Raw genomic sequence first — 55,611 nt, 5'->3', positions numbered from 1 at the left:
AGCTGCTAGCGCTTGATGGTAAAGCGCTAGAGGCCAAAAATACTCAAAACCCGGACGAGGGAGCATCGCCTGCGGAAGCTTTGACGGCGCCATCGGGCGTGGCGTTCCTGTTCGGTTCCGAGCGGTTCGGCATGGCCAACGAGGACGTATACCGCTGCCACGTAGCGCTCTCCATTCCCACCAACCCTGGCTTTGGCTCGCTCAACCTGGGCGCCGCCATCCAGGTGATTGCCTACGAGTGGCGCCAGGCGCTGGGCGGCTTTGCGGTGCAGGACGCCACCCCCGCCCGCGAGTTGGCAGATGCGGCGCACGTGGCGGGGATGCTCGCCCACTGGGAGCAGGCACTCACCGCCATCGGCTTTCTGGACCCGGCCGCGCCCAAGAAGCTCATGCCCCGCCTTAACCAGCTTTTCAACCGCGCGCAGCTGGCCCCCGAGGAAATCCACATCCTGCGAGGTGTCGCCAAAGCCATGATCGAGGCCAGCCAGTCAAAACGATAGACTGTCCGACCCATTTACAAATAACCACAACAGATGTTCGCCCGCCTGCGCTCCGATATCCAGTGCATCCTCGACCGCGACCCTGCCGCGCGCAGTACGTGGGAGGTGATCACCTGTTATCCGGGCCTGCACGCGATCTGGCTGCACAGGCCCGCGCATTGGTGCTGGACCCACGGCCTCAAGTGGCTTGGGCGCTTCATCTCCAACTTCTCGCGCTGGCTCACGGGCATTGAGATCCACCCCGGCGCCAAGATTGGCGAGCGCGTGTTCTTCGACCATGCCATGGGCGTGGTGGTGGGCGAGACGGCCGAGATCGGCGACGGCTGCACCATCTACCAGGGCGTGACGCTGGGCGGCACCTCGCTGTACAAGGGCGCCAAGCGCCACCCCACGCTGGGCAAGGATGTGGTGGTGAGCGCGGGCGCCAAGGTGCTGGGCGGTTTTGAAGTGGGCGACGGCGCCAAGATCGGCAGCAACGCCGTGGTCATCAAGCCCGTGCCCGCGGGCGCAACGGCGGTGGGCATCCCGGCGCGGATCATCCCGTCCAAAGAGGGCCAGAGCGCCGATGTGACCGAACCCCAGCAGGCCCGCAAGTTCACGGCCTATGGCATCACGCAGGAGGACGATCCGCTCTCGCAGGCCATGCGCGGGCTGATCGACAACGCCTCATCGCAGGAGCACCAGATCGCGCTCTTGTGGCAGGCGATTGAAAAGCTCTCTGCGGCCAACCAGCAGGCCAAGGACTGCGTACCCTGCGACGCCGCGATCAAGGAGCAGTTCGAAGCCGGCAAGCTCAACGAGCTGGTGGGCAAGTAGGTCTGGGCCGCCTTCTCAGGCCACTATCAAAAAAATAGCTGCCGGCGCTTGATACACAAGCGCCGGCAGCTATTTTTGCTTTGAATGCGCCGAAGTCAGGTCGTGCGCGGCGCACGGATCGCGCTCTTGGGCCGGAAGGCCTTGCACACGTCGTCCCGCGTTTCCAGGTAGGGCCCGCCGATCAGGTCGATGCAGTACGGCACGGCCGCAAAGATGCCGGGCACGATTTGTTTGCCTTCGGCGTCCTTCAAGCCTTCCAGCGTCTCGGCAATCGCCTTGGGCTGGCCGGGCAAGTTGATGATCAGGCTGCCGCCGCGGATCACCGCCACCTGGCGCGAGAGGATGGCGGTGGGCACGAACTTCAGGCTGATCTGGCGCATCTGCTCGCCAAAGCCCGGCATCTCCTTGTGCGCCACGGCCAGCGTGGCCTCGGGCGTCACGTCGCGCAGTGCAGGGCCGGTGCCGCCGGTGGTCAGCACCAGGTGGCAGCCGGCGGTGTCCACCAGCTCGATCAGCGTGGCGCTGATGCCCGCCTGCTCGTCGGGGATCAGGCGTGGCTCGAAGGTGATGGGGTTGTGCAGCGCGCGCACAAGCCAGTCCTGCAGCGCGGGCAGGCCCTTGTCTTCATAGACTCCAGTGCTGGCGCGGTCGCTGATGGAGACGATGCCAATCTTGACGGCGTCGTGGACGGCTTCACTCATCGCCGTTGTCCTCGTCGGTTTCACTGGCATCTGCCGTGCCGGTGCCGCCCAAGTGCTCGCGCACCAGCTGGAACAGCTCGCGGTAGGCACGGCCCTTGCGCGGGGCCAGGCCTTGCGAGACGTGGACATTGGCCTCCTTGCCCGCAGGTTGGGCGTCCTTGCGGGCCTGGCGGATCAGCGCGCGCAGCTGCTGGGTGTCGGTGGTGGGGTGCTCGGCCATCCATGCGGCCAGCGTGTCGTCATCGGCGATCAGCCGGTCGCGCCAGTGCTCGGCCAGGTGCAGTTGCATCTTCTCGGTGGCGGAGCCCTTGTGCTGCTCTTCCAGGGCCTGGCGGGCGGCCTGTACCATGTCGGGCTCCAGCTTGCGCATGAGCTTGCCCACGTACTGCATCTGGCGGCGCTTGCCCTCGAAGTTGGTGATGCGCTTGGCCTCGGCCAGCGCCTCCACCAGCTTGTCGGGCAGACCCACAGCGTCGAAAAGGTCGGCGCGCAGGGTCAGCAACTCCTTGCCCAGGTCCTGCAGTTCATCGCTCTCGCGCTTGAGATCGGTGCGGCTGGCATCTGGCGTGCCTTTGAGTTCGGCCTTGAGCTGGATGTCCAGTTCGCTGCCTTCGGCAACGAACTGGCCTCGCACAAAGTAGCCTTTTTTGGGTTTGCGTGACATGGGTGGTGGGGGCAAAGAGAGAGGTGGCAACGAGTGCGCCACAGCGGCAAGTATCATAGCCGCCGCTATGAACAAACCCTCGAATCGCGCCCCGCGCGCCCCTGGCGCGCTGGCCGCCGCGCCCGCAGCTGCCACCTCCCGCACCCCTGACAGCGGCTTCAGCTACAGCCGCCCGTTTTTTGAAGAGCTGGTGGACCGCGCCCTGGCGCATGCCAAGAAACTGGGCGCCACCGACGCAGGCGCCGAGGCGTCTGAAGGCTGCGGCCTGTCCGTCAGCGTGCGCAAGGGCGAGCTGGAAAACGTGGAGCGCAACCGCGACAAGTCGCTGGGCGTGACGGTTTACATCGGCCACCGTCGGGGCAACGCCAGCACGTCGGACTTTTCTACCAAGGCCATCGAGCAGACCGTGCAAGCGGCCTACGACATCGCCCGGTTCACCGCCGAAGACCCCGTGGCGGGCCTGCCCGATGCTGATGACATCGCGCCCGCTGACATGCACCGCGACCTGCAACTCTTCCACCCCTGGGCCATCACCAGCGAAGAGGCTGCAGAGATGGCCAAGGCCTGCGAAGCCGCCGCGTTCAAGACGCACCGCCGCATCACCAACAGCGAAGGCGCGGGCGTGTCGGCGCAGCAAAGCCATTTCTTCAGCGCCCACACGCGCGGCTTTCGCGGCGGCTATGCCAGCTCGCGCCACAGCTTTTCGGTTGCACCCATCGCCTCGCTGCCGGGCAAGAACGGCGAGATGCAGCGCGACGCCTGGTACAGCTCCATGCGCAACGCCGCCGAGCTGGCCTCGCCCGAGGCTGTGGGCCGCTACGCCGCGCAGCGTGCGCTAAGCCGCCTGGGCAGCCGCAAGATCCCCACCACGCAATGCCCTGTGCTGTTTGAATCGACCCTGGCCGCAGGCCTGCTGGGCGGTTTTGTGCAGGCCGTGAGTGGCGGCGCGTTGTACCGCAAGAGCACTTTCCTGCTCGACTCGCTGGGCAAGATGGTCTTTCCCAAGCACATCGACATCCTGGAGGACCCGTTCATCCTGGGCGGCAAGGGCAGCTCGCCGTTTGACGAAGAAGGTGTGCGCGTGGCGCCGCGCAAGGTGGTGCAGGGTGGGCGGGTGGAAGGCTATTTCCTCAGCAGCTACTCGGCCCGCAAGCTGGGCATGAAGACCACGGGCAACGCCGGTGGCTCGCACAACCTAGTGATGACCTCGCGCCTCACGCAGCCTGGCGACGACCTGGACGCCATGCTGCAAAAGCTGGGCACCGGCCTTTTCGTGGTGGAGCTGATGGGCCAGGGCGTGAACTACGTGACCGGCGACTACTCGCGCGGCGCGAGCGGCTTCTGGGTGGAGAACGGCAAGATCGCCTACCCGGTGCACGAGATCACCATCGCGGGCAACCTCAAAAACATGCTCAAGGGCATCGAGGCGGTGGGCGCGGACGCCTACAACTACGGTGCCAAGACGGTGGGCTCTATCCTGGTCAACCGCATGAAGGTGGCCGGGAGCTGATGTTTGGCCCGTGGCGCAGCCGCCGCGAAGGGCTGCGCTGATGCAAAAAGGCCCTCGCGACCAACGATGGCCTTTTTGTTTTTTGAGCAGCTGTTGCGCTACATGCTGCCTGCCCGCGCACCCGCCAGCAAGGCCTGCACCGCTGTCTGCAGCACGGGTGTTGCCTCGTCGCCGTTAAGCAGGCCCGAACTCACAAACGCCCCATTGATGAGCACAGCCAGCTGGGCTGCCAGGGCCTCGGGCCGGGACACGCCCAGCCGCTCTGCAATGCCGTGCAGCCGGCTGCGCAGCGCCACCATGTGCTGCTGCGCCACGCGGCGGGCAGGGTGGTCCTGCTCGGCAAATTCGGCCGCCACGTTGATTTGCGGGCAGCCCCGGTAGTTGGATCGGCCCAGCCGCTCGCCGATCCACTGCATATGGGCCTGCAGCTCGGCGGCCGGGTCGTCGGCATGTTGCGCTGCCACTGCATCCCACAGGCCCCAAAAGTCCACGTCCTCACGCTTCAGAAACGCCACGATGAGGTCGTCCTTGGTCGGGAAGTAGCGGTACAGGCTGGTCTTGGCCACGGCGGCTTCAGCCACCACCAGGTCCACCCCCACGGCACGCACGCCACGTTGATAGAACAGGCTGGAAGCCGTGTCGAGGATGCGCTCGCGCACTTCCTGGGCCGGCTCTGCGGATGCCGTTGTAGCGCGTGCGGAAGCGCGGGGGGCGCGGGCGCCAGTGGCGGTCTTTTGGTGGGTTCTGGACGAAGAAGAGGCGGACATGCTTGACATGCTACAGACCTGTCTGTAATCTTCAAAGAACAGACAGGTCTGTATCGTGTATTTTTCCCTTCGCAACGCCTCCTTTGCTTTTGAAAAGTTTGCCCATGACTTCTCCTCGCTCCTCCCGCCCAGCGCCTGTAGTTGCCGTGTACGGCGCCAACGGCCATACCGGCCGTTTTGTGGTTCAAGAGGCGTTGCGGCGCGGCCTGCGCGTGTTGGCCGTGGGCCGCAGCGCAGAGCGGCTGGCAGGCTTGTTCACACCCGCCGTGGAGTGCCGCGTCGCAGGCCTGGATGACCCCGCCGCGCTGCAGCGGGCGTTTGCCGGCTCCAGCGTGGTCATCCACTGCGCAGGTCCGTTCATGGACACGGCCGCCCCCGTGGCCCACGCTGCGCTGCGAGCGGGCGCGCACTACATCGACGTGACGGCCGAGCAGCCCAGCGCGCAAGCCACGTTTGCCGACCTGCACGCACCCGCCGTGGCGGCCGGGCGCGCGGTGGTGCCCGCCGCCGGCTTCTATGGCGGCCTGGCCGACCTGCTGGCCAGCGCACTGGCCGCGCCCGGGCCCATCGACGAGATCACCGTGGCCATGGGGCTCGACCGCTGGTGGCCCACCGAAGGCACGCGCGTAACTGGCGAGCGCAACAAGGCCCCGCGCCAGGTGGTGCAGGGGGGCCGCCTGGTGCCCCTCGCGCCCTCGGCCGACGTGCCGGACTGGACCTTTTCACCGCCCCTGGGAACGTACGCCATGGTGGAGCTGCCGTTCAGCGAAACCATCACGCTCGCGCACCACCTGCCCGCGCAGGCCATCCGCTCACTCATCAACCGCTCGGCGCTGGCCGACATCCGCGATGCCAGCACGCCGCCGCCCACGGCGGTGGACGCCAGCGGCCGGTCGGCCCAGCGCTTTGAACTGGCGGTGCGGTTGGTGCAAAACGGCGTGACGCGCACGGCCGGCGCGCGCGGCCAAGACATCTATGCGGTGACCGCGCCCCTGGTGCTGGAAGCCGCCGAGCGGCTGGCGACGCCATCCTTCACACGCAGCGGCGCGCTGGCGCTGGGGCAGGCGGTGGATGCGACCGCCATGCTGCAGGCGCTGCACGGCCATGCGTTGGAGGTGTTTGGCGATCTGTGAGCGTCCTGCGCGCTGGGCAGGCAAGGGCGGTCAGGCGCCGTCCCCATACTCCCTCAGCACCTCCAGCACGCTCGCCACGGCTGGCGTGGGCTCGGGCTGCTGACGGTGGGCCACGGCCATGGGACGCACGAGGGGTGGATCCAGGTGGCGGATCTGCACGTCCGGCGTGTGGCGCTGGTCCTCCACTTCCTCCAGCGGCAGCAGGGCGGCGCACTGGGCGGCCACCGCCAGGCTCTTGAGGGCGCCAGGGTAGCTCAGCGCCAGGAACGGGCGGGGATACAGCCCGGCCTGGCCGAACCAGTGGGCCACCAGCCCGTGCATCTGTGTAGCAGGCGCAAACGACGCCCAGCGGCGCGGGGCCAGCCACGCGGGGCTGATCTTGTCGGGCGCATTCCATGCGGCGGGCAGCAGGGCGACCATGGCGTCGCTGCGCCAGGGCGTCAGGCGCACCTCGGGCGTGGGGGCCTGCGGGCTGGCGACGATGGCCACGTCCAGTGTGCCGGCTGCGAGCCGCCGCATGGCGTCGGCCGAGCCCACCGCCTCCAGCCGGATCTCCACGCCCGGGCTGCGCCGGGCCAGGGCGTCCAGCATGCGCGGCAGTAGGCGGGTGCTGACCCCCGCCGACACCCCCACGCGCACGATGCCCTCGCGCCCAGATGCGCGGCGCTGCACGCGCTCGGCCAGATCCGCAGCGGCCAGCAGCAGTTGCCGGCCTTGTTGCACCAGCACCTCGCCGGCCGGCGTCAGCTCGGCCTGGCGCCGGCCGCGCACCACCAACTCGGCCTCCAGGCGGCTTTCCAGCTCCTTGATGTGCAGGCTGACCGTGGGTGGGGCCAGATGCAGCGCCTGGGCAGCGGCAGCAAACGTGCCCAGGTCGGCAATGGCGACCAGCGTTTGCAATTGGTCCAGGTTCAGGTTACGCATCAGGTTTTCTGAATCAATGATTCATTCAATTCAACTTTACGGATGGTAAGTGAGCGGCGAGCATGCTGTCCATGCAGTCGTTTTCCACCGCCAACCCTGTTCCAACCCCGGACACCGATGCGCATGCGCTCACGCCGCCGCAGCCCTGCCGCGGGTCATCCCAGCAACATCTTTTGTCTCAGCGTTTGCGTGATGCCCTCTGGCGTGCGTGGGGCTGGGGAACGGAGGCGCTGGCGCGGGCCGAGCGGCGCATTACCGAAGGCTTTCGGGTGCCGCCGCATGGAGGTTGACGGGGAGGGCTCTGGGGCTCGGTCGCGGCCCGGGGGGGCAGCCGCTCAGGGCGCGGCGCAGGCGCTGTCCAGCCCCGCCAGGCCGGCCAGCTTCTGCAGGCGCGAGCGGTTGTCCAGGCAGGCCTGGCGCTGCGCCTCGGCCGCCTTTTGCTGGGCCAGGCGTGTGGCTTGTTCACGCTCGGCCTGCAGCTGGGCCACGCGGTCGCGCAGTTGGGGCATGGCGGCCAGCGCGGCTTTTTCGCCTTCCAGGATGGCGTTGGCGCGCTGGGTGAAGTCGGCGGCGCCGATGTCCAGAACCTGCGGGCGGATGATCACGTCGGCCCGCGCCAACTCGGCCTCGCCCAGCTTCTGGCCCATGATGGCGATCGACTGGTTCAGCGCCCCCAGCAGGTTGCCGGGCGTCTGGCCGCGGGCCTTGTTGGAGATGTCCACCGCCACCACCACGTCGGCGCCCAGCTGCCGGGCGGCGTCCACCGGCACGGGGCTCACGATGCCGCCGTCCACAAAGTGGAACTTGCCGATGGTGACGGGCTGGAACACCCCCGGCACGCTGCTGGATGCGCGCACGGCCTGGCCCGTGTTGCCGCGCGCAAACACGGTGCGCTGGCCGTCTTCGAGCCGCGTGGCCACGGCCACGAAGGGCTTGGCCATCTGCTCCAGCGGCTTGCGCCGCACCTGTTCGTTGACGTAGTCCTCCAGCTTCTGGCCCAGCACCAGGCCGCCGGAGGACAGCTGCAGGTCGCGGATGCGCGTCTCGTCCAGCGCCACGGCTTTTTCCTGCAGCTCGAACGCGTTCATGCCGCTGGCGTACAGCGCGCCCACCACGCTGCCGGCGCTGGTGCCGGCCACCACGGCGGGGGTGAAGCCGTTGGCCTCCAGCATCTTGATGACGCCAATGTGCGCAAAACCCTTGGCCGCGCCGCCGCCCAGGGCAATGCCAACCTTGATGGGCGCGGGCGCGGCAGCTGCTGCGCCGGTGGGTGTCGCCAGCGGGGCGGTGGCGGTGCTGGTGGCGGGCGGGGTGCTGCCGCACGCGGCAAGGGTGGCCAGGGCGGCCAGGCCCAGGGGGCGCAACAGGGCGTGCAGGCGCATGCAACAGAACTCGGTGGGGGGAGAAGCCGCGATTTTATCGAGGGGGTGCTGAAGGGTCGGTGCAGGCACAGTGGAGGCGCGGTAAGTGGGCTGGTAGGCTGTTGCAAACCTTCCCTCCGCACCGCCACTTGTCCTCCCCGCCATGCTCATTGTTTTCTCCGGCCTCCCCGGCACCGGCAAGACCACCCTGGCACAGGCCCTGGCCGCCGCGCGCGGTGCGACCTACCTCCGCATTGATGCCATCGAACAGGCCCTGCGCGCAGCCGATGCAGGGCTCCAGGACGTGGGCCCCCGGGGCTACCTGGTGGCCTACGCGCTGGCGGAGTCGAACCTGCGGCTGGGCAGCGCCGTGGTTGCCGACTGCGTGAACCCGCTGGAGGTCACGCGGGCCGCATGGCGCGCCGTGGCCCAGCGCACGGGCGTGCCCATCGTCCAGGTGGAAGTGGTGTGTTCAGACCGCGCCGAACACCAGCGACGAGTGGAGGGCCGTACCGCCGACCTGGCGGGCCATGTGCTGCCCACGTGGGCGTCGGTGGTGTCGCACGATTACGTGCCCTGGCAGGGCGGGCGCGTGGTGGTGGACACCGCCACGCTGACAGTGGCGCAGGCGCTGGAGGTAGTCGGCCAAGCCTGCGCCGCAACGAGGTAGGTCGAGACTTAAGGTCAAATCGGACCCTAGCGCTTATGGGGAAAGCGCCAGCAGCTATCAAATCAGGAGTATTTCAACCACAGGCGCTTCAATCCCCCGCCACCCGCTCCGCAATCGCCTCGCCCACCGCGGTGGTGCTGGCGGTGCCGCCCAGGTCGGGGGTGCGCGGGCCGTTCTTGATGGTTTCTTCGATCGCGTTCACGATCGCATCGTGCGCCGCGCGCCCCGCGCCCACGCCCTGGGTGAGGAAGTCCAGCATCAGTGCGCCCGACCAGATCATCGCAATCGGGTTGGCGATGTTCTGGCCATAGATGTCCGGCGCCGAGCCGTGCACGGGCTCGAACAGGCTGGGGAAGTGGCGCTCGGGGTTGAGGTTGGCCGAGGGCGCCAGGCCGATGGTGCCGGTGGTGGCCGGGCCCAGGTCCGAGAGGATGTCGCCAAACAGGTTGGTGGCCGCCACCACGTCAAAGCGGCCGGGCTGCAGCACGAAGCGGGCGGTGAGGATGTCGATGTGCTGCTTGTCCAGCGTGACTTCGGGGTAGTCCTTGGCAACTTCGTCAGCGCGTTTGTCCCACCAGGGCATGCTGATGGCGATGCCGTTGCTTTTGGTGGCCAGGGTGACGTGCTTGCGCGCGCGGCTTTGGGCCAGGTCGAAGGCGAACTTGAGCAGGCGGTGGGCGCCGTGGCGCGAGTACACGGACTCCTGGATCACGATCTCGCGGTCCGTGCCCTCGTACATGATGCCGCCGAGCGACGTGTACTCGCCCTCGGTGTTCTCGCGCACCACGACGTAGTCGATGTCGCCAGGCTTCCTGCCCGCCAGCGGGCAAGGCACCCCGTCGAACAGGCGCACGGGGCGCAGGTTGATGTACTGGTCGAACTCGCGGCGGAACTTGAGCAGAGACCCCCACAGCGACACATGGTCGGGCACGGTGGCCGGCCAGCCGACGGCGCCGAAGAAGATGGCGTCCATTTCCGACAGCTGGGCCTTCCAGTCGTCGGGCATCATTTTTCCGTGGGCGGCGTAGTAGTCGCAGCTGGCCCATTCGAATTCATGCAGCTGCAGTTCAAAGCCAAAGCGGGCGGCGGCGGCCTGCACCACGCGCAGGCCTTCGGGCATGACTTCCTTGCCTATGCCGTCTCCGGGGAGGACGGCGATGCGGAAGGGGCGTGGGGATGGTGTAGACATGGCGGTGCAGATGATGGGGAGTGGAAGAACCGAGATTTTTGCCGCGCCACGCGCAAATACAATCCGTCCGCTGTGGCTTCACTCTTCACATATCGTGCATAAAAACCCCGCTCCTGAAGACCTGCGCGTATTTACCGTAGTGGTGCGCAAGTCCAGCTTTGGCGGCGCTGCGGCCGAGCTGGGCACCTCGCCCGCGTATGTGAGCAAGCGCATTCGCCTGCTGGAGCAGGATCTGGGCGTGAAGCTGCTGCACCGCACCACCCGCCGCGTGGCCGTCACCGAGGAGGGCGAGCGGGTGTTCCATTGGGCCCAGCGCATCCTGGACGACATGGAGCAGCTGCTGCAGGAAGTGGCCGTCACCCGGCGCGAGCCCCGCGGCCTGCTGCGGGTGAGCAGCAGCTTCGGTTTTGGCCGGCGGGTGGTGGCGCCCGCGCTTTCGCGCCTGGTGGAGCGCCACCCCGGCCTGCAGGTGCGGCTGGAAGTGTTCGACCATCTGGTGGATGTCGCGGGCGAAGGCTTTGACCTGGACGTGCGCGTGGGCGACGAAATTGCGCCGCACCTCATCGCCCGGCGCTTGGCCGACAACCACCGCGTGCTGTGCGCCGCGCCCAGTTACCTGGCCCGCCACGGCACGCCCCGCGCGCCGGCCGATTTGCCCAGCCACGACTGCCTGGTGATCAAGGAGCGCGACCACCCGTTTGGCGTATGGCGCCTGCGCAGCGGCGCGGCGGAAACGGTGGTGAAGGTGCGCGGCCCCCTGTCGGCCAACAACGGCGAAATGGCCGTGCAGTGGGCGGTGGACGGGCGGGGCATCGTGCTGCGCTCGCTCTGGGACGTGGGCGAACACTTGCGCGCCGGGCGGCTGGTGCCCGTGCTGCCCGACTGGCGCCAGGAGGCCAACGTGTGGGCCGTGTTCCCCACGCGCCTGGAACGCTCGGCCAAGGTGCGCGTGTGCGTGGAGTTTTTGCAGGACGTGTTCCGGCAGGACGGGCTGGGGCTGCCATCGACGGGCGGCGCTGGCACCGGCAGCGTGTAGGGCGGAGGCCGCCTGCTATGAGCCCGCCTGGTCCGTGGCCTCTGCGGGCGCGGGGCCCGGCAGCATCGCCGGCAGCCGGGCCGCCAGGGTATCGATCACCACGCGCGTGCGGCGCGGCAGGGCGCGGGCGCGGGGCCACACGGCGTGCAGTGGGTAGCCAAACGGCCGGGTCTCGTCGAACAGCCGCACCAGCGTGCCCGCAGCGACCGAGCCGGCCGCAAGCCACTGCGGAATGCGCGCAATGCCCAGCCCCGCCACGGCGCTGGCGGCGACCACCTCCAGGCTGTCGCACCGAACCCGCGCGGGCACCGAGAACGCGCGCAGTTCGCCGGTGGCACCGTCGTGGTACAGCCAGGTGGGCGCCCGCTGCGCGTCGCGGCCGTAGCTGGCAAATCGGTGGCCGGGTGCCGCTGCCACCAGCGCCTGCCAGTCGGCCGGCCGGCCGTGGCGTGCCAGGTAGGCGGGGGCGGCGTACAGGCCCATCCACTGGTGGCCCAGCAGGCGGGCTGCCAGTGTGCTGCTGTCGTCCAGCGGCCCGCTGCGCAGGGCCAGGTCCACCCGCTCTTCCACCAGGTCCACCCGACGGTCGCTGAACTGCAGGTCCAGCCGCAGGCCCTCGTGCTCGCGCGCCAGCTCCATCAGCAACGGCGCCACGCAGACGCGGCCGAACAGCGCCGGCATGCTCATGCGCAGCGTGCCGGTGGGGGCCTGGCGGCCGGCCTCCACGGCCGCGTCGGCGGCGTCCAGCTCGTCCAGCGCGCGCCGGCAGCGCTCGTAGTACGCCTGGCCGTCGTCCGTCAGGCTCTGGCTGCGGGTGGTGCGATGAAACAGCCGTACCGCCAGCCGCTGCTCCAGCCGCGCAATGCTTTTGCCCACGGCAGACCGCGTGCGGCCCAGGCGTGTGGCCGCCAGCGCAAAACTGCCCGATTCCACCGCCGCGGCAAAAGCCTCAATACCTTGCAATCGTTCGCTCATTGGCGAATTTTGTTCTCCAGTCAGTGGAAAAACAAGAACCACCAGCAGCGTTCAGGCGCCAATAGCATCGCCATCTCTGTCTTTTTCAATATTTGCCCGGAGCTTGCACATGACCTTTTCCGATCTTCCCTCGACCCTGCAGCGCTGGCAATTGCCCAGGTTTGGGCTGGTGCACCTGCAGCAGGTGCAGGCTCCCATGCCCCGGCCTGCACCCCAGCAGATCCTGGTGCGGACAGAGGCCGTGGCGCTGAATTACCGCGACCTGCTGGTGGCGCGCGACGGCATGGGCATGCCGCTGGCTTTTCCGTTCACACCCGCGTCCGACCTGGCGGGCACGGTGGTGGCGGTGGGCGAGGGCGTGACCCGCTGGCAGCCCGGCGACCGCGTGATCAGCACTTTCTGGGCCGGCTGGCTGGACGGCGAGCGCCCCGCCAGCGCTGTTCCGCTGGGTGCGCCCGGCCCCGGCATGCTCGCGTCGCATGTGCTGCTGGACGTGGACTGGGCTGTGGCCGCACCTGCCACGCTGAACGCGGCCGCTGCCAGCACCCTGCCCATCGCGGGGCTCACGGCCTGGTTTGCGTTGGTAGAGACCGGCGGGCTGCGCGCCGGGCAGACCGTGCTCATCCACGGCACGGGCGGGGTGGCGTTGTGGGGCGTGCAACTGGCGCGCCTGCACGGGGCGGTGCCCATCGTTGTGTCGGGCGATGCGGCCAAGCGCGAGCAGGTGCTGGCACTGGGCGCCGCCCACGCCCTGGCCCGTGATGCCGACTGGCCGGCCGAGGTGCGGGCGCTGACGGGTGGGCAGGGCGCCGACCAGATGCTGGAAACCGTGGGTGGTGCCAACCTGGGCCGATCGCTGCAGGCGCTGCGTGCCGGCGGGCGCGTGGCGGTCATCGGCACGCTGGCGGGCGACACGGTAAGCGCCTCGGTGTATGACTTCCTGATGGGGCGAGCCACCGTGCAGGGCATTAGCGTGGGCCACCGCCGCGCGCTGGAAGAGCTGGTGCGCGCCGTCGACGCCAACGGCCTCCAGCCCGTCATCGCCGGCGAATACGCCGCAGGCGACGTGCCCGCCGCCTTTGCGCACCTGGAGCGTGGTGCTTTCGGCAAGGTGGTGGTGCGCTTCTGAGCCGTGTGGTTGCGGGGCTCAACGCCCACTCTCTGAAAAAATAGGCATAAAAATAGCTGCTGGCGCTTATGTATCAAGCGCTAGCAGCTATCAAATACGAAGCAATGCTGCCGTGGGTCTGGTCAGGCAACGTGGGGCGTTACGCCCCTTCAACCATCAGCCCGCCAGCGCCGCCTTCACCGCCGCAGACACCTGACCCATGTCGGCCTTGCCCGCCAGGCGCGTCTTCACCACGCCCATCACCTTGCCCATGTCGCCGGGGCCCGAAGCGCCTACCTCGGCCACGATGGCCTTCACGGCGGCCAGGGTCTCCTCGGCCGACATCCGCTCGGGCAGGTAGGCCTGCAGCACGGCCATCTCGGCCTTTTCCTTGTCGGCCAGATCTTGGCGGCCCGCGCCTTCAAACGCGGTGATCGAGTCCTTGCGCTGCTTGATGAGCTTGTCCACGATGGCCACGATGGCCGCGTCGTCCAGGGTGACGCGCTCGTCCACTTCCTTTTGCTTCATCGCAGCTTGCAGCAGGCGGATGGTGCCCAGGCGCTCGCTGTCCTTGGCGCGCATGGCAGTCTTCATGTCTTCGGTGATCTGGTCCTTGAGGCTCATGAGGCTTCTCCTTGGTCTTTGTGTGGGTCAGGCAGGGACTTAGGCTTTGCAAAAAGCTCCTCTGGCTAGGCGTAGTGCCGCAGACAGTAGTCTCGCTACGGCAAGGCGCTACAACGACGCCAGAGGGGCTTTTTGCAAACCCGAAAAAACAAAAACCCGCGCTTGGCGTCCCTAGCGCGGGTTTGTCGGCACTCCGTATCAGGACGGGGCCAAAGCAGTACTTAGTACAGCTTCTTGGGCAGTTGCATGCTGCGAACGCGCTTGTAGTGACGCTTCACGGCGGCAGCCTTCTTGCGCTTGCGCTCGGCGGTGGGCTTTTCGTAGAACTCGCGGGCGCGCAGGTCGGTCAGCAGACCGAGCTTTTCGATAGTGCGCTTGAAGCGGCGCAGGGCAACGTCAAAGGGTTCGTTTTCTTTTACGCGGATCGTAGTCATTAGCTAATGGTTTCCAAAATGTGCCCACAGAGGGTCTCCGGGAAGATCGGGCCTGGAGACCGTATGCGGCGAGTTCCCCGTCTCGGTCCGTGGACCTTAACTAGTATTGGCCGACGGGGGATTGCCAGCAAAGCCGAGCATTATAGCCGTGGTTTGCCCAAAAGGCGCAACTGGCCGTGCAAGTGCATCTGCTTTCACAGCGCGGGCACAGCTGCAAGGGGGGCCCTGACATGCCAGCACGGCGACTTGTGGACGGTGGCGTGGAAATTGCTTCATGTTGTAACACTCATTCCACCGCGGTGGGTGCGCCCGGCCACCCGCCCCGCGCGCCATGCCGCAGACGACAACACCATGGCATTCATGCACCGCGTTTCGGGTTGGCTGGGCCGGCTCAGTGTGGGCCGCAAGCTCATGCTCATTTACCTGCTGGACCTGACGGCAGTCATCTATGTCTCCAGCATCCTGATCCACGAGAAGTACCTGGCCATCGATTTCACGCGCAAGGAAATCGTGGGCACCACCTACGCCGCCGTGGTGCGCGACGGTCTGCTGGGGCAGTTTCTGGACGCGTCGCAGCAGCCGCCCGAGGCGGCGCACATGCTGGAACGCCTGGCCGACGTGCGCGCCGCGCACGACAGGCAACTGCGCACCGCCGACGTGGCCCAGCGCTTCAGCGATGCCCTGGCGCAGTTGTCAGCGCGCGCGCCGGAAGTGCGCGGCGCAGCCGGCACCACGGCGCCTTCGCTCACCCGCCAGCGCAGCCAGCTGCTGCGCGAGGGGCGCGAGCTGCTCACCACGGTGGGCAACCAGTCCAACCTGATCCTGGACCCGGACCTGGACAGCTATTACGTCATGTCGCTGGTGGTGCTGCGCTTTCCGGAGCTGCTGCAGGCGGTGCACGACACGGTGGTGTTTTTGGAGGCCTCGCCTGCAAGCCGCGGCCCGCAGTGGTCGTCCGAGCTGCTCACGCTGGCAGGGCGGCTGGACGCGGTGGCGTTGGGCATCGAGTCGGACTACAACCAGGCCTTTATTGCCGGGTCGCCCGAGATGCGTGCGGCGCTGGCCGGTCAGCGCGAAGCGCTCAAAGCCGCGCTCGCGGGATTCCAGTCGCTGCTGCAGGGCGTGGCTGCGGGCGAGTCGCGCCTGACCCTGGCGCAGGTTGGCACGCAGCAGTCGCAGGTACTGGGCGCGCTGCGCGACGCCTGGACGGTGGGCATCGTGGACCTGGAGCGCCTGCTGAACCAGCGGGTGGACAGCCTGTTTGCCCGCATGTGGCTGCACCTGGGCACGGCGCTGGTGCTGCTGGGCTGCATCCTGTCGCTCGTCACACTGGTGGCACGGCAGATTGCCAAGCCCCTGCAGCAGCTGGCCCGCGTGGCCGACGAGGTGCGCAAGAGCGGCGACCGCACCCTGCGCGCGCACTGGATCAGCCGCGACGAGATCGGCCGCCTGGTCACCGCATTCAACGAGATGCTGTCGCAGTTGGACCGCGACCGTTTGCTGCAGCAGGAGCTGGCCGCCAGCGCCCGTGCGGCCGAGGCACAGCGCGAGCTGGTGGAGGCCTTCCCCATCCCCATGGTGGTCACGTCGATCCCCGAGCACGAAGTGCTGCATTCCAACGCGCCCGCAGGCCACTGGCTGGCCGGGCGCAAGACCGACCCGTGGGCCGTGGGGCTGGAGCCCGGTGTGCGCGCACGCTTCTTCCAGCGCCTGGCCGACCAGGGGCTGGTGGATGAGTTCGAGGTGCGCTGGAAGGGCGGGGCGGATGCGTCGTGGGCCGTGCTGTCGGCGCGGCGGCTGCAGTTTCAGGGGCGGGATGCAGTGCTCACCGCCTTCACACCTATCAACGTGCTCAAGGTGATGGAGCAGCGGCTGGAGCTGTGGGCCAAGGTGTTCGAGGCCTCGTCTGAGGGCATCATCATCATGAACGCAGAGCAGCAGATCATCAGCGTCAACAAGGCGTTCTGCCGCAGCACGCACTACGACTTCTACGAAGTTATCGGCGAAGACCTGGCGGTGCTGCTGGAGGAATCGGCCGGCGAGCCGCTGGCCATGCAGATCGGCCGCACCATGCAGGACAAGGAGTCGTGGCAGGGCGAGGTGCGGTTTCGCCGCCGCTCGGGCGAGACCTACCCCGCCTGGCTCATGGTGTCGGCCGTGCGCGAAAGCAAGGGCGGCGCCGTCACCAACCACATCGGCATCGCCATCGACATCACCGACCGCAAGCGCAGCGAAGAGCGCATCCAGTTCCTGGCGCACCACGATGTGCTGACCGAGTTGCCCAACAGGTCGCTGTGCGTGCAGCGGCTGCAGGCCGCACTGGCCCAGGCGCCCATCACGGGCGAGAAGGTGGCCGTGCTGTTCATTGACCTGGACCGCTTCAAGTCCATCAACGACACGCTGGGCCACCACATTGGCGACGGGCTGCTGCGCTCGGTGGCTGGCCGTCTTACGCAGGCCGTGCGCAGCCGCGACACCGTGAGCCGCTTGGGTGGCGACGAGTTCGTTGTCATCATGCGCGACGTGGCCGGGCGCGAGGACGTGCAGCAGCTGGTGGAGCGCCGCCTGATCCCGCTCATCCGCCAGAGCCACCCTGTGGAGGGGCACGAGCTGAACGTGTCCTGCAGCGTGGGCATTGCCGTGTACCCCGAAGACGGCGGCGAGATCGACGAGCTCATGCGTCGCGCCGATGCCGCCATGTATGAGGCCAAAACCACCGGGCGCGACATGGCCCGCTTCTATTCCATCGAGACCGACCAGCGCGCGCTGGCGCGGCAAACGGTGGAGCAGCACCTGCGTCGCGCGCTGGAACGCAACGAGTTCAGCCTGCACTACCAGCCCCGGCTGGCCGCCAAGACCGGCCAGCTGCTGGGCGTGGAGGCGCTGCTGCGCTGGACCAACCCCGCGCTGGGCCAGATCCCGCCGGGAGAGTTCATCCCCATCGCCGAAGAGACCGGCATGATCCGCGCCATCGGCCACTGGGTGTTGCACCAAGCCTGCGCGCAATGGGTGCAGTGGCAGTCGCCCGCCCACCGCGCCGCGCTGGGTGATGTGTTCGTGTCGGTCAACCTGTCAGCCGCGCAGCTGGCCGACCCGCAATTGGTGCCGGACATCGAGGCCCTGCTGGCGCGCACCGGCATGCCCGCGCACCGGCTGGAGCTGGAGATCACCGAATCCCAGCTCATGGACAACGCCCATGCGGCAGAACAGCAACTGGCCGCACTCAAGTCGCTGGGTGTTCTGCTGTCGATTGATGACTTTGGCACCGGCTACTCGAGCCTGGCCTACCTCAAGCGCTTTGACATCGACCGGTTGAAGGTAGACCAATCCTTTGTGCACGACATGCTCAGCAACCCGGCCGACATGGCCATCACCCGCGCCATCATCGCGCTGGGCCACACGCTGGGCCTCAAGATCGTCGCCGAAGGCGTGGAAGACCTAGCCACCGCCCAGGTGCTGAGCGCGCTGGACTGCGAAGAGCTGCAGGGCTACCACTTCAGCCGCCCGCTGCCGCCGGCAGTGCTGCTGTCGTGGGCGATGCAGCACCGGGCGTTGACGGGGGTGTCGCTGCGTGGGCTGGACGCGGCGGGCACGCAGCCTGCGCCGTTGCTGGGTTAAGCCATCCACACACGTCCCGCCGAGCTTTTCGAAGCGCCACGCACGGCGCAGGCAAGCTCGGCCGAACGGTGTAAGCAAGGTCAATCAGCGCGACTGGCCAACGCCTGCGCGCACGCATGCCCGCTGGCCCAGGCCCACTGAAAGTTGTAGCCGCCCAGCCAGCCCGTCACGTCCACCACTTCGCCGATGAAGTACAGGCCCGGCTGCGCCTTGCATTCCATGGTCTGCTGCGACAACGCCTTGGTGTCCACGCCGCCCAGCGTCACCTCGGCCTTTTTGTAGCCCTCGGTGCCGGTGGGCGTCAGATCCCAGCGCGTCAATTGTTCGGCCAAGCGCGCGAGGGCCTTGTCCGATGCCTCGTTGATGGGGCGCTGCCAGTCGGCCTCCCGGCTGGCCCAGGCATCGGCCAAACGGCTGGGCACCAGGGTGGCCAGCTCGTTCGCAATCAGCTTGCGCGAGCGCGCCTTGCCCTGCGCCAGCGCAGCGGGCAGGTCCACGGTGGGGGCCAAGTTGATGGCCAAGGGCGTGCCCTCGTGCCAGTAGCTCGAAATCTGCAGCACCGCCGGGCCCGACAGGCCACGGTGGGTGAAGAGCAAGTCTTCGTCAAACGCCATGCGCGCTTTCTTGGCACCGGTGCTGATCTGTACCGGCAGCGCCAGCCCTGCCAACTGCGCATACGGCGCCCAGCCAGCGCCATCGAAGGTCAGCGGAACCAGCCCCGGGCGGCGCTCCACCAGCGGGATGTTGAACTGCTGCGCCACTCGGTAGCCAAAATCCGTCGCACCGATCTTGGGGATGGACAGACCTCCGGTGGCAATCACCACTGAGCGGGCCTGCACTGTACCCCGATCAGTATCAATTTGATAGCTGCCAGCGCTTGATGGATAAGCGCTAGAGGCCGAAAAGGCTATATTTCTGACGCTACACGGCTGCCAGTGCGTCACCCCGCCTGCTGCGCACTCGGCCAGCAGCATGGCGATGATGTCTTCGGCTGATCGGTCGGCAAACAGCTGGCCCTTGTGCTTTTCATGAAACGGGATGCCGTGCTTTTGCACCAGTGCGATGAAGTCGGCAGGTGTGTAGCGCGACAGCGCCGAGCGGCAGAACTGCGGGTTCTGGCCGACGAAGTGCTTGTGCGGCGCGGCCGGGTCCAGGTCGCGGTTGGTGAAGTTGCACCGCCCCCCGCCCGAGATGCGGATCTTCTCGGCCACCTTGTCGGCATGGTCGATGAGCAAAACCTTCAGGCCCCGCTGGCCCGCCTGGCCTGCGCAGAACAAACCGGCGGCACCGGCGCCGATGATGATGGCGTCAAACATGGGTTGCATGATGAGAGAGGCAAAAGACCAGAGGGTGCGCGCCCATCAAGGCGTGCAAGTGTTGATCCGAGTTTGGTGGGTGGGTCGGAGGTCTGCTTCCCCGGCAAAGGACTTACTCCGCGACGGGGCGCGGGATTCCTGTATGTCATGCAACAGGGGTGTTTACCATCGGTCGCAAACCGCCCCTCCGCAACATTCGCCTTGAAAGCCGCCCTGAATGGATAACCTGACCCAGATTCTTCTGCTGCTGGCGGTTGCGATAGCGGTGGTAGTTACGTTCCAGCGCCTGCACGTTCCGACGAGCCTGGGGTATCTGTTGGTGGGCTTGATTGTAGGTCCCCACACTTTCGGCCCCACGGTGTCGTTACCCGCGTTCGACGCGATTGCCGAGTTCGGAGTCGTTTTTTTGCTTTTCACCATCGGCCTGAACTATTCACTGCCGCAGCTGAAGATACTTCGGCATCAGGTCCTGGGGTTGGGAACCGGCCAGGTGGTCTTCACCACTGCGTTGGTCGCGCTTCTGTGTTGGTTTGCGGGCCTCCCGGCGGCGGCGGCCTTTGTGTTTGGCGCAGTGTTTGCGCAGTCTTCCACCACGATCATCGGAAGCCTTCTGACCGAACGCGGCGAGGAAAACACCCAGCACGGGCGATTGGGATTGGCCATGTCCGTTTTTCAGGATGTCACGGCCGTTCCGTTCCTGGTGGTCATTCCGGTTCTGGGTACCACGATAACGGCTGCCGCCTTGGCTGGCACCCTGGGCATGGCGCTCGCCAAGGCAATCCTGGCTTTTCTGGCGGTCTTCTTCGCGGGGCGGTGGCTGCTCAGGCCTTTGTTTCACTGGGTTTCTGAGCGCAGGTCCAGTGAGGTTTTTACGCTTGCCGTTTTGATGGTCGCGCTGTTTGCGGCGTGGACGACACACAGCTTGGGCCTGTCGCTCGCATTCGGCGCCTTCCTGGCGGGGATGATGCTGGGCGAGACGGAGTTTCGGCACCAGGTGGAGTCCAGCGTACGGCCATTTCGCGATGTTCTGCTGGGGTTGTTTTTCATTGGCATTGGCATGCGCTTTGATCCGGCAGCCATTGCTCCGATATGGCAATGGGCAGTGCTGGGCGCATTGCTGCTGCTTCTGAGCAAGACGCTCGTGGTGGCTCTGATGGTGCGCCGCATGGGAGTGGAATCCCAGGTCGCGTGGCGCACAGGCCTCCTGTTGAGCGTGGGGGGCGAGTTTGGGTTGGCATTGATAGCCATCGCATCGGATGCGCAGGTCCTTGACACGCAACTCAGCCAGATTGCGATCACTTCCGTTCTCCTGTCGATGGTCTGCGGGGCTCTCCTGATCCGGTTCAACGGTCCCATTGGGTCTTTGTTGGGCTCTGCGGCCCCACAGCCCGCAGGCCCTATTCCGGGCTTGCAGGCCTCAGCGGTGCCGCACGTGGTCATCGGCGGTTATGGGCGGGTGGGGTATACGGTCGCTGTCATGCTGCAGGCCAGCGGGGTGCCCTATTTGGCGTTTGACACCGACCCTCGCAAGATTGCACAAGGCAAGGAGGATGGTCACATGGTGGCCTACGGGGACATCTCCGATCCCCATTTGCTGTCGGCGATCAACGTGGAGCGTGCGTCGCTATTGATCATTTCGGTGGACGAGCCCGGCACGGCGCTGAAAACTATCGGTTATGTGAAGCGGATGTGTCCGCAGGTGCCTATCGTGGCCCGTGCAAGGGATTTGAAAACCAGCACAGAACTGCTGCAGGCGGGCGCAGTGCACGTATATCCCGAAGCCGTCGAGGCGAGCTTGCTGCTGGGAGCGGCCGCACTCAAGATACTGAACGTTCCGTTGGGTGACGTTAACGATCTTGTGCAAGATGTTCGTGACCGAGGGTACCAGACCGTAGTGGAGCCCGATGAGCGCGGATCACCGAATTGATTGGATGTTTAAATAGCCTGGAGGTCGCTTATGGGTAGATTTGTCAATGTCCTCTATTTCGTCCACTCGCAGGAAGACATGGATGGAATAGACGCTATTTTTAAATTGGCACAGGATAGCCAAGCGAAGCTCACGCTCGTGGATGTGGTTGCCCCTGTCGGAGGTGGGCGTCTCGCGGCATTTCTGGGGAAAGACGTTCTGCAATTGCAAGAGCTCATAGTGGGGGCCCGCGTCCGGGAACTCAAAATGGTCGCAGACGAAAAAGGCCATGGCGAAGTTGAAGTCAAGGTGTTGGTGGGAAAACCATATGTACAAGTGGTCCGCCAAGTCCTTGCTTACGGATATGACTTGGTTATCAAGCGGGCGTGGCCGAGTGCAGGGACTGATCGTTTATTGAAAAGCGATGATCTGCATTTGCTCAGAAAATGCCCCTGCCCTGTGTGGCTGGACAAAACGATGAAGGGGGTGACAGAACCCGCTTCGAAAGTATTGGTTCCAGTGGATTTTGATCTGGACGGCGGCAGCGGTGATGACACTGATGAGCTGAACCTGAGCATCATGAAGACCGCCGTGGCAATTGCGGCAGCTGGATTTTCAGAACTGCACGTGGTGCATGTTTGGGATGCGCCCGGAGAAATGATGGTTCGGGTATGGAGTGAAGATGCCCATTCGGCGGGGGCGCAATATGTGGAGGGCGAGCTTTCGTGTCATCGCGAGGCGTTTTTCCGTTTTCAAGAGCTAGTTGCAGCGACGCTGGGTCAAGATGTTCTCAACCACATTCGTCCTCAATACCATCTCCGTCGCGGTTCGGCGTCCGACGTTATTCCTCGCATGGCGCGTGAGATCGGAGCGGACTTGGTGGTGATGGGGACGCTTGCGCGTACTGGAGTCGCGGGCGTCGTGATCGGAAACACTGCGGAGGACATCCTCGACCAGCTGCACTGCTCCGTCGTAGCCATCAAGCCGCCCGGGTTTGTCTCTCCCATAACTTTGGACAACATGTAGACGCCGCCTGCCTGAGACCCGCAGACCCAACGCGGGCAAAGACGCCATGTGCGCTGCCCGTGTGCCGAATGTATTTATGAGGTGTTCGCCCATGAAGTCGATCCGTTACGCCATTTACGCCCTGGCGCTGGGCTTTCTCGCACCAGCCTGGGCCATCCACAAGTGCACTGACGCTCAGGGCAAGGTCTCCTTCCAGGATGCGCCCTGCGCCGGCGAAGGCGAGAAGATTGAAGTGCGCCCCGCCATGCAAGGCGCGACGCCCATCACCCCCGCGCCCGCCGCTGCTCCCACCGGGGGACCGGGCAAGGAGGGCGCCTTTGGACCTACGTGGCAGCGCAAACACTACCTGCAAAACCAGGGCATCCCGCAGGCGCGCGCGGCGGTGGACCGCAACCAGCGCGAATGCAACGCGCAGCCTGCACAAGCCGTGGCCCAGTCCGTGCCGCTGCGGCTCAGCATCAGCTCAGGCACGCAGTTCGCGCAAGAGAACGCGGCGGCAGCCGGCAAGAAAAAGGAGGACTGCGAAGCCCGCGCGCAGGAGCTGCGCAACCAGCTGAAGGCGCTGGAGGATGAACTGGCCAACCTGTAACGCAGCCGTGCAGGGCCGCAGCCTAGGCGGCCCTGGCTGTCGGCAGGCCCTCAGAACGCCGCGCGCAGCGTCAGGCTCACATTGCGTGGATCAGCGTAGTTGCCGTAGTCCAGGTTGGCCCAGTACTTCTGGTTGGTGACGTTGTTCACCGCCAGCGTGGCGCTGAGCTTGGGGTTGAACTGCCAGGATGCGCGCAGGTTCAGGACGGCCGTGGGCGACTCCTTCACTGTGACCGTGCCCGTCGGGTGAGGAACGTTAAAGCCCTCGATGGTGCTTTGCCAAGTCAGGCTGCCGCCCACGGACAGCGGTGCCAGCGCGCCCGACAGCTGGTAGTCCGTGCCCAGCTGCAGCAGGTATTCGGGCAGGTTGGCGTAGATCAGGTCGGTGGGTGCCCGGGTGACCTTGGCGCGCGTCAGGCCTGCGCTCACGCGCCAGCGGCTGTTCACCATGCCGGCCAGCTCCATCTCGAAGCCGGTGGATTTGGTGCCGTTCACGGCCACGTAGGGCAGGGTGCCGTCGGGCAGCGGCGTGGTGATGGCGCTGTCGCGCACGCCGTAGTTGTTCTGCTTGGTCTGGAACACCGCGAAGTGCGCCTGGATGCGGCGCTCCAACAGCTCGGCCTTGAGGCCGGCCTCGGTGTTGCTGCCCACCACGGGTGACAGCGGCGTGTTGTTGCGGTCCTTGTAGTTCTGGGGGTTGAAGATGCGTGTGTGGCTGGCATAGGCCGACAGCGTGGGCGTGATGTCGTACACCGCGCCAATGTAGGGTGTGATCTTGCGGTTTTCATCCTGCACGGCAGAGCGGCCTGCGTAGGCCCCGGTGGTGCCGTAGCTGTCGGTGTGGCGGTGCCAGTCGGTCAGGCGTATGCCGGTCAGCACCGACAGCGGCTCGGTCACGCGCCAGCGGGCCGATGCGAACAGGCCCGTCTGCTGCGTGATCTGCGTGCGCCACGCGCCGGTCTTGGAATACGTGGGCACGGGGGCGTTGCCGTCCCACGTGTAGAGGTTGGGGATCACGTAGCTCCAGCCCGCCACCGACGTGTAGCCATCGGTGCGCGTGGCCGTGCGGGTGGAACTCATGCCCACCACCAGGTCGTGCTTGCGCCCGCCCAGCGCGAACTTGCCCGACAGGTAGGCGTCCACCGTGTCCTGCTTTTCGGTGCCGCCGCCCACGGCGGCATACAGCGTGGCGCCGGCGCCAGTGACCGGGTTGATGAAGGGCGCCTGGCTGGTGGTGGCGCCAAAGCCGTAGGTGCGCAGGCTGAAGTTGTCGCCCTCGGTGTGGTTGAGGGCCGCCTTCAGGCTCCAGTCGTCGTTGATCTGGTGGTCCAGCGTGGCATACAGCGTGCCGGAGGTGCGTTCCCAGCGCGTCCACGGCGGCGAGAAGCTGGTGGAGATGGGCAGGTCGATGGGTACGCCCGTGGTGGCAAAGCGCGGGATGGTGCCCCAGATGGGCGCTTTGGGCACGTTGGATTGCCGCTGGTAGCCGAGTGCTACTACGGTGGACTGGCCGATGTCGGCCTCCACCGCGGCCAGCAGGGCGGTCTTGTCTTCGGAGTAGCGGTCGCGGAAGCTGTCCTTCTTCTGTGGCGCCAGCACCAGGCGGCTGCGCACGCTGCCGTCGCTGTTCAATGGCGCATTCAAATCCAGCTCGCTCCGGTACAGGTTCCACGAGCCTGCCGTGAGCGCTACCGATGCCGCGAACTCGCGCTGCGGGCGCTTGCGCACCATGTTGATGGTGGCCGAAGGCACGCCCACGCCCGTCTGGATGCCGTTGGCCCCGCGCACGATGTCGATGCGCTCATACAGCGCGGTGTCGAACTCCTGGTTGGTGCTGCTGCTGTAGCTGGGCAGGCCGTCGGTCTGGAAGTCGGTGATCTGGAAACCGCGTGCGTAGTACAGCGGGCGCTGCGTGTCGTAGAAGCTCACGGCGATGCCGGTGACGTTGCGCAGCACGGCGTCGATGCTGGTGAGCGACTGGCGCTCGATCTGCGCTCGGGTCACGGTGCTGACCGACTGCGGCGTCTCGCGCGCCGTGAGCTGCAGGCGGGTGGAGGCACTCTCGCGCGCGCCCGATACGGTGATGCTGTCGAGTGCCTTGGGCGGCGCAATCTGGTCGGTGCTGGCGGACGTGGGTGCGGCAGCGTCTGCGGGCTCTGCGGTGGCTGCTGCAGCTTCAGTCGGTTGCTGGGCGGGCTGCTGTGCCCAGGCGTTGCCTGCCAAGCTGGCAGTGACGGCGGCTGCGATGGCCAGGGGGTGCAGCGCACAGGCAAGGGGGCTGAGCGCAAAAGCGCGGGGCCTGCGGGAGGCGGACATGGAGGGGCTCCTGGTGAAAAGCGATGGCGGGCTGGCTTGCAGCGCTTTTCAGGGAACCCTTTTGCATGGGAAGCACGGCTGGCTGGGGAATGCCGAGATTCTAAATGTAAATGCGAATTATTCTTAAATTCGCACACCATGGGCGGCATCGTTGCATCGCAATGTCGCAGCGCGGCAACAGGCGCCGCGCGGGCTGAGCCGCGTCTGGTCCTTTTGGGTGGCCTTGTTTTGTGCCGAGGTTCGGCGCCCCCAGCGGAGCCCCGGCTACTGCCGGTACACCCCGCCCGATCCGACCACCGCGATGTCCACATAGCTGGACCCGTGCCGGTTCTGCGGGCCAAACTGGTAGGTGTAGCCACCCAGGTCCAGCGTGCCCAGGCCCTGCATGGCCTGCACCAGGCTGGCACGGGTGACGCCCGGGCCGGCGGCGCGCAGGCCTTCGATGAGCACGCGGGCGTCCATGTAGCCGGTGAAGTGGTCGTAGTCAGCGGTGCGGCCGTGGCGCTTCATCGAGGCCTGGAAGTCGCGCGTGAGCTGCAGCGTGGGCTTGGTGGGCGAGGGGCCCGTGCGGGCCACGGCCAGGCCGCGCGCGTCCTCGCCCAGGGCCTGCAGCACGGCAGCGCCCGCGCCCAGCGACAGGGTGTACACCGGCACGCCCAGCTGCGCGCGGTTGGCGCGCACAAAGGCCACCACCGGCGGTCCGGCGGCGATCAGCAGCACGGCCTGCGGCTTCACTTCGCTGAGCTTGCGCGTGGCCTCGTCGGCACCTTTGCCCGAGGGTTCCAAGCTGGCCGAGCCGGCCAGCGTGGCTCCTTCGGCCGCAATCACCTTTTCCACCAGCGGCAGCAGCAGCTTGCCGAAGTCGTTGCTCTCATACGCCACGCCAATGCGCGCGGTCTGCACGGCCACCAGGTTCCGCACGATCTTGACCAGCTCATCGGCGTAGCTGGCGCGGGTGGTGAACAGGTAGGGGCTGGCCTGTGTGCGCACGGCGGGGCTGCCGGTGTACACCGAGATGAGGGGCAGCTTGGCCTCGGCCAAGTAAGGCAGCATGCCCAGCACCTGCGAAGTGCCGGCCACGCCAAACAGCGCCAGCACGCCGTCCTTGTCGCCCAGCATGCGCGCGTTGGCAATGGCGCGCGGGGCTTCAAAGCCGTCGTCCAGTGTGACGAATCGCACCTTGCGCCCGCCGATGCCGCCTTGCGCGTTCAGGTCGGCAATGGCCGCGTCCTGCCCCAGGTGGATGGGCGCCAGAAAGGGCGCCATGCCACCCGACAGCGCCGTGGTGCGGCCGATGAGGATGTCGCTGCGCCCGCCGGCCGGTGCTGGCGCGGACTGGGCAGCTGCGTGCAGGCTACAGGCACTGGCAGCCAGGGCCACCAGCCACGCGCGGCGGCGCGGGAGCGAAGAGTCAGGCGAAGCACAACGGGCCACAGGGCTTTTCATCGACACCTCCTGTCCACGGCTGGGGGCCGGGCTGCGGCGAATGGTAGGAGCGGCCCAGCGCGCATGGCCCAGGGGTTTTCACCCGGAGCGCGTCGTGCGCGAGACAGGGGTTTGCCCGAGGGCACGGCGATGTTGCAGTGCGCAAAAAACGTGTGCCGCCGGGCACGCGCCGGGAAACTCCTCGCCGTGGAGTTTCGTCACCGATAACCGTGCAGCTGCGGTGTGTAGTGCACGCACCCGTCCAGGTCCCGCAGGCTGCCGTCCGCAGCCTGCGCGCGCGGTGGCACGCGGCCCTCATAGCGCAGCAGGCTGCGGTGCTGTGTGTCGAACACCGTGCGCAAAGGCGCAACCGCCCAGCGCAGCAGCAAGTTGCTGGGCGCGGCGACGAAGATGGTCGCGTCAGAAGTTGCAGGCTCCGGCGCAGCCCGGCGCACGGTAAAACCATAGCTGCCCCGCCGCGCTGGCACCAGCATGCGCACTTGCAGCGGCAACCCGGCCTTCAGCAGGTCCCAATGGTGCAGCAGGGTACCGTGCAGGTTGGGACCGGCGACCAGCAGCGTGTCGGGTGCCAGGTTTTCGCGGGCCGTGCGCGTGGTGCGCGCCGTCCCCCAGGTGTAGTGCAGGCGGCATGCGTCGGCATCCACCCGTACGCTGCCGGCGTGGCCCGTCTGGCGGTTGGCCACTTCCATGCGGAGCAGCGTGTGGCGGGGCGTGAGTGTCACGCGTTCTTCGATGATCAATTGACCTCGCAGGTCGTAGGTGAGGTGGGAGGCCTCCTGGCCCTGCACGGTTTGCCGCACGTGGCGGGCGTAGGTAAATAACGGCGCGGCACGTTCGGCGGTCGCGCTGCGCAGCGGGTACACGGTGCCGCAATACACCCGCTCGCCTGCCAGTTCGGGCTGGGACTGCAAGTGTTGAAGGCGGTCATGCGCTGCGGAGGGCAGCGAGGACTGTGGCGTGGGGCGATGAACGTGCATGGGCGGGCCTTGGATTGCTGCAGGGGCGCGAAAAATGCAGCGTAAGACGCCAGGCATACGGGTGCAACTCCGTCGCTGTCTATGCTTTATTGCTGGATTGGCAATAATCAACCGATGGACCAATTGCGATGCCTTCGCGTGTTTGTGCAGGTGGTAGCTGACGGCAGCTTTGCCGCCGCGGCGCGCCGTCTGGACTTGGCACCCACCGTCGCCACCCGGGCGGTGGCCGAGCTGGAGGCGCATCTGGGTGCTCGACTGCTGCAGCGCACTACGCGGCGTCTGGCGCTGACCGAGATCGGTGAGACCTACCTGGAAACCGCGCGCAATGTGCTCGCGCAACTGGACGAGGCCGATGCCTTGGCAGGCGCTGCCACGCGCCAGCCCGGCGGCACCGTCAAGCTGGTGTGCCCCCCGGCGTTTCTGGTGCACCAGATGGCCCCGGTCCTGCCTCTGTTTCTGGCGCAGCATCCCCGTATCACGGTGGAGCTGGTGGCCGCCGCTGGCGGGCTGGCAGTGGTGGACGATGCGGCCGACCTCAGCATCCTGTCGGTGGGTGGCCAGCCGCCCGAAGGCGACTTTGTGGCGCGGCCGCTGGGTTTGTCCACCTTTGTGCTGTGCGCCAGCCCGGCCTATCTGCACCGGTGCGGCACACCGCAGGTGCCCGAGGACCTGGCAGCCCACCAGGGTGTGGCCCCAGCGTTGGCGGGGCAGCGGAGTCAAGTGCAACTGCACTGGTGTGGGCCGGGTGAAACGCCAGCCAGCGGGGTCACAGCCACAGTGGCAGTGGCATTGGCGGCAGCCGCCACCAGCCATATCGACACCATGCTCGCGCTTGCGCTGGCTGGCGTCGGGGTGGTGGGTTTGCCCAGCTTTGTGGCATGTGGGGCGCTGAAAGCCGGGCAGCTTCAGCGGGTGCTGCCACATTGGCGCAGCACGGTACTGCATCTGTACATCGCCATGCCTACGCGCAAGCATGTGCCCGCGCGCACCCGGTTGTTGCGGGATTTTTTGCTGCAGCAGTGGGACGGCGAAGCGCGCGACTCCTGGCTTCTCAGCCCTTCCAGGTGAACGGAAACTTGAACTGCTTGATGAAACCGTTGGGCACGTAGTCGCCCAGCACACCGTACTTTTCGGGCCAGAGCTTGGTGCTCTTCACAGCCGTGCCGAACAGGTAGTCCAGAAACGCGAAGTGCGCCGCATAGTTCTTGTCCAGCGCCTCCTGGTCTTGGCTGTGGTGCCAGTGGTGAAAGTTGGGCGTGACCAGCACGTAGCGCAGCGGCCCCAGTCGCACGCTCACATTGGCATGGTTGAACACGGCCTGGAAGCCCACGATGACGATGTATGCGTCAATTACTTCCTTGCTGAAGCCCAGCACGAAGATGGGTGCCAGCACCAGCGTACGGGTGATCAGCAGCTCCAGGATGTGCTGGCGCGAGCCGGCCATCCAGTCCATGCTTTTGACGCTGTGGTGCACGGCGTGCAGGCGCCACAGCAGGGGCACCTCGTGATAGGCGCGGTGTGTCCAGTACTGCACCAGGTCGGCCACCAGCACGATGAGAAACAGCGCCACCCAAAAGTTAAGCCCCTGCACCCAGCCGCGGATGCCGTCGTTGGCGGCCCAGCCAAAGAACTTGTGCACCATGAGGTTGGTGGCCAGCAGCACAAAGCCCACCACCATGTGGTTCACGATGAAGTGGTGGAAGTCGGTCTGCCACTCCTCGCGGAAGATGGGCTGGTCCTTGCGCAGCGCCCACAGTTTTTCAATGAAGATGAAGATCAGCGAGCTGCCCAGCAGGTCCAGGATGAACCAGTCGAGGCCAATGTAGGGCGTGTTGTCCGGGAAGTTCGGGTCCACCTCCACCTTGTGGCCGCCCAAGAGCGCTGTGAGCGCCACCATGGCAAACGCAAACGTGGCCAGCCAGCGAGCGCGGTTGAAGAGGATGTTGACCAGCGAGATGCCCCCCGCAATCGCCATGGCTACCAGCATGATGTTGCGGATCACGGCCACGTCGTAGCTTTTGCGCAGCTGGGGCGTGGTGAGGTATTCAGGAAAGTGAAAAGCCAGCACTCCCAGAAAACACAGCACGGCCAGCGTGAGGGCGATCACACCCGAGACCAGGCCCCGGCCGCGCCTCAGTGCGCCGTGGCTTTCGGTGAATTCGTTGAGTTTTTCTAGTTCGATCATCGTTTCCTCCTCGCACCTGGTCAGCAGATGCTGCGCGAGTGTAGCGAAGCCGCCACCCGCAGTGCCTGGGCTGCAATTGCGTGCGGCACGGCGCATGCGGCTTTCTAAAATCCCCGCATGAACATCCCTTCACACCAACTCAGCATGACGGTGCTGATGTCTCCGGACATGGCCAATTTTTCCGGCAACGTGCACGGCGGCGCCATCCTCAAGCTGCTAGACCAGGTGGCGTACTCGTGCGCCAGCCGCTATTCGGGCTGCTACACCGTGACGCTCAGCGTGGATCAGGTGATGTTTTTGCAGCCCATCCATGTGGGCGAGCTCGTGACGTTTCTGGCCAGTGTGAACTACACGGGCAGTTCGTCGATGGAAGTGGGCATCAAGGTGGTTGCTGAAGAGATCCGGTCGCAGGTGGTGCGGCACGTCAACAGCTGCTTCTTCACCATGGTCGCGGTGGACGAAGATCGCAAGCCCAAGCAGGTGCCACAGCTGTCGCCCTCCACGCCCGACGAGCGCCGCCGGTGGGACGCCGCCCTCATGCGCAAGACCTTGCGCAAGGAGCTCGCGCAGCGCTTCCAGCAAGTGCGCGAGGCCGCTGGCCAGTAGCACGCGCCAGCCTCGGCCATCCCTGCAGCGGTTGCCGGGACAACCCGTTTTCCATCACGCCGCGCTGCGACTGCGCCCGGCCAGCGACACGGCCTGCAGGGACAGGCCGTCGATCTCGTTGGTGATGCCCGAGAGCACGTTGGCCACCACTGCAAATTCACGGCCATGCTGGCCCGCGCGGGCGGCCATCACCTGGGCGTTGAAGCTCACCACCTTGGCCTCGCGCGCCACCGTCTGGATGGACGCCACGATGGCCGCCAGTTCTTTCATCAGCGTTTCCGACTGGGCCTTGCCCACGGTGTCAAACGCCGTGGTGGCCGCGTTCAGCGCATCCAGCACGCCGTCGGTGGTTTCTACCAGACGGGCCAGTGCGTCTTCCACGCGGGGACTCTGGCGCTCGGCCAGGTCCAGCGTGGTGCCCACCTGCTGCGCAAACGCGTCAATGGTGGCACCCACGCCCGCGGGGCCGTGGTACGCCTTGCGGATGATGTCGCCGCTGGCAGCGTCCAGGTGGCGGGGCGTGTCCATCAGCCGCGCCTGGCTGTCGGTGAAGAGGGCCAGCGAATTGCGCGCCGCCTTCAGGTGGAGGTCACTGCCGCGTGCGGCCAACACGGTCTGCAGCACCATGCGCTGCGACAGCATGCGCTGGCGCGCGGCCAGGTTGACCAGCGACATCTGGTTGTCGGACTTGGCAGATGGCAGGCTTGGGCCCGAAGGCGCCAGCGCGCGGGAGGGCGAGGCGACTGACGAAGAGGGTGAGGAGGACGGCGAGCCGTTGCGTGCGGGAAGAGGAAAGGCAGCCATGGTGTTCCTTGTGCTGTTGCATCCAGATACATGCAATCCAGCGCCACGAAGCAATACCCGGGCCAGCGGAACGCGGCAGGCGATCCTCCCCTTGCGTCAATACAGTGCAGCGAAGCGTTCCACCATGCGCGTGGGCCCCGCCACGATCAGGTGGTCGCCCGGCTTGATCTCGGTGTCGGCCTTGGCGTAGACGAAGTCCTGGTGGCGGCGCTTGACGCCCACCACGGTGATGCCGTGGCGCTTGCGCACGTCCGACTGTGACAGCGCCTTGTTGTGCGTCTCCATCGGCGCACGGGTCTTGGCAATGGCAAAGCCGTCGTCGAACTCAATGAAGTCGATCATCTTGCCGGTGACCAGGTGGGCCACGCGCTCGCCCATGTCGGCCTCGGGGTACACCACGTGATGCGCGCCCACGCGCTCGGCTATGCGGCCGTGCTGCGGGTCGATGGCCTTGGCCCAGATGTCCTTCATGCCCAGCTGGCTCAGGTTCAGGATGGTGAGCACGCTGGCCTCCAGGTTGCCGCCGATGCTCACCACGGCGTGCGCAAAGTCCGGCACGGCCAGCTGGCGCAGGGTTTCCAGGTCGGTGGCGTCGGCCTGCACCACATGGGGCAGCACCTGCGACAGCGACTGCACTGTGTCGGCGTCGCTTTCGATGGCCAGCACATCGTGGCCCAGCTCGACCAGCGACTTGGCCACGCCCGTGCCAAAGCGGCCCAGGCCGATCACGACCACGCTGCCGGACAGGTGTTGTTTGGCGGCTTTATCCAACAATCGGTTTCTCCTCGAGGTAGCGGTAGTTGCGGCGCAGCTGGTTCGTGGCCAGGGCCACGGCCAGCGTGACCACGCCCACCCGGCCGATGAACATCAGCGCAATGATGATGGCCTGTGCACCCGGCACCAAATCGGCCGTGATGCCGGTGGAAAGGCCCACGGTGCCAAAGGCCGAGATGACTTCAAACAGCACCTTTTCCATGGGCAGCGGCGTGAGCGGCAGGATGAGCAAGATCGCCAGCCCCACCACCGCCGCGCTGAGCACCAAAATGGTGATGGCCTGGCGCTGCACCGCATCGGCGATGCGGCGCCCGCGAAACTCCACATCGCGGTGACCGCGAATCTCGTTCCACACCACCAGCACCAGCACGAAGAAGGTGGTCACCTTCACGCCGCCGGCCGTGCCCGCGCTGCCGCCGCCAATGAACATCAGCATGTAGTGCACTGCCAGCGATTCGGTCGTGAGCGCGCCGATGTCGATGGCGTTGAAGCCGGCCGTGCGCGCCGAAACCGAGGTGAACAAGGCTGCCAGCGTCTTGTGCGCCAACCCCATGGGCCCCAGCGTGTCGGGGTTGCCGAACTCGGCTAGAAAAATCACCACCGTGCCCAGCAGCACCAGCGCAAGCGATCCCCACACCGTGATGGCCGTGTGCATCGACCACATGGGCCGCTGGCGGCCGCGCTCGGCCAGCAGCTCGTGCAGCACTGGAAAGCCCAGTGCCGCCGACGACGATGGCCAGCATCAGCGGCCCCAGCACCAACGCATCGCCCGAATACGCCATCACGCTGTCGCCCCAGGTGGAAAAACCCGCGTTGTTGAACGCCGAGACCGAATGGAACAGCCCGTGCCATGCCGCCTCGCCCCAGGGCATGCCATGGCCCAGCGCAAAGCGCAGCATGAGCGCCAGGGCCATGGCCAGCTCCACGCCAGCCGTTACCTTCAGTACCAGCTTGGCCACGCTTTTTACGTCGCCTAGCGACAGCGAATGCGTCTCGGCCTGCAGCAGCAAGCGGGTGCGGATGCGCATCTGCCCGCTGATCAACAGGCCCATCAGCGTGGCCGAGGTCATCATCCCGAAGCCGCCGATCTGGAACAGGCCCATGATCACGGTCTGGCCAGCGGCGCTCCAGTAGGTGCCCGTGTCCACCACCGCCAGCCCGGTCACGCACACGGCCGATGTCGCCGTGAACAGCGTCGTGAGAAAAGGTGCGCTCTCGCCGGGCTGCGCGTGCGCGAAGGGCAGCATCAAGAGCAGGTGCCCAGCGCAATCGCGCTGAGGAACGACAGCACCAGCACGACGGCCGGGTGCGCAACACGGGAGTTCAAAAGCAGGTTTTCCTTCTGCGGCGGGCAGCAGAAGTTCACTGCATGCACCGCGCGGCCGCGATGCTAGCACTGCGGGTAGTGCTGGAATCAGCCGGCGCGGCGCAGCGGGCTGGAGGAATCTGCGCGCGCGGCGGCCGCCTCCGCATCGTGCGAGGACAGTGCCACACCGCGCACCACATCGCCCACCACGATCACGGACGGGCTGGCCAGCCCTTGTTCGGTGATGGTGGCGTGCAGCGCGCCCAGCGTGGTGACGGCGTGGCGCTGGTGGGGCAGGGTGGCGTGCTGGACGATGGCCACCGGCGTATCGGCGGGCAGGCCGGTGAGCAGCTCTTGCTCGATGGTGGCGGCGCCGCTCACGCCCATGTAGATCACCAAGGTCAGCTTGGCATCGCGGGCCGTGCGGGCGAGGGCGCGCCAGTCGGTGCCGGCATCGCCAGGCTTGGCGTGGCCGGTGACAAAGACCACCCCGTGTGCATGTTCGCGGTGGGTGAGCGGTGCGCCCAGCGAGGTCAGGCCGGCCAGCCCCGCCGTGATGCCGTTGATGACCTCCACCTGCACGCCCGCTGCGCGCAAGTGCTCCACTTCTTCACCGCCACGGCCAAAGATAAAAGGGTCCCCGCCCTTGAGGCGCACCACGTTCTCGCCTTCGGTCACCGCCGTCAGCATCAGCTTTTCAATGAAGGCCTGCGGCGTGCTCTTGCAGCCGCCGCGCTTGCCCACGTACACGATGCGGGCCGTGGGCGACGCGTGCGCCACGATGGCATCGCTCACCAGATCGTCCACCAGCAGCACGGTGGCGGATTGGATGGCCTTGAGGGCCTTGATGGTGAGCAGTTCCGGGTCGCCCGGGCCGGCGCCCACGAGGGTGCAGCGGCCGCTTGCGAGCGCGGCGGGCGGGGTGTGGGCGGATGTGGAAGTGGGCGTGGGGCGGCTCATGGGGATGTCTCCAAAACGGCCTGATCGGCCGTGCGATTCGCCAGGTGCAAGATATGTTCCACCTGCCGCGCAATGGCGGGTGGGGTGGGCAGCTCGCCCGCGAGCACGCGGCGGGTGTAGGCGGCCGTGGTGGCGATGTCGATCTCGGCGGGCAGGCCGGGCACTTCGCTCGCGGTGCCGGGCTGCTGCGCGTCCAGCAGCGTGTGCTCGCCGTGCACAAAGCCGTCGTAGCGCGGCGTGCGGCGCGGGTCGGTGGCGACCTCACCCTCCAGCCCGCGTGAGAGCAGGGCGCTCATGCCCAGCATGCGGAAGGTGGTTTGCAGCATCTCGAAGTATTCGGGGTGCGTGTAGGCCGTGACCACCACCGACGGCCCCGCGCACGGGCTCATCAGCTTAACCACGCTGTGGCCCGGGTTGCGCAGGCCCACCACTTCGCGCACGGCCAACAGGCGCGCCAGGCCCGCGTGCAGGTGCTGGGTGTGGATGTGGCGCACGGTGCCGTTTGCTATCCTTTCAGGAGCTGTCAGCGCAGGTGTATCCAGCGCTAGAAGCACATCAGATGCCAAAACCCGCCGCGCCTCGGTGCGCATGCCGTGCAGCAGAACGGGCAGGCCTTCGCGTGCCAGCAGCAGCGCCAGCAGCGGCGTCAGCACCGGCAGCTTGCGCGCACCGTTGTAGCTGGGCAGCACGATGAGCGGGCGGTCGGTGGCGGGCAGCAGGGCCAGGCGCTGGTGCGTGGCATCCAGAAAGCCGCACATTTCCTCGGCCGTCTCGCCCTTGATGCGCATGGCCAGGCAGAAGGCGCCGATCTCCAGGTCGCTCGCGGCACCGTCCAGCACCTGGCCGAACAGGTCGGTGGCCTGCTCGCGCGTCAGCGGCTTGGCGCCGCGGGCGCCGCGGCCGATCTCTTTGATGTACTGGCTGATGGCCATAGTGCTTGGTGGCGGGACTTGTGAAACAGGGCTCCAGCGTCGTTGTTTCGGCTTGCCGTACAAAACGCACTGCCTGCGCCGAAAGCGCCAAGCTGGAGCCCTGTTGCACAAGTTCTGGTGGGGTTTGGGTGGGCGGAGGGGTATTTTCCTGCAAGCAAGAGAACTTTTGGTTATATGGCGGCCTGCGCTGTCGCGGGCCGCGGCGCCAGCGGCCCCGTGCTGCGCACCATGCGCTTGAGTTCCGGCACGCACGATCCGCAGTTGGTGCCGCAGCGCAGTTGGCCCTGCAGCTGCGCCAGCCGGTCGTCGTCGGTGCCGTGGCAGCGGGCCAGCTCGGCGGTGATGGCGGCGTCTGTCACGTTGAAGCAGGTGCACACCGGCTTGCCGCGCGACTGCACGGCCACGGGGGCCTGGGTGCCGGGCACCAGCAGCAGGCGGCCGTAGGTCTGCGCGGGCAGCTCTTCCTGCAGCAGGGTTTTGAGCCAGCTTTCGGCGCTGGTGTCGCCCGCCAGCACGATGCCTTCGAGTGTGGTCGTGTCGCCGTGGCGCGCCAGGCGCGCGGCGCGGCGCTGGCCGCGTTTTTTGTCGGCGTAGCGCAGCGTGTCGGTGCCTGCCAGACCCAGCAGCGATTCGATGCGCTCCACGATCGCGTCCGGCGGCGCCTCGTGCGCGGCGGCGCGCAGCAGCACGCCAGTGCGTTCACGGCCAGGTTCATCCAGCGGCGTGTTGTTGCTGAAGGGCACGCAGCTCGCAAATGGAAACTGCGCCATCAACTCCGACAGCGCCGCGCGCGTGGCCTGTGCGTTGTCGGCGGGCAGCCAAGCCATGGCCAGCAGCGTCCACGGCAGCTCGGCCTTGAGGATCTTCACCGCCGCGTGCTTCAGTTCGGGCTGCTTGGATGTGGGGCAGTAGGCGGACGTGGTGAGCCCGTTCACGCCCGCAAGGCGTTCGCCGGTGGACGAGCAGCCGCTCAAAAATTCGCTGCCCCAGTGCATGGCCATGAAGGCCTGCGACAGGCCCACGGTGGCGTCGGCCACCACCGGCACCACGATGGAGCCGCGCTTGCTGGTCACATGCACCAGGTCGCCGTGGGCCAAGCGCCGCCGCTCCATGTCCTGCGGATGCATCTGCACGCTGGGCTCGGCCACATGGCCGAACAGGCGGCCCAGCGTGCCGGTGCGCGTCATGCCGTGCCATTGGTCGCGCAGGCGGCCGGTGGTCAGGCTGAAGGGGTAGCGCGACTCGCGCTGCTCCGCCGTGGGTTGCCAGGCATGGGCGGCAAAGCGGGCGCGGCCGTCGGGGGTGGGGAAGATGCCGTCATGGTACAGGCGGGTTTTGCCTGCCGCAGCGCCCTCCACCAGCGGCCATTGTTGCGGGCCTTGGGACTCCAGCATCTCCCACGACAAACCGGTGATGTCCAGGTCGCGCCCGCGCGTGCTTTCGCGGTGCTCGTTCCACACCGCTTGCGCGCCCGCATCGGCGTCGTCGGTGGTGTAGGGAAAGAGCGTGGGCGCGCCCGGGCGCAGCCGCTCTTCCAACAGGTGCGCCAGTTGCACTGCAATGGCCCAGTCGTGCCGTGCCAGGCCCGGTGCGGGCACGGCGGTGCGCACGCGCGAGATGCGGCGTTCGCTGTTGGTCACCGTGCCGGTCTTCTCGCCCCAGGTGGTGGCGGGCAGCAGCAGGTCGGCATAGTCGCAGGTGGCGGCGGTGGCAAAGGCTTCCTGCACCACCACGAACTCGGCGCGCTGCAGTGCGCGGCGCACGGTGGCCTGGTCGGGCATGCTTTGCGCTGGGTTGGTGCAGGCAATCCACAGGGCCTTGATTTCGCCATCGGCCGCGGCCTGGAACATCTCCACAGCGGTCTTGCCCGGCTTGCTGGGCACATCGGCCACGTCCCACAGGGCGGCCACTTCCGCGCGGTGCTGCGGGTTGGCCAGGTCGCGATGGGCGCTGAGCAAGTTGGCCAGGCCGCCCACTTCGCGCCCGCCCATGGCGTTGGGCTGGCCCGTCAGGCTGAAGGGGCCCGCGCCGGGCTTGCCGATCTGCCCGGTGGCCAGGTGCAGGTTGATGAGCGAGGCGTTTTTTGCGGTGCCACTGCTGCTCTGGTTCAGGCCCTGGCAGTAGAGGCTGAGCGTGGCTTTGGAGGTGGCAAACCACTTGGCCGCCGTGGTCAGGTCCGCCACCGAAATGCCGCAGGTCTGCGCCACCCGCTCGGGCGTGTAGTCGCGCACCAGGGCCTTGAGTTCGTCAAAGCCCGTGGTGTGCGCGGCGATGAAGGCCGCGTCGGTCCAGCCTTCCCACAGCATCAGGTGCAGCATGCCGTTGAACAGCATCACGTCGCTGCCCGGCTGGATGGGCAAAAACAGGTCGGCCATGCCGGCCGTGTCGGTGCGGCGCGGGTCGGCCACGATGATCTTCATGCCGGGGTTGGCGGCGCGCGCGTCTTCAATGCGCCGGAACAGGATGGGATGCGCCCACGCCGCGTTGCTGCCCACGATGAACAGGCACTGCGCGTGGTTCACGTCGTCGTAGCAGGCGGGCGGCGCGTCGGCGCCCAGCGTCTGCTTGTAGCCGGCCACGGCGCTGCTCATGCACAGGCGCGAGTTGGTGTCGATGTTGTTGGTGCCGATCAGGCCCTTGGCGAGTTTGTTGAAGACGTAGTAGTCCTCGGTGAGCAACTGGCCGCTGACGTAGAAGCCGACGGCGTCGGGGCCGTGTTCACGGATGGTGGTGGCAAAGCGGTCCGCTGCCATGGCGAGCGCGGCATCCCACGGCACGGGCAGCGCTGGCTGGTTGCGGTGTGCGCGGTGCAGGGGGTGGAGCAGGCGCGTTTGCAGGGTGATGGGCTGGCTTGCGGTGAGGTGCAGGGTGGAGCCCTTGGTGCACAGGCGGCCGAAGTTGGCGGGGTGGGTGGGGTCGCCGCGCACGCCGGTGATTTGCGCGCCTGAGCTTTCGATGATCACGCCGCAGCCTACGCCGCAGTAGGGGCAGGTGGATTTGGTTTCTTGCATGGCGGGGTGATGGTGATTTTTTTGAGTGTTTTTGGGCGCTAGCGCTTTACTGATAAGCGCTGGCAGCTATTGTTTTTGTAGTATTTTTGCCACTTGTCTGTTGGGGCTGAGCCTGTCGAAGCCTGGGCGCTTTCGTTTGTTGGCTGGTTTCGGCGGCGTGCGCGTGTTGAGGGCGGGAGCCGGGATGTCGCCCCGGCGGGCGACTCACTTTTCTTTGCTTCGCCAAAGAAAAGTAAGCAAAAGAAAGGCGACCCCCAGTCTGCGACCCCTTCGCTGCGCTACGGGGCAAACCTGCGTCGGGGCGGTTGCGGGGTGCGCCGCAGAACTCACTGCGCTGCGTTGCAGCTCCGTTCGGACAACTGCGGCGAGTCAGTGCACGAAGCACGCGCGCTTCGACGCGCATGCTCACCCCGCAACCGCCCCGCCGCAGGCGCAGCCAGAGGGGATAGGACAGCCGAACAGCCACACGGGCCATCGCTGCGCTCGGCCCCCGTCTCGCGGGCGCAAGCGCCACGCGCTGCGCGGCCGGGGCCGAGCGCAGCGATGGCCCGTGTGGATGTCCGCTCCCGTGGGTTCCCTTCTGTATGCGCCTGGGGCGCGAAGGGCGCGGGGTGGCGCGCGCGTCGGAGCGCGCGTGCTTCGTGCACTGACTCGCCGCAGTTGTCCGAACGGAGCTGCAACGCAGCGCAGTGAGTTCTGCGGTGCACCCCGTGACCGAGCACCCCAGGTTGCCCCGGAGCGCAGCGAAGGGGTCGCAGACAGCAGGGTCGCCTTTTCTTTGGTTCCTTTCTTTTGGCGACCCAAAAGAAAGGGACTCGCCCGCCGGGGCGACAACCCGGCCTCCGCCCCTAACGCAGGCACGCTGCGCAGATGGGTAAGCGAGCGTTCGCGCCCTGGCTTCGACAAGCTCAGCCCGAAAAGTTTGGGGTAACGCCCCGGCTTCGACAGGCTCAGCCCGAACGGGCAGCGTGGTGCCGATCGGCAGCATTCCCGCAGACCTCTGCACCAGGACACCCACTGAGCCATAAAGCACAAACGCCACAACGCCCTCTCGCAATCGATCGATCATTCAACCCATCAAACCGCCACCACTCGCCGCGCCGGCCCCGCCACCGGCCGCACCAAGTCCGTCGCCACCGTCGCCAGCTCCCCCGCGTTCAGGTACACCACGCCATCCTCCACCTTCACCGTGAACTTCGGCGTGCAGCCTTCGTCGGGTGCCGACGCCTGCCCGTCGCACAGGCCAATCGTCCAGTTGTGCAGCGGGCAGGCCACATGCGTGCCAAACACAATGCCTTGGCTCAGCGGGCCGCCCTTGTGCGGGCAGCGGTCCAGCAGCGCAAACACGCCGCCAGCGTCGTTGCGGAACACCGCCACGTCCAGGCCCTGAGGGCGCGTGACACGGCGTGAGCCCAACACGGGGATCTCTTCCACGCGGCAGATCTGCGTCCAATCGGAACTGGCAACGATGGAGGAGGAAGAGGTGGTCGATGGCGCGGTCGTCATGAGAAATCGTCCTTGTGTTGTTCTGTTTTGCAATGTCAGGCTATCTGGGGGAGTGAGGCACCCACCTCAGGCGGCGCCCAGCGCGGCGTACAGGCCGGTCACGCGGTCCATGCTGGACAGCAGGTTCTCGCTGGCCACAAACACCTCGGCCACCTGGCGCGCGGCGTTGGCGCCGCCCGGTTCCATGCGCTGCAGCGCAGCGTCAAAGAAGACCCACTGGCCGTCGGCCAACTGCAGCTCTTGCCGCACGCGCACCGTGGCCTGCGGGGCTTCGCGCAGCACGTCCTGTGCGGCCAGGAATTCGGTGCGGGCCTTGGCGATTTCGGTGGTGGCGGTGGCTGTGTCCACCGACAGCAGCGCCGCCAGGCAGAACTTGGCCATGCGCTGGCTCAGCATGCGCTGGCGGCCCGCCACGTTCACCAGGTGGCCCACGGGCTTGCCCGAGGCCGCCTCGTACTGCACCGTGCCCTGGTGGGCAAGGGCCAGCACTTTGGCATCGGCCGCCAGCAGTGCGGCAGCGCCATCGCGCGAGGGGGCCTGCGTGCCCAGCAACAGTGCGCGGTGCGCGCCCCAGGCCGCCTCCAGCTGGGCGTAGGTGTCGCGGATGGCGGGGCTGGGCGCATACGCCTTCAGCTCGGCCAGCTGCTTTTCGAACAGGGCCATTGATTGCTGCAGCACCGTGCGCGCAGCGGGCGTGTCAGCCTTGTGTGCAAGCGCCAGCCAAGCCTTGCCCATGCGCTGGCTCAGCATGCGCTGGCGGCCGGCTTTGTTGATGGCGTCGTTCAGGTCTGTGACTTGCGCGTGGGCGCTGGTGGGCAGGCTGGCCACCAGGCCCAGCGGGATGCATGCGGCGGCGGTGCCATAGCTGGCGCGGGTCAGCAGGGTGCGGCGGTCCATGGCGGTACTCGCAGGCTGGGTCAGGCGTTGACGGCGGCGAACTGGCGTGTGTCCACCGCCGCCTTGTCGAACTCGAACCAGGGGTCGGGCTCGCCGTCCAGCGCAAACTGCAGCTGCTCCCACAGGGCTTGGCGGCCCGCGTGGTCTTCCAGGATGCGCTTTTTCACATAGTCCAGGCCCACACGGTTCACGTAGTGCACCGTGCGCTCCAGGTACCAGCCTTCCTGGCGGTACAGCTCACAGAAGGCGCCGGTGTACTCCAGCACTTCCTCGGCGGTTTTCAGCTTGGTGAAGAAGTGCGCCACCTCGGTCTTGATGCCGCCGTTGCCGGCGATGTACATCTCCCAGCCCGAGTCCACACCGATGATGCCCACGTCCTTGATGCCGGCCTCGGCGCAGTTGCGCGGGCAGCCGCTAACGGCGAACTTGACCTTGTGCGGTGCGTACATGCGCCACATGGCGCGCTCCAGGTCCTTGCCCATCTGCGTGCTGTCCTGCGTGCCCATGCGGCACCACTCGCTGCCCACGCAGGTCTTCACCGTGCGCAGGGCCTTGGCATACGCGTGGCCGCTGGGCATGCCGATGTCCTTCCACACGTTCACCAGGTCTTCCTTCTTCACGCCCAGCAGGTCGATGCGTTGGCCGCCCGTGACCTTGACGGTGGGGATCTTGTACTTGTCCACCGCGTCGGCAATGCGACGCAGCTCGTCGGCCGTGGTCTCGCCGCCCCACATGCGCGGGATCACGCTGTATGTGCCGTCCTTCTGGATGTTGGCGTGGCTGCGTTCGTTGATGAAGCGGCTTTGCGGGTCGTCCTTGGCCTCTTTAGGCCAGGTGCTGATGAGGTAGTAGTTGACGGCCGGGCGGCAGGTGGCGCAGCCGTTGGGGGTCTTCCATTCCATGAACTTGTAGACATCGGCAATGGTCAGCAGCTTGTTGGCGCGGATGGCGTCGCGCACGGCCTGGTGGCCGTGGTCGGTGCAGCCGCACATGGCCTTGGTCTTGGGCGTGGCGCTGTAGTCGCCACCTGCCGTGAACATGATGATCTGCTCCACCAGCCCGGTGCACGAGCCGCACGATGCGCTGGCCTTGGTGTGCTTGCGCACGTCGTCCAGCGTGAACAGGCCCTTGTCCTTGATGGCTTTGCAGATGGCGCCCTTGGTCACGCCGTTGCAGCCGCACACCTCGTCGCTGTCGGCCATGGCGGCGGCCTTGCTCTGGCCCTGGTGGCCGGTGTCGCCCAGGTGCGATTCGCCAAACATCAGCTTGTCGCGGATGTCGCTCACGCTGCGGCCGTCGCGCAGCAGCTTGAAGTACCAGCTGCCGTCCACCGTGTCGCCATACAGGCAGGCGCCCACCAGCTTGTCGTCCTTGATGACCAGCTTCTTGTACACGCCGCCGAAGGGGTCGCTCATCACGATCTCCTCGGTGTTGTCGCCGCCCTGGAAGTCGCCCGCTGAAAAAAGGTCGATGCCCGTGACCTTGAGCTTGGTGGACGTGAGCGAGCCCTGGTAGCGGCCGATGCCGAACTCGGCCAGATGGTTGGCCAGCACCTTGCCTTGCTCGAACAGCGGCGCCACCAGCCCGTAGGCAATGCCCCGATGCGCGGCGCATTCGCCCACGGCGTAGATGCGCGCGTCGGTGGTGGTCTGCAGCGTGTCGCTCACCACAATGCCGCGGTTGACGTGCAGGCGCATCTTCTCGGCCAAAGCCGTGTTGGGCCGGATGCCCACGGCCATCACCACCAGGTCGGCGGGCACCTCGGTGCCGTCCTTGAACTTGACGCTGGCCACGCGGCCTTCGGCATTGCCCACCAACTCCTGCGTCTGCGCGCCCATCAAAAAGCGCATGCCGCGGTCTTCCAGCGACTTCTGCAGCATCTTGCCGGCCACGTCGTCCAGCTGGCGTTCCATCAGCGTGGGCATCACGTGCACCACGCTCACGGTCATGCCGCGCTTCATGAGGCCGTTGGCGGCCTCCAGTCCCAGCAGGCCGCCGCCGATGACCACGGCGTGCTTGTACGTAGCGGCGGCGTCGATCATGGCCTGCGTGTCGGCAATGTCGCGGTAGGCCAGTACACCCTTCAGGTCTTTGCCGGGGATGGGCAGGATGAAGGGGTTGGAGCCGGTGGCGAGGATGAGGCGGTCGTATTCGGCGGTGACCACATCACCGTCCTTGCTGGTGGCGCTGACCACGCGGCGCACGCGGTCCACATCGGTCACGGTGAAGCCGGTGTGCAGGGTGATGTGGTTGTCGGCATACCACTGCCAGTCGTTCAGGATGATCTCGTCGATGGTCTGCTCGCCTGCCAGCACGGGCGAGAGCAGGATGCGGTTGTAGTTGGGGTGCGGCTCGGCGCCGAACACCGTGATCTCGTACAGGTCGGGCGCAATCTTGAGCAGCTCCTCCAGCGTGCGCACGCCGGCCATGCCGTTTCCTACCATCACCAGCTTGAGCTTTTTCATCGTGGGTCACTCCGTCCGTTCTATCGCCTGGGCCAATCGAGAAACAAAAACAAAAAAGGCGTCCACACGATGCGGCTTCGAGGGGATTCGAAACTGCATGTGGGGACGCCTTCGTCCTTGCAGCTCTTCCGTGCGCCGTTGCACCGACGAGCTGCGTGGCCCTGCCGGGCCGTTGCGCTGTTCTAAGCAATGCCCGTGCCAGAAACCGTCTCTGCGCTTGCACTGAACTGGTGAGGGCGCTTGCTGCCTGGCTTGCACGCGGGCACAGGCGTGCAGCGTGTCGGCGGGCCTGGTCCTGTGCTGCGGTCGGCGGACAATCCGCACAGGTCCGGCGCGCAGCGGGGTGCCCGGATGGTGCACGGCGTTCCGCTGTGCACCACCTTGGGCACGAAATCTGCGTGGAGCTGGTGCATGAGTTTTGAACTGGACTATGGCCAGACCTCGTTGGCCGGGCGCAAGGACGTCAACGAAGACTTTGCCGCGCTGGTGGCGGGGCAGGGGCGCGAGCGCGAACGCGGCTGCGTGGCTGCCATCGCAGACGGCGTGAGCGCTGGCGGCAACGGCCGCGAGGCCGCGCAGACCACGGTGAACACGCTGGTCAGCGACTACTTCGCCACCCCCGAAACCTGGGACACCACCGTGGCGCTGGACCGTGTGCTGAGCGCCCACAACGGCTGGCTCGCGTCCATGAACCGGCGCCGTCAGCCCGCTGTGGGGCTTACCACCGTCACCGCGCTGGTGCTGCGGGGCCAGTCGTACACGCTGGCGCACGTGGGCGACACGCGCGCCTACCTGCTGCGGGGTGGCCGGCTGCAGCTGCTGACGGCCGACCACGTGATGTCGCAGCACGACTTTGCCCACCAGCTCACCCGGGCGATGGGCCTGGACGACCATGTGGTGGTGGACTACAGCCAGGGCGAGGTGCGCAGCGGCGACATGTTTGTGCTGGTCTCGGACGGCGTGCACGGCAGCTTGCCTGAGCGCGAGTTGCGCCAGCTGCTGCGCCACAGCACGCTGCCGGCCCAGGCCCTGAGCGAAGCGCTGGTACAGGCCGCGCTGCGCCGCGGCAGCAGCGACAACGCCACCGCGCTGGTGGTGCGCGTGCAGGGCGCGCAGGAGGCCACGCTGCAGGACGAATCCCGCCGCGCCCAGCACCTGCCCGTGCTGCCGCTTTTGAAGGTGGGCGACCGCGTGGACGGGCTGGTGGTGACGGCTCTGGTGGCCGACAGCGGTATCCACCGCATCTATCAGGTGCGACACCCGCCCACCCAGCGCCTGTACGCGCTCAAGACCCTGGTGCCCGCCCGGGCGCATGACGCCGAAGAGCGCGCCACGCTGGCACACGAGGCCTGGGTCGCGCGGCGCATGCAGTCCGGCCACGCCGCAGTCCACCTGGCGCGCCTGAACACCTGGCCTGCGGAACCCGGGCCGGCAGCGGTGGGGGCGGAGGGGCCCGATGCACCAAGCGCCAGCGCGTTCTACCTGCTGTACGACTGGCACGCGGGCGAAACCCTGGGCCAGCGCCTGCGCAGCCAGCAGCCGCTGGCCGTGGCGCAGGTGGTGTCGTTGGTCATGCAGGCCGCCCAGGTGTTGGGCTGGCTGCACCGCCAGGGCGTGGTGCACCGGGACATCAAACCCGACAACCTGCACCTGGGCGACGACGGCGTGCTGCGCGTGCTGGACCTGGGCGTGGCCCTGTCCGGCCGCGAGCCAGAGGCCACGCGCCGCCTGCATGCCGGCACGCCCAGCTACATGAACCCCGAGCAATGGCCGGGCTATGAGCGCAGCGACGACACCGAGGGACAGCTGCCAGACGCCGGCAGCGACTTGTTTGCGCTGGGCGTGACGCTGTACCAGCTGCTCACCCATGGGCGGCTGCCCTATGGCGATGTGGTGCCGTACCAGCTGGGCCGCTACCACCGCGACCCGCTGGCCCCCAGCCGCCACAACCCGGGCGTGCCCATCTGGCTGGACCACATCGCCCTGAAGGCCGTGGCCCGCCACCGCGCGCAGCGTTTTGAAACGGCGGAGGAGATGCTGCTGGCGTTGGAGCGCGGCGCATCCCGCCCCCTGTCAGCCCCGGGCCCTCAGCCCTTGATCGAGCGCGACCCCGTAGCGCTGTGGAAGATTGCGCTGGTGGTGAGCGTGCTGCTGAACCTGCTGCTGGTGTACTGGGTGCTGTTTCTGCCCAGGTAGATGGAAGTCGTTTGCTGCGAAAAATATAGCTGCCAGCGCTTTCTGGATAAGCGCTGTGGCCATTTTTAACTTTTGAAACGGCTCGGTGTTTTGAGTGGGGCGCTTTCCGACAAGGGGAGAGGCGCTGCCGCGCCTTCACGGCTTGCGCCGATCACGCGCTGCGCGCGCGCCCACCTTTCTAGCGAAAGTGCGGGCAATGCTGCGCATTGGCTGGCTACGCCAGCTCAGGCACTGCGTGCCCGACCGCCCTTTTGCTGGAAGTGTGGCGAGCGCTTGCGCGCTCACCGGCTGCGCCGGTCATGCGCTGCGCGCACGTCCACCCTTCTCTGCCCACGTACGCGTCCAGCGGATCTGCATCACCCGCAGCAGCACCAGCATCGCTGCCGCGCACACCGCAATGGCCACAAAGCCCCACAGGTACGAGCCGCTGTACTGGCGCGAGATGCCCATGGCGTTGGGGATGAGGCCGCCGCCCAGGGCACCGATCTCGCCAATCATGGAGCCGGCCACCGCCGTGGACAAGGGCCAGCGCAAGGGCACCAGCTGAAACAGCGCGCCGTTGCCTGCGCCCAAAGCGGCAAAACACACCAGGAACAGCAGCATGGTCACGGGCAGCGAGTTCTCCGCCAAGCCGCACAGCACCAGGCTGACGGTGGTGATGGCCAGCACGCCCGTCAGCGTGTTGACGCCGCCCCAGTGGTCCGACAGCCAGCCCCCAAAAACGCGCAGCGCCGCGCCCAAGAACGCCGCCAGCATCGTCAGTTGGCCGGCCTGCACCTTGCTCACGCCAAACTGGTCGTAGAAGTAGCTGGGCAAAAAAGTGGTCAGGCCGATGAAGCCGCCAAACGTCACCGCGTAGATCAGGCTGAACGCCCAGCCGTCTTTTTCAAACAGGCAGGCAATGTGCTCGCGGAAGGTGGCGTGGGGCGACAGGTCTGGCGGCTCCTTGGCAAAGATCGCCATCACCACCGCCGGCACCGCCACGCTCACTGCGGCAAAGCCGTACACCGCCTGCCAGCCAAACTTCTGCGCCAGCGCCGGGGCCAGCAGCGCGGCCACGGCCGTGCCCACGTTGCCTGCGCCCACGATGCCCATGGCCAGGCCCTTGTAGCGCGGCGGGAACGAGCCCGCGCCCAGCGACAGTGCCACGCCAAAGCTCGCCCCCGCCACGCCCAGCAGCACGCCCAGCGCCAGCAGCTCGTTGTAGGTGTGCACGAACAGGTAGCCGTAGCCCATGGCCACAAAGATGCCCGCCATCTCCACCAGTGTGGCGTTCTTGCGGCCGATGTACTGCGCCAGGATGCCCAGCGGAAACCGCATCAGCGCGCCCGCAAAAATGGGGATGGACAACATCATCCCCATCTGCGTGGGCGTGAGCCGGAAGCTTTCCTGGATGAACGGCGCCATCGCGCCATTGATCACCCAGACCGCGCACGAAAAGCCGAAGTAAAGGAAAGACGACCACAGCGTGGGCGCGTGGCCGGATTGGAGAAACTGGCGAAATTGAAGCATGGAGGTGTTGTGCAAGGGGCCTGCGGGATGTACGTCGTCCCCGCAGCCCGGCCAGAAAACAAAAAGGCGCCTGCACGAACCACGCAGGCCTTGCGGCCACATCGCACTTCGTGAAGACGCCAACGTCCTGTTCGCCCAATCCGCCATTGCACCGGGCTGACCTGCGGCCTCCGTTGGCCGCGGGGTGTTTCAAGCAATGGCCGTGCCAGACCTTGGCATGGCTTGATTTGGGTCAAATTGGCTGGTAGCGCTTGCCTACAAAGCGCTGGCAGCTATCAAATTTGAAGTTATCATGCTCCACGCCAACCCAAGTTGGTGCGTTGCAAGCCGCCGGCCGCACGGTGTTGGTGTGGCGCACCAAACTGGGCCAGCTGGCGCGCGTGTGCGAATTAACTGTTTCAAATCAAAGCCAATCCACTTAGGATGTTTTCAGCTTCCATGGCCGCGTTCAATTCTCGGCTCTGGGTGGCGAGGCTTCCATCAGGAGGGATCCCATGCGCGTCAATCTTCCGGTCAGCACCCAGGAATATGCGTTTCCCAAAGGCCAGACCCTGGTCTCCACCACCGATCTCAAGGGCCGCATCCTGTACTGCAACCCGATGTTCATCGAGGTCAGCGGGTACGAGAAGGAAGAGCTCCTCGGCCAGCCGCACAACATGATCCGCCACCCCGACATGCCCGAGGAAGCGTTCCGGGACATGTGGGAGACCATCGCCAGCGGTACGCCCTGGTCCGCGCCGGTCAAGAACCGCCGCAAGGACGGCACCTTCTACTGGGTGATGGCCAATGTCACGCCGCTGATGCAGGGCGACCAGCCCACCGGCTACATGTCCGTGCGCACCGAAGCCACGCGCGAGCAGATCCAGGCCGCCGACCAGCTCTACAAGCAGATGCAGGCTGAGAAGCAGGCGGGCCACATCGTGCACACCTTCCGTGCCGGGGTGCTGGTCAAGAACACGCTGTGGGGCCGCGTGGCCAATGCACTGCGCCTGGGCCCGCTGGGCAAGATGATGACTTGCACGGTGCTGCTGGTCATCGCGTCGTGGTGCGCCGCGCTGGTGGGCGGGCACAGCATGTCGCTGGGCGCGGGTGCGGCCTGGCTGGCGGTGCTGCTGCTGGCGCTGGGCATGGCCGTGTACCTGCACCAGGTGACCGTGGCGCCGCTGTCGCAAATGCTGCGCTGGGCCAACCGCATGGCCGCGGGCGACCTTACACAAAAGATCGCGGCCACGCGCACCGACACGGTGGGCGACCTGCAAAAGGCGCTGGCCCAGCTCAATGTGAACCTGCTGTCCATCGTGCGCGATGCGCGGCAGGAGAGCGAGCACATGCAGACTTCCACCCGCGAGATCGCCCAGGGCAACCAGGACCTGTCGTCCCGCACCGAAGCGCAGGCCAGCAACCTGCAGCAAACGGCGGCGTCGATGGAGGAGATCACCGGCACCGTCAAGCAGACCGCGGAATCCGCGCGCCAGGCCACGGTGCTGGCCACGCAGGCCACCCAGGTGGCCGAGCGCAGCAGCGAAGCGGTGGACAGCGTGGCCAGCACCATGAAGCAGATCCAGACCGCCTCGGGCCGCATCAGCGAGATCACCCAGCTCATCGACTCCATCGCGTTCCAGACCAACATCCTTGCGCTGAACGCAGCCGTGGAGGCCGCGCGCGCGGGCGACCAGGGGCGGGGCTTTGCGGTGGTGGCGTCGGAGGTGCGTAGCCTCTCGCACCGCACCCTGTCCGCCGCCAAGGAGATCCGCCAGCTCATCGACGATTCGGCCACCAAGGTGAGCGAAGGCCATCAGAAGACCGACGCTGCCCAGAAAACCATGACCGAGTCGCTGGAGCTGGTGCGCCGCGTGAACACCCTCATCGGTGAGATCCACAGCGCCTCCAACGAGCAGCTGAGCGGCATCTCGCAGGTCAATGCCGCCGTGGCGCAGCTGGACACCATCACGCAGCAGAACGCCGCGCTGGTCGAGGAAAACGCGGCGTCGGCCATGCAACTCAACGGCCAGGCGCAGACGATGACGGAAACCGTGCAGGTCTTCCGCATTGACGCGTCGGCACCCAGCCAGGCGAGGGACGCGGTGGCGCTACGCAGGGAGATGAAGGGCGCATCGTCCGAGCGGGCGCTGGCCGCAGCTTGAGCGGCATTGCGGGGCACGCAGGCGTCGAAACCCGCGCGGCGCCATCGCCAGTGCCACCGTGGAACTGGCTTCTCCAGGCCATCGGTGGCGTCCCCGTGGGCGGAGGCCGCGCAGCGGTGCAACCGGGGCTACGTACTACCGCGCACTGTCAGCTCAAACCCAAGGTCCACTGAATTGCGCTCGGGCACATCGCCCCGCATCAGTGTCAGCAGCATTTTTGCGCTGGCTTCGCCGATGGCCGAACGGGGCGTGCGCACGGTGGTCAGCGGCGGCAGCATCTGGTCGCTGCCTGCCAGGTCGTTGAAGCCGGCAATCGCTACCTGGCCCGGAACCGCCAACCGCAGGCGCTGGGCAGCCAGCAGGCCGCCCTGGGCCAGGTCGTCGTTACAGAAGAAGACGGCGTCCACGCCGGGGCGGGTGCGCAGCACTTCTTCCAGCAGTTCGGCACCCAGGCGGATGGACGAGGGCTCGGGGCTCAGCAGCTCCAGCCGCGGGTCGTACAGGCCGGCCTCGCGCAGGCAGCGGCGGTAGCCTTCGGCGCGCTGCATGGTGCGTGGGTCGAGCTGCGCGGCCACAAAGGCCACCTTGCGGTAGCCGCGGGCCAGCAGGTGGCCGGTCATGCTGTGGCCTGCCTCCTGCTGCGAAAAGCCCACGCAGTACACGCCAGCGGCGGAAGTCATCTCCATCAAGTGCACGCAGGGCACGCCGCTGGCGGCAATCATCTGGCGCGCGGCCTCGGTGCGGTCAAAGCCGGTCACCAGCAGGCCCGCTGGGCGGTGGGCCAAGTAGGTGCGCAGCAGTTGTTCTTCTTCCGCAGGGTCGTAGTGCGTCACGCCGATCAGGGCTTGGTAGCCGTGGGGGAAGAGCGTGCGGTGCACGGACTCCAGCACGTCCACGAAGAGCGCGTTGGACAGCAGCGGCACCAGCACCGGCACCTGCACGCTGCGCTGCGAAGCCAGGGCCCGCGCGGCTGGGTCAGGCACATAGCCTAGTTGCTGGGCGGCGTCCTTCACACGCTGCACCAGTTCGGATGCCACGCCACGCTCGCCCCGCAGGGCGCGCGATGCGGTGATGGGGCTCACGCCTGCGGCCTTGGCCACATCGCTCAGCGTGGTGCGGCCGCTGGATCGGCGGCGGAAGTCGGTTCTGGCGGGGGGGAAAGAAGCGGGCAAGGGTTTTCCCTCGGTGGTGATCACTTGCAAATGGCTAGGATAGCGCTGTCCGAAATCTCAGACAAGCAGCTTCTGTTGTGGTGATGTGGGTTCGAGACGGTTCTGCATATTTTTTAGCGTCCCTTTGGAGGGATGTTTTTTTGAAGTCAATTGGATAGCGCTACCAAATGAGTTTTGTCTCCTCAGACGTGTTCCTGGTGGTCATGGGCGTTGCGGGCTGCGGCAAGTCCAGCCTGGGGCAGGTGTGCGCTCGCCAGCTTGGATTGCCGCTGCTGGAGGGGGACGATTTCCACTCTGCGGCCAATGTCAACAAGATGCGAAGTGGCGTGCCGCTCAGCGACGAGGACCGCCAAGCCTGGCTGGCCGTCTTGGCTGGGCAACTGCTGGCGCATCCTGCGGGCGTGGTGCTGACCTGTTCCGCGCTAAGACAGCGCTACCGTGATCAACTGCGCGCCGCCGTGCCCCAGTTGAAGTTTGTGTTTCTGAGTCTCACGCAGGACCAGGCGCGCGAACGTGTGGCCGCACGGCCTGGCCATCTGTTCCCGGTAAGCCTGGTGGCCAGCCAGTTTCAAACGCTGGAAGACCCCAGCCAGGAAACCGGCGTGTTGCGCCTGGATGCCACGCTCCCATTGGCCGACCTGGGCAAACAGGTGCAGCGGTGGCTGGAAACCAGCGCCGCTACCGAGTCCCAGCCAGGGGCCGCTCCCACAAGCCACCGCCTGGAGATGTAAGCCATGGCCATTCGCAAATTACTCAAGCACCTGGTCGAGGCGCTCATGGCGCTGAGCCTGCTGGGCATGGTGGTCGCCGTGTTCGGCAACGTGGTGCAGCGCTACCTGTGGGGCACGGGCTGGGTAGCGTCTGAAGAGCTGTCGCGCCTGCTGTTTGTCTGGCTGGTGTGCCTGGCGGCCACGCTGGCCTTTGGCGAAGGGCAGCATCTGGGCTTCGACCTGGTGACTGCGCGCCTGAAAGGCGCTGCTGCGACGGCGATGCGGTGGCTGACGCGCGCACTGATTGCCATGGCGCTGTACTACCTGATCGTGGGCGCCTGGCAGCAGGTGGTGGTGGGCATGGACAGCCGCAGCCCGGTCATGAACTACCCGCTGGCCTTGGCGGCCGGGGGCATCTTGCTCATGGGCGCCTGCATGGCCGCCATCCTGGTGTTGCAGGCCTGGCAAGACCTGCGCGGCACCACGCCGCCCGCTCACCCTACCGCCCCGAAGGCTGAAGCGCCATGACGATTGCTCTGTTCTTGTTTGTGCTGTTCGCCGCCATGACGGTGGGCGTGCCCATTGCCTTCGCGCTCATGCTTACCGCGCTGGCGCTGATGGTGCACCTGGACTTTTTCGATGCGCAGTTGCTGGCGCAGAACATGCAAGCCGGCTTCGACAGCTTTCCGCTGTTGGCCGTGCCGTTCTTCATCTTGGCTGGCGAGCTGATGAACGCCGGGGGCCTGAGCCGCCGCATCATCGACTTGGCGCGCACCTTTGTGGGCCACATCCCCGGCGGGCTGGGCTACGTGGCCATTGCCGCGTCGCTGATGCTCGCGTCCATGAGCGGCTCGGCCATTGCCGACACCGCCGCGCTGGCCACGCTGCTGCTGCCCATGATGCGGCGCCAGAACTACCCTGATGGTTCCAGCGCCGGCCTCATTGCGGCGGGCGGCATCATCGCGCCCATCGTGCCGCCGTCCATGCCCATGGTGATCTACGGCGTAACGACCAACACCTCCATCAGCAAGCTGTTTCTGGCGGGCATCGTGCCCGGCATCCTGATGGCCGTGGCACTGGTGGTGGTGTGGCGCTGGGTCGCCAAGGACAAGAACCTTGCCGTGGCCGAAAAGACCTCGTGGCCCGAGCGCCGCCGCGCCCTGGCTGGCAGTGTGTGGGCCATGATGATGCCGGTGATCATCATCGGCGGCCTGCGCCTGGGCGTGTTCACCCCCACCGAAGCCGCGGTGGTAGCCGCCGTGTACGCCCTGCTGGTGGCCACCCTGGTGTACCGCGAACTCAACCTGGCGGGCATCTACAAGGTGTTTGTGGCAGCTGCCAAGACCACGGGCGTCGTCATGTTCCTGTGCGGCGCGGCCACCGCAGCCTCGTACATGGTCACGCTGGCCGACCTACCCAGCCAATTGGCGCAAAGCATGGGCCCGCTGCTCCAAAGCCCGGTGCTGTTCATGGCCGTGGTCTGCACTTTCCTGCTGGCCGTGGGCATGGTGATGGACCTCACGCCGACCATCCTCATCCTGGCGCCCGTGCTGGCGCCGCTTGCTGCCAAGGCGGGCATCGACCCGGTGTACTTCGGCTTCGTGTTCATCTTTGTGGGCTGCCTGGGGCTGCTCACGCCGCCCGTGGGCACCGTGCTCAACGTGGTGGCGGGCATCGGCCGACTGCGCATGGAGCCCGTCATTCGCGGCGTCATGCCCTTCCTGCTCATCTACATGACCATGCTGGCGCTGCTCATCTTGTTCCCGGTCATCGTGCTCGGGCCGCTCAAGCTGATGTTCTGACGTGCTCTGGAGCGCACTTCTTTCTCAACCCGTTTTTCACCCTGCCTTTTCCATCAAGGAGACAACCATGAAAACTTTCCGCCGTACCCTGCTGGCCGCTCTGTCGGTGGCCGCCATTGCCGCCTCGTTCCAGGCCGCTGCGCAAGACATCAAGCCCCGCATGATCCGCTTCGGTTATGGCCTCAACGAGGTGTCCAACCAGGGCCGCGCAGCCAAGCTGTTTGCCGAAGAAGTGGAAAAAGCCTCGGGCGGCAAGATGAAGGTGCGCGCCATCGGCGCTGCCGCGCTGGGCTCGGATGTGCAGATGCAGCAGGCGCTGATCGGCGGCGCGCAGGAGATGATGGTGGGCTCCACCGCCACGCTGGTGGGTATCACCAAGGAGATGGCCATCTGGGATACCCCTTTCCTGTTCAATAACACCAAGGAGGCCGACGCCGTGCTGGACGGCCCCGTGGGCCAGAAGGTGATGGACAAGCTGCAGGAAAAAGGCCTGGTGGGCCTGGTGTACTGGGAAAACGGCTTCCGCAACCTCACCAACAACAAGCGCGCCGTGACCAAGCTGGAAGACATGGAAGGCATCAAGCTGCGCGTGATGCAAAACAACGTCTTCCTCGACAGCTTCAAGACCCTGGGCGCCAACGCCGTGCCGCTGCCGTTCTCTGAACTCTTCACCGCACTGGAGACCAAGACGGTGGACGGCCAGGAGAACCCCTACAACACCATCCTGTCGAGCAAGTTCTATGAGGTGCAAAAGTACCTCACCGTCACCAACCACGTCTACAGCCCCTGGATCGTGTTGGTGAGCAAGAAGTGGTGGGACGGCCTGTCCAAGACCGAGCAGGGAATCCTGCTCGACGCCGCCAAGAAGAGCCGCGACTTCGAGCGCAAGGACACGCGCGACGAGGCCGACAAGGCCCTCGCCGATCTGAAGGCCAAAGGCATGCAGATCAATGAACTCTCCCCCGCCGAAGCCAACCGCATGCGCGAAAAACTGGGGGCCGTGAACGCCAGCATCTCGGCCAATGTGGGAGAAGCCTTGTGGAAGGAAGTGCAGGGTGCCGTGGCGCAGGCGCGCGGGGGCAAGTGACAACAGCGGCGCTGGATCTTCGTACGTCCCGCCGCTTCGCATGCAGCAAAAAGGCCGAGACCCCGCACGGGGTCTCGGCCTTTTTTCTTGTGCCGTTCGCGTTTTTTCAAAAGCCAACCGCGCACATCGGCTGCGCCGTGGCGCAAGCGGTGTCAATTACAGCGAACCCACTTCGCCCGACGAGATCTTGCCGGCGCGCACGGCGTCAACGGCTTGGGCGCTCACGGCGCTACGGTCGGCGGTGGACGAGTACACCAGGGCGCGCGAGCCGGAGGGGATGGCGCCGCTGGTCTGGGCTACGGTGGCGGCTTCGGCCATCACCTCGGCGCGAGTGCGGTTGGTCTCAAACTTGGCGGCGTACTGCGAAGCGTCGGCTTCATCAGCCTGAGCACCAAAAGAAGCGAAAGCAGCCACAGCGGCGAGGGACAGGAAACGTGCGGTCTTGTTCATGGTGAAACTCCTGGAGAGATGATCAGAAAACGGAGAAAAAGAAAAGAAGCTTTAGGGAAGGGCGTGATGCTGGATTACATCGAGCCCAGTTCGCCGTGGGGGATCTGGCCGGTGCGCACGGCGTCGGCAGCCTGGGCGCTCACGGCAGCGCGGTCGGCGGTGCTCTTGTAGGTCACCACACGCGAACCGGCGGGTTCCTGGCTGCGGGCCTGGGCCACGGTGGAGGCTTCGGCTTGCACTTCGGCGCGGGTGCGGTTGGTTTCAAACTTAGTTGCGAACTGCGAAGCATCGGCTTCGTCAGCGTGGGCGCCAAAAGATGCGAAAGCGGCAACAGCGGCGATGGAGAGGAAGCGGGCAGTGGTGTTCATGATGATGAAGTCCTTCAGTTAAAAAAAGCGTCTCAAAAAAGCCGGGAAGAAGCAGTCAAGGCACGGGCGAAAAACTGGCTGCAACCCGGGTTCGGTGAGTCGCCTTGCGGGTTCGGCTCATCGATGGGATGAACTGTACGCCGCAGGTGTTCAGAGAAAAACTACCGAGTCGCAAACTAACTGTTCCGGTATTGGAAACAATCGGCGGACCGTTTCTGTGCATCACAGGGCTTTGGACCGAAGATTGTTCACAAATCGCGTTGAACATGACCGCAATGGTGCCGGCGGTGTCGCAGTGCGTCGTCTCGTGGTGGTTTCGGTTCTTTTCGGTTTGTTTCGCGTGCTGGCGAATGCAACAGGTGCGAAACAAATGCGTCGAGCCGCGCCGGGAGAGCCCCTATCTGCGTGGGCGCAGACCCTTGAAATCGTCAAGTTTTTTGGCCTTTAGGCGGGACGGTTCGGCACGCAGATCGGGCTTGCGTGGGTTGCGTTGCCGGGGCGAATGGGCTGAAATCTCTCTTGCCTGTTTCAGGTGTTCAGAGGGAGGCTTGCATGACCGTCGTTGCCAAAATTCTCCAGTCCAAACCGGACGCCACCGTTTACACCATTGCGCCCACTGCGTCGGTGCTGGATGCCCTGCAGCTGATGGCGGAAAAGGGCATTGGCGCCCTGGTCGTCACTGAGGGCGATGCCATCGCAGGGATCTTCACCGAGCGGGACTATGCCCGCAAGATCGCGCTGATGGGCCGGACGTCGGCCGTGACGCAGGTGCGCGATGTGATGACGTCCGCCGTGCGTTTTGTGCGGCCCGACCAGACCAGCGAGCAGTGCATGCAGATCATGAGCACGGGCCGTCTGCGCCACTTGCCGGTGGTGGACGGCAATACCAAGCTGGTGGGCATGATTTCCATCGGCGATCTGGTCAAGGACATCATCTCCGAGCAGAAATTCATCATTGAACAGCTGGAGCAGTACATCACTGGAAGCCACTAGAGTACATCCCCCTGAGCAACCGTCTTGGAAGTCAAGCGCAATGGTGATTTGGATTCCATGCGGAGCCTTGCTTAGCGATGGCGTTAAGCATCGTCAGCAGCTTGCGCATGCAAGCCACCAAGGCGA

At 66.3% G+C, this 55,611-nt stretch carries 48 protein-coding genes and 1 pseudogene (1 of these 49 only partly in view); 21 read left to right on the top strand and 28 right to left on the bottom strand.

The genetic code is table 11. From position 1 onward, the window contains the following. Together ACK4HJ_RS18910 and cysE are read left to right on the top strand one after the other, a co-directional pair. A protein-coding gene (locus ACK4HJ_RS18910; RefSeq protein ID WP_409834436.1) for an RNA methyltransferase crosses the window boundary here: on the top strand, nt 1-500 show its 3' portion. It extends 313 nt beyond the left edge of the window; the window shows 500 of its 813 coding nt (coding positions 314-813); the start codon falls outside the window, past its left edge; the stop codon is at nt 498-500. Between the two features lie 33 nt (nt 501-533). Further along, complete coding sequence (cysE, locus tag ACK4HJ_RS18905) at nt 534-1,316, top strand: serine O-acetyltransferase (protein ID WP_409834434.1); 783 nt, start codon at nt 534-536, stop codon at nt 1,314-1,316. A 95-nt stretch (nt 1,317-1,411) separates the two neighbouring features. On the opposite strand, the gene mog is transcribed toward cysE, so the two are convergent. Both mog and yjgA read right to left on the bottom strand, forming a co-directional pair. Next, on the bottom strand, nt 1,412-2,017 hold the full coding sequence (gene mog, locus ACK4HJ_RS18900) for a molybdopterin adenylyltransferase (protein WP_409834432.1): 606 nt from the start codon (nt 2,015-2,017) through the stop codon (nt 1,412-1,414). Beyond that, entirely contained in the window at nt 2,010-2,681 is a 672-nt protein-coding gene (yjgA, locus tag ACK4HJ_RS18895; RefSeq protein ID WP_409834430.1) for a ribosome biogenesis factor YjgA, read from the bottom strand. Before yjgA ends, mog begins: the two co-directional genes overlap by 8 nt. Nucleotides 2,682-2,748: 67 nt before the next feature. Between yjgA and pmbA the strand changes: the two genes are divergently transcribed. After that, a complete protein-coding gene (pmbA, locus tag ACK4HJ_RS18890; RefSeq protein WP_409834428.1) occupies nt 2,749-4,191 on the top strand; it encodes a metalloprotease PmbA in 1,443 nt (480 codons plus the stop codon). 98 nt (nt 4,192-4,289) lie between these two features. On the opposite strand, the gene ACK4HJ_RS18885 is transcribed toward pmbA, so the two are convergent. Beyond that, on the bottom strand, nt 4,290-4,958 hold the full coding sequence (locus ACK4HJ_RS18885) for a TetR/AcrR family transcriptional regulator (RefSeq protein ID WP_409834426.1): 669 nt from the start codon (nt 4,956-4,958) through the stop codon (nt 4,290-4,292). Nucleotides 4,959-5,062: 104 nt separating this feature from the next. Between ACK4HJ_RS18885 and ACK4HJ_RS18880 the strand changes: the two genes are divergently transcribed. Further along, nucleotides 5,063-6,091: a saccharopine dehydrogenase NADP-binding domain-containing protein gene (locus tag ACK4HJ_RS18880; protein WP_409834424.1), complete on the top strand. Its 1,029-nt coding sequence runs from the start codon at nt 5,063-5,065 to the stop codon at nt 6,089-6,091. Between the two features lie 30 nt (nt 6,092-6,121). On the opposite strand, the gene ACK4HJ_RS18875 is transcribed toward ACK4HJ_RS18880, so the two are convergent. Continuing rightward, nucleotides 6,122-7,015: a LysR family transcriptional regulator gene (locus ACK4HJ_RS18875; RefSeq protein WP_409834422.1), complete on the bottom strand. Its 894-nt coding sequence runs from the start codon at nt 7,013-7,015 to the stop codon at nt 6,122-6,124. Between the two features lie 62 nt (nt 7,016-7,077). Between ACK4HJ_RS18875 and ACK4HJ_RS18870 the strand changes: the two genes are divergently transcribed. Then, on the top strand, nt 7,078-7,305 hold the full coding sequence (locus ACK4HJ_RS18870) for a hypothetical protein (RefSeq protein WP_409834420.1): 228 nt from the start codon (nt 7,078-7,080) through the stop codon (nt 7,303-7,305). A 45-nt stretch (nt 7,306-7,350) separates the two neighbouring features. On the opposite strand, the gene ACK4HJ_RS18865 is transcribed toward ACK4HJ_RS18870, so the two are convergent. Beyond that, nucleotides 7,351-8,397 (bottom strand): patatin-like phospholipase family protein, encoded by a 1,047-nt coding sequence (locus ACK4HJ_RS18865; RefSeq protein ID WP_409834418.1) that lies wholly within the window; start codon nt 8,395-8,397, stop codon nt 7,351-7,353. A gap of 142 nt (nt 8,398-8,539) precedes the next feature. Here ACK4HJ_RS18865 and ACK4HJ_RS18860 point away from each other — a divergent pair, with 142 nt between their 5' ends. Beyond that, a complete protein-coding gene (locus tag ACK4HJ_RS18860) occupies nt 8,540-9,046 on the top strand; it encodes an AAA family ATPase (protein WP_409834416.1) in 507 nt (168 codons plus the stop codon). 88 nt (nt 9,047-9,134) lie between these two features. On the opposite strand, the gene ACK4HJ_RS18855 is transcribed toward ACK4HJ_RS18860, so the two are convergent. Continuing rightward, entirely contained in the window at nt 9,135-10,235 is a 1,101-nt protein-coding gene (locus ACK4HJ_RS18855) for a tartrate dehydrogenase (RefSeq protein WP_409834414.1), read from the bottom strand. A gap of 94 nt (nt 10,236-10,329) precedes the next feature. On the opposite strand from ACK4HJ_RS18855, the gene ACK4HJ_RS18850 reads away from it, so the two are divergent. After that, nucleotides 10,330-11,271 carry a LysR family transcriptional regulator gene (locus tag ACK4HJ_RS18850; RefSeq protein ID WP_409834413.1) on the top strand — a complete coding sequence of 314 codons (942 nt, stop codon included), beginning with the start codon at nt 10,330-10,332 and terminating at the stop codon, nt 11,269-11,271. Between the two features lie 15 nt (nt 11,272-11,286). Here ACK4HJ_RS18850 and ACK4HJ_RS18845 read toward each other — a convergent pair whose 3' ends face one another. After that, nucleotides 11,287-12,246, bottom strand: a complete 960-nt coding sequence (locus ACK4HJ_RS18845; protein ID WP_409834411.1) for a LysR family transcriptional regulator — start codon at nt 12,244-12,246, stop codon at nt 11,287-11,289. 109 nt (nt 12,247-12,355) lie between these two features. Between ACK4HJ_RS18845 and ACK4HJ_RS18840 the strand changes: the two genes are divergently transcribed. Beyond that, nucleotides 12,356-13,375: a zinc-dependent alcohol dehydrogenase family protein gene (locus ACK4HJ_RS18840; RefSeq protein ID WP_409834410.1), complete on the top strand. Its 1,020-nt coding sequence runs from the start codon at nt 12,356-12,358 to the stop codon at nt 13,373-13,375. Between the two features lie 156 nt (nt 13,376-13,531). Here the strand turns inward: ACK4HJ_RS18840 and ACK4HJ_RS18835 are convergent, their stop codons facing one another. Next, the gene (locus ACK4HJ_RS18835; RefSeq protein WP_409834408.1) at nt 13,532-13,978 is read right to left on the bottom strand and encodes a GatB/YqeY domain-containing protein; all 447 of its coding nucleotides are present in this window, start codon (nt 13,976-13,978) and stop codon (nt 13,532-13,534) included. A 221-nt stretch (nt 13,979-14,199) separates the two neighbouring features. Then, nucleotides 14,200-14,412: a 30S ribosomal protein S21 gene (gene rpsU / locus ACK4HJ_RS18830; RefSeq protein ID WP_007833691.1), complete on the bottom strand. Its 213-nt coding sequence runs from the start codon at nt 14,410-14,412 to the stop codon at nt 14,200-14,202. 351 nt (nt 14,413-14,763) lie between these two features. Here rpsU and ACK4HJ_RS18825 point away from each other — a divergent pair, with 351 nt between their 5' ends. Then, a complete protein-coding gene (locus ACK4HJ_RS18825; RefSeq protein ID WP_409834406.1) occupies nt 14,764-18,030 on the top strand; it encodes an EAL domain-containing protein in 3,267 nt (1,088 codons plus the stop codon). Nucleotides 18,031-18,110: 80 nt separating this feature from the next. On the opposite strand, the gene ACK4HJ_RS18820 is transcribed toward ACK4HJ_RS18825, so the two are convergent. After that, nucleotides 18,111-19,355 carry an NAD(P)/FAD-dependent oxidoreductase gene (locus ACK4HJ_RS18820; RefSeq protein ID WP_409834404.1) on the bottom strand — a complete coding sequence of 415 codons (1,245 nt, stop codon included), beginning with the start codon at nt 19,353-19,355 and terminating at the stop codon, nt 18,111-18,113. 208 nt (nt 19,356-19,563) lie between these two features. On the opposite strand from ACK4HJ_RS18820, the gene ACK4HJ_RS18815 reads away from it, so the two are divergent. From ACK4HJ_RS18815 to ACK4HJ_RS18805, 3 genes are all read left to right on the top strand, one after another. Then, complete coding sequence (locus tag ACK4HJ_RS18815) at nt 19,564-21,273, top strand: cation:proton antiporter (protein ID WP_409834403.1); 1,710 nt, start codon at nt 19,564-19,566, stop codon at nt 21,271-21,273. A gap of 30 nt (nt 21,274-21,303) precedes the next feature. Then, nucleotides 21,304-22,278: a universal stress protein gene (locus tag ACK4HJ_RS18810; protein ID WP_409834401.1), complete on the top strand. Its 975-nt coding sequence runs from the start codon at nt 21,304-21,306 to the stop codon at nt 22,276-22,278. 91 nt (nt 22,279-22,369) lie between these two features. After that, a complete protein-coding gene (locus ACK4HJ_RS18805; RefSeq protein WP_409834400.1) occupies nt 22,370-22,867 on the top strand; it encodes a DUF4124 domain-containing protein in 498 nt (165 codons plus the stop codon). A 50-nt stretch (nt 22,868-22,917) separates the two neighbouring features. On the opposite strand, the gene ACK4HJ_RS18800 is transcribed toward ACK4HJ_RS18805, so the two are convergent. The 3 genes from ACK4HJ_RS18800 to ACK4HJ_RS18790 all read right to left on the bottom strand — a co-directional run bounded on the left by ACK4HJ_RS18800 (nt 22,918) and on the right by ACK4HJ_RS18790 (nt 27,605). Beyond that, nucleotides 22,918-25,182 (bottom strand): TonB-dependent siderophore receptor, encoded by a 2,265-nt coding sequence (locus tag ACK4HJ_RS18800; RefSeq protein WP_409834398.1) that lies wholly within the window; start codon nt 25,180-25,182, stop codon nt 22,918-22,920. Between the two features lie 264 nt (nt 25,183-25,446). Further along, entirely contained in the window at nt 25,447-26,628 is a 1,182-nt protein-coding gene (locus tag ACK4HJ_RS18795; protein ID WP_409834396.1) for an ABC transporter substrate-binding protein, read from the bottom strand. A 197-nt stretch (nt 26,629-26,825) separates the two neighbouring features. Beyond that, complete coding sequence (locus ACK4HJ_RS18790) at nt 26,826-27,605, bottom strand: hypothetical protein (protein ID WP_409834394.1); 780 nt, start codon at nt 27,603-27,605, stop codon at nt 26,826-26,828. A gap of 114 nt (nt 27,606-27,719) precedes the next feature. Here ACK4HJ_RS18790 and ACK4HJ_RS18785 point away from each other — a divergent pair, with 114 nt between their 5' ends. Then, the gene (locus tag ACK4HJ_RS18785; RefSeq protein WP_409834392.1) at nt 27,720-28,673 is read left to right on the top strand and encodes a LysR substrate-binding domain-containing protein; all 954 of its coding nucleotides are present in this window, start codon (nt 27,720-27,722) and stop codon (nt 28,671-28,673) included. Here ACK4HJ_RS18785 and ACK4HJ_RS18780 read toward each other — a convergent pair. Beyond that, nucleotides 28,657-29,790 (bottom strand): sterol desaturase family protein, encoded by a 1,134-nt coding sequence (locus tag ACK4HJ_RS18780; RefSeq protein ID WP_409834390.1) that lies wholly within the window; start codon nt 29,788-29,790, stop codon nt 28,657-28,659. The genes ACK4HJ_RS18785 and ACK4HJ_RS18780 overlap by 17 nt on opposite strands. A 117-nt stretch (nt 29,791-29,907) precedes the next feature. On the opposite strand from ACK4HJ_RS18780, the gene ACK4HJ_RS18775 reads away from it, so the two are divergent. Then, a complete protein-coding gene (locus ACK4HJ_RS18775) occupies nt 29,908-30,396 on the top strand; it encodes an acyl-CoA thioesterase (protein ID WP_409834388.1) in 489 nt (162 codons plus the stop codon). 54 nt (nt 30,397-30,450) lie between these two features. Here the strand turns inward: ACK4HJ_RS18775 and ACK4HJ_RS18770 are convergent, their stop codons facing one another. The 10 genes and pseudogenes from ACK4HJ_RS18770 to nirB all read right to left on the bottom strand — a co-directional run bounded on the left by ACK4HJ_RS18770 (nt 30,451) and on the right by nirB (nt 43,051). Beyond that, nucleotides 30,451-31,200: a methyl-accepting chemotaxis protein gene (locus ACK4HJ_RS18770; protein ID WP_409834386.1), complete on the bottom strand. Its 750-nt coding sequence runs from the start codon at nt 31,198-31,200 to the stop codon at nt 30,451-30,453. Between the two features lie 96 nt (nt 31,201-31,296). After that, on the bottom strand, nt 31,297-31,974 hold the full coding sequence (locus ACK4HJ_RS18765; protein WP_409834384.1) for a potassium channel family protein: 678 nt from the start codon (nt 31,972-31,974) through the stop codon (nt 31,297-31,299). Continuing rightward, on the bottom strand, nt 31,964-32,680 hold the full coding sequence (locus tag ACK4HJ_RS18760) for a potassium transporter TrkG (RefSeq protein WP_409834382.1): 717 nt from the start codon (nt 32,678-32,680) through the stop codon (nt 31,964-31,966). Before ACK4HJ_RS18760 ends, ACK4HJ_RS18765 begins: the two co-directional genes overlap by 11 nt. A 64-nt stretch (nt 32,681-32,744) precedes the next feature. Beyond that, a pseudogene (locus ACK4HJ_RS18755) lies at nt 32,745-33,221 on the bottom strand (potassium transporter TrkG); the annotation flags it as partial. Nucleotides 33,222-33,388: 167 nt separating this feature from the next. Then, nucleotides 33,389-34,240, bottom strand: coding sequence for a uroporphyrinogen-III C-methyltransferase (cobA, locus tag ACK4HJ_RS18750; protein ID WP_409834380.1), 852 nt, complete (start codon nt 34,238-34,240; stop codon nt 33,389-33,391). After that, on the bottom strand, nt 34,237-35,172 hold the full coding sequence (gene ybiB, locus ACK4HJ_RS18745; protein WP_409834378.1) for a DNA-binding protein YbiB: 936 nt from the start codon (nt 35,170-35,172) through the stop codon (nt 34,237-34,239). Before ybiB ends, cobA begins: the two co-directional genes overlap by 4 nt. A 170-nt stretch (nt 35,173-35,342) precedes the next feature. Continuing rightward, a complete protein-coding gene (locus ACK4HJ_RS18740; RefSeq protein ID WP_409834376.1) occupies nt 35,343-38,183 on the bottom strand; it encodes a molybdopterin-dependent oxidoreductase in 2,841 nt (946 codons plus the stop codon). 1,077 nt (nt 38,184-39,260) lie between these two features. After that, nucleotides 39,261-39,689: a nitrite reductase small subunit NirD gene (nirD, locus tag ACK4HJ_RS18735; protein WP_409834375.1), complete on the bottom strand. Its 429-nt coding sequence runs from the start codon at nt 39,687-39,689 to the stop codon at nt 39,261-39,263. A gap of 66 nt (nt 39,690-39,755) precedes the next feature. Then, complete coding sequence (locus ACK4HJ_RS18730) at nt 39,756-40,586, bottom strand: type IV pili methyl-accepting chemotaxis transducer N-terminal domain-containing protein (RefSeq protein WP_409834373.1); 831 nt, start codon at nt 40,584-40,586, stop codon at nt 39,756-39,758. Between the two features lie 20 nt (nt 40,587-40,606). Continuing rightward, nucleotides 40,607-43,051 (bottom strand): nitrite reductase large subunit NirB, encoded by a 2,445-nt coding sequence (nirB, locus tag ACK4HJ_RS18725; protein WP_409834372.1) that lies wholly within the window; start codon nt 43,049-43,051, stop codon nt 40,607-40,609. Nucleotides 43,052-43,462: 411 nt separating this feature from the next. Here nirB and ACK4HJ_RS18720 point away from each other — a divergent pair, with 411 nt between their 5' ends. Further along, entirely contained in the window at nt 43,463-45,247 is a 1,785-nt protein-coding gene (locus ACK4HJ_RS18720; protein WP_409834370.1) for a protein kinase domain-containing protein, read from the top strand. Nucleotides 45,248-45,544: 297 nt separating this feature from the next. On the opposite strand, the gene ACK4HJ_RS18715 is transcribed toward ACK4HJ_RS18720, so the two are convergent. Beyond that, entirely contained in the window at nt 45,545-46,759 is a 1,215-nt protein-coding gene (locus ACK4HJ_RS18715; protein ID WP_409834368.1) for an MFS transporter, read from the bottom strand. Between the two features lie 494 nt (nt 46,760-47,253). Here ACK4HJ_RS18715 and ACK4HJ_RS18710 point away from each other — a divergent pair, with 494 nt between their 5' ends. Then, the gene (locus ACK4HJ_RS18710; RefSeq protein ID WP_409834366.1) at nt 47,254-48,903 is read left to right on the top strand and encodes a methyl-accepting chemotaxis protein; all 1,650 of its coding nucleotides are present in this window, start codon (nt 47,254-47,256) and stop codon (nt 48,901-48,903) included. Between the two features lie 128 nt (nt 48,904-49,031). Here ACK4HJ_RS18710 and ACK4HJ_RS18705 read toward each other — a convergent pair whose 3' ends face one another. Beyond that, a complete protein-coding gene (locus tag ACK4HJ_RS18705) occupies nt 49,032-50,075 on the bottom strand; it encodes a LacI family DNA-binding transcriptional regulator (RefSeq protein WP_409834364.1) in 1,044 nt (347 codons plus the stop codon). Between the two features lie 167 nt (nt 50,076-50,242). Here ACK4HJ_RS18705 and ACK4HJ_RS18700 point away from each other — a divergent pair, with 167 nt between their 5' ends. The 4 genes from ACK4HJ_RS18700 (at nt 50,243) to ACK4HJ_RS18685 (ending at nt 53,674) form a co-directional block, all read left to right on the top strand. Beyond that, entirely contained in the window at nt 50,243-50,806 is a 564-nt protein-coding gene (locus ACK4HJ_RS18700) for a gluconokinase (protein ID WP_409834362.1), read from the top strand. Nucleotides 50,807-50,809: 3 nt separating this feature from the next. Beyond that, nucleotides 50,810-51,313 (top strand): TRAP transporter small permease, encoded by a 504-nt coding sequence (locus ACK4HJ_RS18695; protein WP_409834360.1) that lies wholly within the window; start codon nt 50,810-50,812, stop codon nt 51,311-51,313. Further along, nucleotides 51,310-52,587, top strand: coding sequence for a TRAP transporter large permease (locus ACK4HJ_RS18690; protein ID WP_409834358.1), 1,278 nt, complete (start codon nt 51,310-51,312; stop codon nt 52,585-52,587). Before ACK4HJ_RS18695 ends, ACK4HJ_RS18690 begins: the two co-directional genes overlap by 4 nt. Nucleotides 52,588-52,654: 67 nt before the next feature. Beyond that, the gene (locus ACK4HJ_RS18685) at nt 52,655-53,674 is read left to right on the top strand and encodes a TRAP transporter substrate-binding protein (protein WP_409834356.1); all 1,020 of its coding nucleotides are present in this window, start codon (nt 52,655-52,657) and stop codon (nt 53,672-53,674) included. A gap of 156 nt (nt 53,675-53,830) precedes the next feature. Here ACK4HJ_RS18685 and ACK4HJ_RS18680 read toward each other — a convergent pair whose 3' ends face one another. Both ACK4HJ_RS18680 and ACK4HJ_RS18675 read right to left on the bottom strand, forming a co-directional pair. Further along, a complete protein-coding gene (locus ACK4HJ_RS18680; protein WP_409834354.1) occupies nt 53,831-54,124 on the bottom strand; it encodes a DUF4148 domain-containing protein in 294 nt (97 codons plus the stop codon). Between the two features lie 74 nt (nt 54,125-54,198). Continuing rightward, the gene (locus ACK4HJ_RS18675) at nt 54,199-54,492 is read right to left on the bottom strand and encodes a DUF4148 domain-containing protein (protein ID WP_409832613.1); all 294 of its coding nucleotides are present in this window, start codon (nt 54,490-54,492) and stop codon (nt 54,199-54,201) included. 552 nt (nt 54,493-55,044) lie between these two features. Between ACK4HJ_RS18675 and ACK4HJ_RS18670 the strand changes: the two genes are divergently transcribed. Beyond that, nucleotides 55,045-55,485 (top strand): CBS domain-containing protein, encoded by a 441-nt coding sequence (locus ACK4HJ_RS18670; protein WP_409834353.1) that lies wholly within the window; start codon nt 55,045-55,047, stop codon nt 55,483-55,485. Nucleotides 55,486-55,611 lie beyond the last annotated feature (126 nt).

This window comes from Acidovorax sp. (assembly GCF_046294525.1).
In the GTDB taxonomy this organism is placed as follows: Bacteria; Pseudomonadota; Gammaproteobacteria; order Burkholderiales; family Burkholderiaceae_C; genus Acidovorax.
The sequence above is the reverse complement of the archived record's forward strand: the minus strand, read 5'-3'. Positions and strand labels throughout refer to the sequence as shown.

Bases quoted from the DNA above. Each gene is read 5' to 3' on its own strand.
- ACK4HJ_RS18855 (WP_409834414.1), bottom strand. From the start codon at position 10,235: ATGTCTACACCATCCCCACGCCCCTTCCGCATCGCCGTCCTCCCCGGA.
- pmbA (WP_409834428.1), top strand. From the start codon at position 2,749: ATGAACAAACCCTCGAATCGCGCCCCGCGCGCCCCTGGCGCGCTGGCC.
- ACK4HJ_RS18805 (WP_409834400.1), top strand. From the start codon at position 22,370: ATGAAGTCGATCCGTTACGCCATTTACGCCCTGGCGCTGGGCTTTCTC.
- cobA (WP_409834380.1), bottom strand. From the start codon at position 34,240: ATGAGCCGCCCCACGCCCACTTCCACATCCGCCCACACCCCGCCCGCC.
- ACK4HJ_RS18700 (WP_409834362.1), top strand. From the start codon at position 50,243: ATGAGTTTTGTCTCCTCAGACGTGTTCCTGGTGGTCATGGGCGTTGCG.
- ACK4HJ_RS18670 (WP_409834353.1), top strand. From the start codon at position 55,045: ATGACCGTCGTTGCCAAAATTCTCCAGTCCAAACCGGACGCCACCGTT.
- ACK4HJ_RS18680 (WP_409834354.1), bottom strand. From the start codon at position 54,124: ATGAACAAGACCGCACGTTTCCTGTCCCTCGCCGCTGTGGCTGCTTTC.
- ACK4HJ_RS18685 (WP_409834356.1), top strand. From the start codon at position 52,655: ATGAAAACTTTCCGCCGTACCCTGCTGGCCGCTCTGTCGGTGGCCGCC.
- ACK4HJ_RS18840 (WP_409834410.1), top strand. From the start codon at position 12,356: ATGACCTTTTCCGATCTTCCCTCGACCCTGCAGCGCTGGCAATTGCCC.
- nirD (WP_409834375.1), bottom strand. From the start codon at position 39,689: ATGACGACCGCGCCATCGACCACCTCTTCCTCCTCCATCGTTGCCAGT.
- ACK4HJ_RS18860 (WP_409834416.1), top strand. From the start codon at position 8,540: ATGCTCATTGTTTTCTCCGGCCTCCCCGGCACCGGCAAGACCACCCTG.
- rpsU (WP_007833691.1), bottom strand. From the start codon at position 14,412: ATGACTACGATCCGCGTAAAAGAAAACGAACCCTTTGACGTTGCCCTG.
- ACK4HJ_RS18800 (WP_409834398.1), bottom strand. From the start codon at position 25,182: ATGTCCGCCTCCCGCAGGCCCCGCGCTTTTGCGCTCAGCCCCCTTGCC.
- ACK4HJ_RS18785 (WP_409834392.1), top strand. From the start codon at position 27,720: ATGGACCAATTGCGATGCCTTCGCGTGTTTGTGCAGGTGGTAGCTGAC.
- ACK4HJ_RS18780 (WP_409834390.1), bottom strand. From the start codon at position 29,790: ATGATCGAACTAGAAAAACTCAACGAATTCACCGAAAGCCACGGCGCA.
- ACK4HJ_RS18810 (WP_409834401.1), top strand. From the start codon at position 21,304: ATGGGTAGATTTGTCAATGTCCTCTATTTCGTCCACTCGCAGGAAGAC.
- ACK4HJ_RS18795 (WP_409834396.1), bottom strand. From the start codon at position 26,628: ATGAAAAGCCCTGTGGCCCGTTGTGCTTCGCCTGACTCTTCGCTCCCG.
- ACK4HJ_RS18720 (WP_409834370.1), top strand. From the start codon at position 43,463: ATGAGTTTTGAACTGGACTATGGCCAGACCTCGTTGGCCGGGCGCAAG.
- mog (WP_409834432.1), bottom strand. From the start codon at position 2,017: ATGAGTGAAGCCGTCCACGACGCCGTCAAGATTGGCATCGTCTCCATC.
- ACK4HJ_RS18845 (WP_409834411.1), bottom strand. From the start codon at position 12,246: ATGAGCGAACGATTGCAAGGTATTGAGGCTTTTGCCGCGGCGGTGGAA.
- ACK4HJ_RS18740 (WP_409834376.1), bottom strand. From the start codon at position 38,183: ATGCAAGAAACCAAATCCACCTGCCCCTACTGCGGCGTAGGCTGCGGC.
- ACK4HJ_RS18770 (WP_409834386.1), bottom strand. From the start codon at position 31,200: ATGGCTGCCTTTCCTCTTCCCGCACGCAACGGCTCGCCGTCCTCCTCA.
- ACK4HJ_RS18695 (WP_409834360.1), top strand. From the start codon at position 50,810: ATGGCCATTCGCAAATTACTCAAGCACCTGGTCGAGGCGCTCATGGCG.
- ACK4HJ_RS18870 (WP_409834420.1), top strand. From the start codon at position 7,078: ATGCTGTCCATGCAGTCGTTTTCCACCGCCAACCCTGTTCCAACCCCG.
- ACK4HJ_RS18885 (WP_409834426.1), bottom strand. From the start codon at position 4,958: ATGTCCGCCTCTTCTTCGTCCAGAACCCACCAAAAGACCGCCACTGGC.
- yjgA (WP_409834430.1), bottom strand. From the start codon at position 2,681: ATGTCACGCAAACCCAAAAAAGGCTACTTTGTGCGAGGCCAGTTCGTT.
- ACK4HJ_RS18880 (WP_409834424.1), top strand. From the start codon at position 5,063: ATGACTTCTCCTCGCTCCTCCCGCCCAGCGCCTGTAGTTGCCGTGTAC.
- ACK4HJ_RS18875 (WP_409834422.1), bottom strand. From the start codon at position 7,015: ATGCGTAACCTGAACCTGGACCAATTGCAAACGCTGGTCGCCATTGCC.
- ACK4HJ_RS18815 (WP_409834403.1), top strand. From the start codon at position 19,564: ATGGATAACCTGACCCAGATTCTTCTGCTGCTGGCGGTTGCGATAGCG.
- nirB (WP_409834372.1), bottom strand. From the start codon at position 43,051: ATGAAAAAGCTCAAGCTGGTGATGGTAGGAAACGGCATGGCCGGCGTG.
- ACK4HJ_RS18790 (WP_409834394.1), bottom strand. From the start codon at position 27,605: ATGCACGTTCATCGCCCCACGCCACAGTCCTCGCTGCCCTCCGCAGCG.
- ACK4HJ_RS18675 (WP_409832613.1), bottom strand. From the start codon at position 54,492: ATGAACACCACTGCCCGCTTCCTCTCCATCGCCGCTGTTGCCGCTTTC.
- ACK4HJ_RS18710 (WP_409834366.1), top strand. From the start codon at position 47,254: ATGCGCGTCAATCTTCCGGTCAGCACCCAGGAATATGCGTTTCCCAAA.
- ACK4HJ_RS18730 (WP_409834373.1), bottom strand. From the start codon at position 40,586: ATGGACCGCCGCACCCTGCTGACCCGCGCCAGCTATGGCACCGCCGCC.
- ybiB (WP_409834378.1), bottom strand. From the start codon at position 35,172: ATGGCCATCAGCCAGTACATCAAAGAGATCGGCCGCGGCGCCCGCGGC.
- ACK4HJ_RS18690 (WP_409834358.1), top strand. From the start codon at position 51,310: ATGACGATTGCTCTGTTCTTGTTTGTGCTGTTCGCCGCCATGACGGTG.
- ACK4HJ_RS18820 (WP_409834404.1), bottom strand. From the start codon at position 19,355: ATGCAACCCATGTTTGACGCCATCATCATCGGCGCCGGTGCCGCCGGT.
- ACK4HJ_RS18825 (WP_409834406.1), top strand. From the start codon at position 14,764: ATGGCATTCATGCACCGCGTTTCGGGTTGGCTGGGCCGGCTCAGTGTG.
- cysE (WP_409834434.1), top strand. From the start codon at position 534: ATGTTCGCCCGCCTGCGCTCCGATATCCAGTGCATCCTCGACCGCGAC.
- ACK4HJ_RS18865 (WP_409834418.1), bottom strand. From the start codon at position 8,397: ATGCGCCTGCACGCCCTGTTGCGCCCCCTGGGCCTGGCCGCCCTGGCC.
- ACK4HJ_RS18715 (WP_409834368.1), bottom strand. From the start codon at position 46,759: ATGCTTCAATTTCGCCAGTTTCTCCAATCCGGCCACGCGCCCACGCTG.
- ACK4HJ_RS18775 (WP_409834388.1), top strand. From the start codon at position 29,908: ATGAACATCCCTTCACACCAACTCAGCATGACGGTGCTGATGTCTCCG.
- ACK4HJ_RS18835 (WP_409834408.1), bottom strand. From the start codon at position 13,978: ATGAGCCTCAAGGACCAGATCACCGAAGACATGAAGACTGCCATGCGC.